This window comes from Tsukamurella sp. DT100 (genome assembly GCF_049844855.1).
Classification (GTDB): domain Bacteria; phylum Actinomycetota; class Actinomycetes; order Mycobacteriales; family Mycobacteriaceae; genus Tsukamurella.
In genome coordinates, this window is record NZ_JBNCLV010000002.1 from 60,842 (window position 1) to 117,560 (window position 56,719).

The window sequence follows — 56,719 nt, forward strand, 5'->3', positions numbered from 1 at the left end:
GTGTGTGACGTCGGCGCGGGCGAAGCCGAGCGCCTCCACCTGGGCGGCGGCGGTCTCGGCGGCGGCGAAGTCGGGTCGGATCACCCGCGTGAGGCCGCCGCCCAGCCTGGCCGCGGGCGCCGCGATGTCGGCCAGCCCGATCCCGGCGTCGACGAGGACGGGCCCCGCGTCGGTCTCCAGGAGCAGGACGTGGCAGACCATGGGCGGGGCGCCGACGGGCCGCAGCGTGCCGCAGTTGAGGTGGTGCACCCGGTCGATCACGCGGCGCCCCCGTCCGCGAAACGCGCCGCGAAGAAGGCGAAGACGCGGGACCAGGCGTCGGCCGAGGCGGCCTCGTCGTACCCGAGGCCCATGACCCGCAGCACCGCGTCGGGGGCCGCGTCGATCCGGTTGGCGAAGCTGTGGCCCACGCCGGGATAGGTCTTGAGGTCGGACGGTACGCCGTGCCGGTCGAGTACGCGCCGCAGGCGCCGCTCGCCGAACGGGAGGAACGGGTCCCGGGCGCCGAAGGATCCGACCACGGGGCAGGTGTCCGCCGTGACGGCCCGAAAGGTGGTCAGACTCCCGTAGAACGGGGCCGCCGCGACGTACCGGTCGTCGCCCTCGAGGAGCGCGAAGCCGCCGCCCATGCAGAAGCCGGTGATCGCGACCTCGCCGGTCGACTGCGGGTCTGAGGCCAGGGCGTCGCGAGCGGTCTCCAGCACTGCGAACGCGGGTCCCTTGCCCGTGCCGAGCGAGCGCATCGTGGAGACGATGCAGCCCAGGCGATTCGGGCCCGCGGTGAACAGCAGCGGCGCCATCGCGAGGTAGCCCGCGTCGGCCACGATGCGGAGGTTCCGCTCGATGTCGGGTTCCGCGCCCGTGATGTCGTGCACGAGGAGCACGGAGGGGCGCGGGCCGCCCGGCGTGGACGGTCGCGCGATGAGCGCCTCGAAGGGTGCGGGTTCGGCGTCGATCGTGACGCGCTCGATGGTGACGGTCATCGGGGACTCCGTTCGGTGGCCTCCGCGACGGCGAGCGGGAGGCGGGGCGGGTATCGGTGCGACGAGACGGTGTGGACGTCGTCGCGGGCGGCGAGGAGCCGCAACGTCTCCCGGGTGGTCGCCTGGAGGTCCGGTGCGGCCATGGAGATCCTCTCGTACTGGGCGAGCGGGAACGCGGCGGGCGCGCCGGTGCGGGGGTCGCCGTACCCGGCGTCGCCCGTGTGCAGCAACCAGGCGTCGCCGTGCCGCACCGCCACGCCGCAGTGCCCGACGGTGTGCCCGGGGAGCGGGACGAGGACCACGTCGTCGGTGATCCACGAGCAGCCGCCGACGCCGAGCCACTCGCCCGTCCCTGCGTGCGGGCGCCACCGCGGGCCGTGCGCGAAGAACCGGGAGCGGTACGAGATCCGCGCGCGCAGAGAGCCGGACCGGGAAGTCTCGAGCTCCGTCGCGGCGACGTGCACGGCGGCGTCGGGGAAGTCCACGATCCCGGCGGCGTGCTCGCTGTGCAGGTGCGTGAGCACGATGTCGGTGAGGTCCTCGCGCCGCAGCCCGATCGACTCCAGGCGGTGCAGCAGTGACGCCTCGGGGCGATGCGGCAGCCGCAGGAAGAAGCGCTCGAAGCCGATCAGCGTCGGATCCTCGAAGACCGAGGCCGGGAAGCCGGCGTCGACGGCGAGCACGCGGTCACCGTCGACCACGACGAGCGCGAGGGTCGGCACCTCCCCGCCGCCCAGGGGGCGCAGCGGCGCCACGTCGAACAGGTGGACCGTCATCGGGCTGCCCCCTCGGATTCCAGCGTCGCGAGCAGGGCCGCGGCCGCGCGCCGGTCGACCTTGCCCGCGGCGTTGCGGGGGACCGCCGCGACGAAGTGGATGTCGCGGGGCTGCTCGAACCGGGACAGGGATCCGCGCAGGTAGTCGCGGAGCGCATCCCCGGTCGGTCGAGCAGGATCCGCCGTCTCCACGAGCGCGACGAGGCGCTGGCCGTACTGCGCGTCGGCGACGCCCAGGGCGCAGGAGTCCGCGACGCCGGCGTGCGCCGCGAGGGCGTTCTCGACGGCGCGCGGGTAGACGTTCTCGCCGCCGCTGACGATCATGTCGTCGTCGCGGCCCGCCACGTGCAGCAATCCGTGCCGGTCGAGGTGGCCGAGATCGCCGGTCGCGATCAGCGCGCCCACGCGGGCCTTGTCGGGGCCGCCCGTGTACCGGCCGACGGCCGGGCGGCCGCCGACGAAGATCCGGCCCGTGATCCCGGTGGGGACGGGCGCACCGTCGTCGTCGAGGACCCGGACGGTGGCCCCCGCGACCGGCCGGCCGACGGTGCCCGGGGCGCGCAGCAGGTCGTCGGGCGTGGCGAGGGTCGCGAGCGCGACCTCGGAGGAGCCGTAGCCGTTGAACAGGACGTCCCCGAAGCGGGCGGTGAACCGGTCCGCGAGCGCGGGGAGCAGCGCGGAGCCGCCGCTCAGCACGACCGGCGGAACGCTCTCGGGCGGTGCGGCTTCCAGGATGCGGGCGAGCATCGCCGGGACCACCATCAGCGCGTCGGCGCGGTGCGTCGCCGCCCGGTCCAGCGCGACCGCGGGGTCGAAGCGCGACTGCGTGATGACGGTGCCGCCCAGGCCCAGCGTGAGGGCGAGCGCGGCGAGGCCGAAGGCGTGGAAGAAGGGCACCGCCACCGCGGTCCGGTAGCCGACGTGCGCGCCGGTGCGGGCGATCACGCTCGCGGTCATCCCGAGCAGGGTCGACGGTGCCGGATCGCGCGGCACGCCGCGCGGAGTGCCGGTCGTCCCGGACGTGAGCAGGATGAGCCGCCCCTCGCGCGGGGCGGGGTCGACGGTGCCCCAGCGGTCTCGCAGGGCGGACGAGGCGATCGTGGTCTCGGGGATCTCGTCCAGGGCGGGGACGAACTCCTCGTCGGCGATCACGAGCCGCACGGCGTGGCCCTCGAGCGACGCGGCGAGGGCGCGGCCGCGGAAGTCGGTGTTGAGCAGCAGGACGTTGGCGCCGAGGGACGCCGTCGCGAGGAGGGCGACGACGAAGCGTCGGCCGTTGCGGCACAGGACGCCGACCGTCTCCCCGGGTGCGACGCCGTGGCTCCGGTGCAGAGCGGTCGCCGCGGCGCCGACCTCGGCGAGGAGGTCCCCGTAGGTGAGGGCGCCCTCGTCGTCGACGAGCGCGATCCGACCGGGCGCGCGCGCCGCGGCGACGCGGAGCAGGGCGACGAATCCGGGTGCACCGGAGCCGAGCCCGCGGGCGACGGCGGGCCACCGGTGGGGCGGCGGCGGGACCAGAAGGCCGGAACCCAGCGCCGCGCGGACGATCTCGGGGACGGCGCTCATCGGAGCGCCTCCGCGTCCGCACGGGCCGAGGGCGAGTCCTCGCCGAACCGGAAGGCCAGCGTGTACGCGGCGGAGAAGGCGCCGCCCGCGACCGTGGAGGCAACGTCGAGCGGCCACGACCACGACGGAGCCAGCGAGCGCGGGCCGTCGACCACGGCGGCGGCCACGATCTGCGCGGCGTGCTCCGGGTGGAGGCCGGGGAGCCGGCGCATGCTGGGCGTCGGCGCGCTCATCCGGGTGTGGATCAGCGCCATGTAGATCGACGTCGTGCTGATGTTCCGGGCCCGGAGTTCCGGTGTCACGCTGCGGAACCACGTGTCGAAGGCACCCTTGGACGCCTGGTACGCACCCCACCGCGGCCCGGGGTGCATGCGGACGCCGACCGTCGAGATGTTGACGATCCGCCCGCCGCCGGCCTCGGTCATCGCGGGGACGAGGCGCAGCAGGAGCCGGACGGGGCCCAGGTAGTTGATGTCGACGGTCCGCTCGAAGTCCTGCGGTCGGTCGAGCTGCAGGGTGAGCGAGCGGCGGATCGACTTGCCGGCGTTGTTGATCACGATGTCGGGCGCGCCGTGCCGGTCGAGGATCGCAGTGGCGAGGTCCTCGACCGCGCGCTGGTCCGTGAGGTCGGCCGGCAGCACGTGGGCGGTACCGCCGTCGGCCCTTATCCGGGCCGCGACCTCGTCGAGCTTGTCGGCGGTGCGCGCGACGAGCAGGACGGTGGCACCGGCGGCGGCGAACGACTCCGCCGTGGCGGCGCCGAGCCCGAAGGAGGCGCCGGTGACGAGGACGGTGCGGCCGCCGACGGCCTTCGCGAGGCGGTGCGGATCGGTCTCCCGGCGGGGGCTGGACAGGCGCCCGAGGAGTGAGGGTGCGGCCATGACGGCCTCCAATCTGAACAAGGTTCAGTATCTGAACTCTGTTCAGAATGGTGGGTCGCCGGCGCGCTGTCAAGGGGTTGCGACACGATCGGGACGGAATCGGGACCGCGCGGAGGAATGTTCGCCGCACGCGGAGCGGAGGATCACGACATGATCGACTCCGATGCCGCGCCGTCGCGCGCCCGCGCGTCCCTGGTGGACCGCCTGCCCGACGAGCTGCGGATCGTGCTGCTGCTGCGGATCGTGCAGGGGCGCAGCGTCGCCGAGTGCGCCGAGGTGCTCACGATGGCCGAGGGCCAGGTGCTGCTCACGCAGCACCGGGCCCTCTCCGTCCTCCGCGCCCGCCTCGGGACGCCGTGATCGTCAGGTGCGGTCGGCGGACCGCCGGACGTGGAAGTCCGCGTCGTCGGGCGCGGACAGCATGCGCACCATGGTCTTCCGGTCGAAGGGCCACAGGTCGATCGACCCGCCCTCGGTGAAGTACCAGGAGTTGCAGCCGGTGTTCCACACCGTCGGGCCCATGGCCTCCGCCACCTGCCGGTTGAACCCCTCCGTGGCCTCCTCGGTGACCTCCATCGTCCGGACCTCGCCGCGGCGGAACCGATCGAGCCACTGCGCGATGTACCTCGCCGTGAGGTCGGCCGAGAACTGCAGGGAGATGGAGCCCGTCGGCGAGTTGGGGCCGAGGACGGTGAACAGGTTGGGGAAGCCGGGGATCGCCGTCATGCGGTAGGCGCGAGGACCGTCGGCCCAGGCGTCGTCGAGCTTCACGCCGTCGCGGCCCGTCACCCGCATGGGCCGCATGTAGTCGTGTGCGCGGAAGCCGGTGGCGAGCACGAGGAGGTCCGCCTCGTGGAGCTCCCCGTCGACGGTCCGGATGCCGGTCGGCTCGATCCGCTCGATGCCGTCGGTCACCAGGGAGGCGTTGCGGGCCTTGAGCGCCGAGTAGTACGTACCGGAGACGACCTGCCGCTTGCACAGCGGCTCGTCCTCGGGGGTGAGGTCCTTCCGCAGCGCCGGCGGCAGCTGCGCCCGCAGCGAGAGTCGGGCGTACGCCTGCACCGCGCTGCGCCGCCACGACGGCTTCGTCGCGATGTCGGCGAGGATGCCCGAGCCCCAGAGCAGGCCCTGGTGCACCTGGTCGAGGACCTTCGGCGCCCGCTTGAAGAGCTCCGAGATGAGCCCGATCTGGGGCAGCCGCATCGGCGCCCACAGCACCCACTGCGGGGATCGGACGAAGTGCGTGAGGTGCTTCGCCTTCGGCTGCAGCGCCGAGACGACCTGCACGCCGGTCGATCCGGTGCCGATGACGGCGATCCGGCGGCCCTCGGTGACCAGGGAGTCGTCCCAGCGTGCGGTGTGCACGACGTCGCCCTCGAAGTCGGCGAGGCCCTCGATGTCGGGGATCGCGGGATTGTGCAGAACGCCGGTGGCGCAGACGACGAAGTCGGCCGTCATCGTCTCGCCGGTGTTCAGGGTGAGGGACCAGGTGGCGGAGGCGTCGTCGAACTCGGCGGCGAGGACCTCGGTGTTGCAGCGGATCCGGTTTTCGAGACTGCAACACCGTCTCGAAAAGACACCGGGTGCGGTCAGCGCGCGGGCGTGGTGGTGGTCGTCGTGGCCGGCTTCGTCGTGGTCCGCGTCGCGGGCGCGGTCGTGGTGGTCGCCGGCTTCTCCGCCTGCGTGGTGGTGACGGGCACCTCGGTCGTGGTCGTCTTCGGCGCGGTCGTCGTGGTCCTCGTCGCCGACGGTGCCGTAGTCGTCGTGGTGGTTGCCGGCTTCGTGGTGGTCGGCTCCGCCGACGAGGTGGTCGCGCGACTCGTGGCCGTGGACGACTTCTCGGTGGTCGTCGTGGTGGTCGTGCGGTCGGTGGTCCGCGTCGTCGTCGCGGCCCCGGTCTCCTCGGGATCCGTCGTCCGGGCGGTCGAGGTGGCGTCCGCGCTCTTCTCGCTCGAGGTCCGGGTGGTGGTCGTGGTGGTGGTCGTCGACGGCCGGGTGCGGCTCGTCGCGACCGTCACGTCGACGTCCTCGCCCAGCGCGCGCACCACGTCGGCGCGCGTGCCGTTGTAGACGCTCGCGCCCGCGATGGCCCGGGCGGAGGGCGCGAGCACCGTCTTATCCCGGTTCGGATTCCACTCGCCGTCCGCGCCGGGGAGTGCGGTGATCACCTCGGCGCGGCCCGACGTGGGCAGCGCTGCGAGGACCGTGCCCGGGTAGACGGGCGGCGACGTGTAGCGGACCGTCGGCGTGACGTCGTAGGCCAACCACGGAGCGACGACCCGCGCCTGATCCCGGGCGGCGACGGGCCGGCCGGGCGTGACCGCCCACACCGGGAGGTAGGGGTCGTCGCGGAAGCGCGGGTTGGGGCGGGCGTGCGGATTCTGCGGCACGTTCAGCCCGATCGAGACGGAGACGATCGGCTGCGGGCGCGGGCGGTTCCAGTCGCGCGGGTAGACCCACATGACGGGGACGTCGGCGCGGAAGGTCGGCTCGTACCAGGGCTTGGGCCACGACGGGCGCTCCCAGGGCTTCGGCTGGCCGGGGTACCACGGACGCACGCCGAGCTGGCGGCCGTACACGGTCCAGCAGGTCTGCGACTGCACCTCGGCGCCCGCGACCCAGCGGTTCCACCGGCCGGTCTCGCAGATCTGCCGGTAGACGGTGACCTGGTGCGGCGTGTAGTTCCACGGGCGGGTGTTCACGGGCCGGGTGAGCTGCGGCGGTGGCGGCGCGACGTCCTGCTCCGCGACGGGCAGCCCCGGAACCGGCGGCGCCTTCGGATAGAAGACGGTGGCACCGTCGTCGGAGCTCGCGGTGACGGTCCCCTGCTCGAGCCCCGCGTTCGCCACGGCCTGCGAGGCGACGGGATCGCCGACCACCGTGACGCCCTTCTCGGGGACGGGCACACCGTCGGTCTGGAAGGCGCCCGGATTCGACGTGAAGTCGTCGCCGGTGATCTGGGAGAAGGCGACGGAGCTGTCCTGCTGGTCGTCGCTCGACCCGCACGCCGTGAGGGTGGCTGCGGTGAGGAGGGCGGCGGCCATCGCGCCCAAGTGCTTCGCGTTCATGACGGACCCGTTCCGATCGGTCGGTTCTGCTGAAGCGCTGGTTTCGTAACGCCGATTACCTGGGCCCAGTCGACCACGAGGTGTGGAGCCGGTCAAGCGACGGGGGTTGCCCGAGGCGGCCGCACGCACAGGCCGATCGGGGATTCTGCTCACCGCGAAATGCCAGGTAGGATGGCCCGCGTGATGCACAAGCACGCGGAGACCACGGACACGTCGCGCACCATCCGGATCTGGGGGTGGGTCGGCGCGGCCGTCGCCCTCGCGACGTCGCTGGTGCACCTGCCGATGCTCGGCGACAACAGCTGGGTGGTCTCGCTCATCGTCGCCGCGATGCTGATCGGCTGCGCGCACTGCTCCGTCTGCCTGTTCCGCAACCCGACGGTGAGCGCCTGGCTCCGGACCGCCGCGATGGGCGCCATCATGATCGCGCTGCACCCGGTGCTCATGTCGGCGATGGACTCCGGCATGGCCGGCATGGACCACTCGATGCCCGGCATGGACATGGGGGCGATGGGCCACTCGATGAGCGCGATGCAGCCCTGGATGACCCTGATGATCGTCTTCGCCGCGGCGGAGATCGTGGTGGCCGCGGCCGCCCTCGGCTGGATGGCGCTGCGCGGCCGCGCCGCGCGGTAACGCCGGGCCGACGAGAACGGATAGAGGATTCGATGAACGCGAACACTGACCTCAAGCGAGCGGGCCTGCGTCGTGCCGCCACCCTCACCGCCGCGACCGCGCTGGTCGCCGGCCTGACCGGTGGCGTCGCCGTCGCCGACCCCGACACCACCACCAAGCCCACCGCCTCGTCGGCGGAGCTGCTCCTCAACTCGAGCGACTTCCCGGGCGGCTACATCGTCGTTCCGTCGCCGCAGCAGCGGCTGGCCAACGAGCTCGGCGCCGACCCCCTGACCCTCGCGAGCTCCGCGAAGGTCACCCCGCCGGAGTGCAAGAACATCCTCGCCGCCGCCAAGGGCGGCCAGGGCGACGGCGACACCGTCGCCGGCGTGCACGACCAGGACCGCAAGAGCCTGAGCGAGACGCTGGTCGCCAAGGACGTCGATGTCGACACCGTCAAGGTCGGCCTGCTGAAGCTGTGCTCCGACGTGACCATCGAGACCAACGATCCGCGGGGCGGCACCATCAAGGTGCGCGCCATCACCAAGGAGGTCTCCTCGGACAAGCAGAAGGCCACCTTCGAGATCGCGCTCGACGGCACTCGCACCAAGGGCGCCGATTCCTTCCCGATCCACCAGAAGGTCCTCGTCGGCGTGGCTTCGCTGCGCGGCTACACCGTCGCGGTGCAGGGCACCAAGCTCGGCGGCGACCCGGACCGCGGCGAGTTCAACGGCTTCCTCGACAAGTCCGTGAAGAAGATCAAGGACGCGAAGTAACTTGACCACAGTGGCGCAGGAGTCCGACGCCGCTGCGATGATCGAAGGATCCCCGGGCGCACCGCGCGCGGGTGGCATCGCGGCGCTCGCCGTCGGCTCCCTCGCCGCCGTCGCCGTCGTGATCTGGCTGGTCAGCAGCGAGGGTGAGCTGCGCTACCTCGTCAACGGCAACGCCTACCCGGGCGCGCTCACCGCGTACGGGGCGGCCGTCGGCCGCGTGATCGGCACCGTCGCCGCCGCCCTGACCTTCGGCGCGGTGGCGTACGCCGTCTTCCGGACCAAAGCCCTCGACACCGGTGAGCTCGGTCTGCGCGGGTACCTCACGCAGCTGCAGGCCCGACGGTACGCCGTCGTCTGGGCCGTCGTCTCGCTCCCGATGGTCTTCCTGGCGGCCGCGGAGAGCGCCGCCCAGAACCTCGTCGACACCTACCGTGTGGGCGGCCTCGGCATCCTGATCTCCGCGTCGGACACCGCCAAGGGCTGGATCGTCTCCCTGGTCTGCGCCGTGATCGTGTACGTCGCGCTGCGCACGGCGTTGTCGTGGATGGCGCACCTCTGGATGCTGCTGCCCGCCGTCGTCGGCCTGCTCGCCACGATCGTCACGGCGAACGAGGCGCAGAACTGGAACCACGACTACACCACCGCGGCGCTCACCACCCTCGGCGTGGTCGCGGCGCTGTGGCTCGGCGGGCTGTGGTCCGCGGTGCGCCTGCCGGCCCGGCCGGAGCGGCGCTGGATCGGCCCGCTGTTCGCCGCGCTGGCCCTGCTGAACGGCGTTGTGATCGCCCTGGTCATGGCGCCGGGTTCCGACCTGTGGGTCACCTGGTACGGCCTGCTGCTCCTGGCCGCCGGTGCGCTGCTGCTCGCAGCGGGCGCCGCGCACTGGCTGCACGCCCTGCCCGCTGCCGCGGCGCTCCTGACGGCGGCTTTCGGCACCGCGATCGCGGCATCCGAGCTGACGCCCCCGCCCTTCCTGCGTGGCCGGCCGACGGTGGGGGAGAACTTCCTCGGCTACAACCTGCCGGACCCGCCCAGCGCGATGGCCTTCCTCGGGAACTGGCGCCCCGACCTGAACCTCGCGCCGTTCGCGATCGCCCTCGCCGTGGGCTACCTCCTGCTGGTCCGCCGCACCTCGACCTGGCCCTGGTACCGGAGCGTGTTCTTCGTGCTGGGCTGCGTCTTCCTGCTCACGCTGACCAGCTCCGGGCTGCGCACCTACTCCAACGCGATGTTCAGCGTGCACATGGTGGTGCACATGCTGATGACGTCGATCGTGCCGGTCTTCCTGTTGCTCGGCGCACCGATCACGCTGATGCGCGACACCCTGACCGGGGCGCCCGCGCGCTGGCTCTCGACGGTCCTCGAGTCGCGTTCCTTCGCCGTGCTGATGCGCCCCGTCGTGCAGCTCGGGCTATTCGCGGCAGTGCTCTACGGCCTCTACTTCACGCCGCTCTTCGACAGCATTGGCCGCTACCACTGGGGCCACCTGGCCATCTACGCCGCGCTGCTGTTCACCGGCTTCCTGTTCTACTGGCGCGTCTTCCAGATCGACCCGGTGCCGGGCGAGCTGCCCTTCATCGGGCGCATCGGCATGCTGCTGGCGATGATGCCGATCACCATGGTCTTCGCGCTCATCATCATGACGATGGACGGGCTCGTCGGCTCGCGCCTGTACCTCTACCTCGACTTCGAGTGGATGACGGACCTGTACCGCGACCAGTTCGTCGGCGGCGTCGTCGCCTGGGCCACCGACGAGGCCGCGATCGCCCTGGTCACCCTGGGCCTGGTGCTGCACTGGGCGTGGCGCAACCGTGACGAGGACTCCGAGCCCGAGCTGCTCTGAGCTGTACCGCACGCCAGCCGTCCTGACGGTGCTGGGCGGCCACGTATCGAAGTGGTTGTGCGCGGCGACTGCTATGCCAATTGTGCATACGCTTGTTTCTGCAGGCCACGGTGTTTCGTGGCGACCGAGTCATGCAGAATCGGCATACCCGGCTGACCTGTGGACCGACGGGATCGCGGAGGCTATGCGGATTCCGCATGACGTGCGCCGATGAATACGGTTGTGACCTGCAGAGATAGGGCTATGCAGGTCCGGCATGACCTATTCGGCGAGCATGCCTGTACCTCGGGCCGCGCGGCTATTTCGTGCCGAACTTGCGCAGGCGCAGGCTGTTCCACACGACGAAGAAGGAGCTGAAGGCCATCGCGGCGGCGCCGATGAGCGGGTTCAGCAGGCCGGCCACGGCGACGGGAATCGCGGCGACGTTGTAGCCGAACGCCCAGACCAGGTTCGTCTTGATGGTCTTCAGCGTCGCGCGGGCGAGGCCGAGCGCGTCGGGGACCGCGGACAGCTCCTCGCGCATGAGCACGACGTCGGCGGCGCTCTGGGCCACGTCGGTACCGGTGCCCATCGCGAGGCCGAGGTCGGCGGCGGCGAGGGCGGGGCCGTCGTTCACGCCGTCGCCCACCATCGCGACCCGCCGCCCGGAGGCCTGCAGCTCGCGGACCGCCGCGACCTTCCCGTCCGGCACCACGTCGGCGCGCACGTCGTCGATGCCGACGAGCGCGGCGACCTTCGTGGCCGCGGCGGCGTTGTCGCCGGTCAGGAGCACGGTCCGGATCCCGGCCTCGTGCAGCCGCGCGACGGCGTCCGCCGCGTCGGCCTTGATCGTGTCGGCCACCTCGAGCACGGCGGCGACGGCACCGTCGACCTCGATGACGGCGACGGTGCGCCCGGCTTCCGCTGCGGCCTCGACGGCCCCGGACAAGACCCCGGGTTCGACGAAGCGCGGCGATCCGACCCGCACGACGGCACCGTCGACCACCCCGGTGGCGCCGAGGCCCGGGACGGCCCGGAAGTCCTCGACGGTGGGCAGGTCGTCGCCGGCGCGCGCGACGACGGCCCGCGCGACGGCGTGCTCGGACGCCGCCTCGACGGCCCCCGCGAGCCGCAGCACGCCGGACTCGGTGAACCCGCGCGCGACGCTCACCTCGGCCACGGAGAGCACGCCGGTGGTCACGGTGCCGGTCTTGTCGAAGACGACGGTGTCGATGGTCTCGGTGGCCTCCAGCGCCTGGTGCCCGCGCACGTACACGCCGAGCTGCGCGCCGCGGCCGGACGCCACCATGAACGCGACGGGCGTCGCGAGGCCGAGCGCGCAGGGGCAGGCGATCACGAGCACGGCGATCGCCGACTTCACCGCGCTGTCGACCCCGTCGGCCAGAAGCCAGCCGACGAAGGTCAGCGCCGCGATGGCGAAGACGCAGGGCACGAAGACGGCGGAGACGCGGTCGGCGAGGCGCTGCATCCGCGCCTTCGTCGCCTGCGCGTCCTCGACGAGGCGGAGCATCGCGGCGAAGGTGGTGTCCGCGCCGACGGCGGTCGCGCGCACCGTCAGGCGGCCGTCCTGGCAGACGGTGCCGCCGACGACCCGGTCGCCCGGGCCCGCGGGGACGGGGCGGGACTCGCCGGTCATCGCGGAGTTGTCGACGAACGCCGACCCGGATTCGACGACGCCGTCCGTCGCGATCGTCTCGCCCGGCCGCACCACGAAGAGCTGCTCCTCGCGCAGTTCGCCGACGGGGATCCGCAGCTCGGAGCCGTCGCGGACCAGCACCGACACCTCGCGGGCGCCGCGGGTCGCGAGCTCCCGCAGCGCCGACGCCGCCTTGGCGCGGGCGGAGGCCTCGAAGTACCGGCCCGCCAGCACGAAGACGGTGACGCCCATCGCGACCTCGAGGTAGATCGGATCGGACTGGATGATCGCGTTCCAGAAGCCGTGCGGATCCGGCCGCTCGCGGCCGGGCGTGAGCACGGTGACCACCGACCACGCGGTGGCGGAGATGATGCCGACCGAGACCAGCGTGTCCATCGTGGCCGCGCCGTGCCGCGCGCCCAGGAAGGCCCGCTTGTGCAGTGGCCACGCGCCCCAGGCCACGACGGGCAGGCTCAGCGCGAGCAGCACCCACTGCCAGCCGGTGAAGCGCGTCGACGGGATGGTCGCGAGCACGATCGACAGGTCCGCGGCCGGCACGAACAGCACCAGCGAGACGATCAGCCGGCGCAGCACGTCGCGCCGCTCGCGCTCCTCGGCGAGGATCGCGCGGCGGGGATTCGGGGACTTGGGCGCCGCGGTGTACCCCGCGGCCTCGACGGTGCCGGTCAGCTGCTCGACGGTGACCGTCGGCGCGTGCTCGACGGTGGCCGTCCGCGTGGCGAGGTTGACGACGGCGCGCACCCCGTCGAGCTTGTTGAGCTTGCGCTCGACCCGCCCGACGCACGCGGCACAGGTCATGCCGCCGACGTCGAGGAAGGTGCGTTGTGCCTGCTCCGGCTGTGCGTCGGCCGGAGCGGGGGCCTGGTCGAGATCCGTCACCCCTCCAGTATCCACCTCGGCCGACCTGGGCCGAAAACGCGAAAGGCCTTGATACCGGCTCCCGGAATGGGGGGAGGAGGGGGAACCGGTATCAAGGCTCAATCACGCAGCCACCGACGTGGGGGGAGACGTCATATGGCGGCCGCACAACCCACGATACGGGGTATACGCGTACAGGTGCCACCTTTCGTGACATGCGTGTTCGCGTGCAGCTGCAACTGCCAACAGTTGTTGTCGCTAACTGCGGACGAGAACCTCCGTCAACACGTCGAGCGCCGCGTCGACGTCGACCCGGGCGTCGGCACTCACGCCCACCATGTTGAGGAAGCCGTGCAGCGCGCCGGGCGCGAGCTGGGTCGTGGCGTCGACGCCCGCGTCCCGCAGCCGCTGCGCGTACGCCGCGCCCTCGTCCCGCAGCGGGTCGAAGCCGGCGACCACGACGTGCGTGCGCCCGATGCCGGCGAGGCCGTCGGCGTGCCGCAGATCGAACTTCGGATCGGTGTCCTGGCCCGGCTCCGGCGTGTACACCTGCCGGAAGTACTCGATGTCGTCCTTGGTGAGGAAGTACCCGTCGGCGAAGGTCTCGCGGCTGCGGTTCGCCGGGTCCGCGCCGGTCACGGGGTAGAAGAGCAGGGAGAACGCCGGCTGCGCGCCGCCGGCCAGCGCCAGCTCGCGCGCGGCGACCCCGGCCAGGTTGCCGCCCGCACTGTCGCCCGAGACGGCGACCCGCGCGGGGTCGGCGCCGAGCTGGTCGGCGTGCTCGAGGGCCCAGGCGGTGGCGGCGACGGCATCGTCCGCGGCCGCGGGGAAGATCGTCTCCGGCGCCAGCCGGTAGTCGACGGACAGCACCCGCACCCGCGACCGGTCGGCGATGTACCGGCAGGGTGCGTCGTGGCTGTCGAGGTCGCCCAGCACGAAGCCGCCGCCGTGGAAGAACACGACCAGCGGCGAGCCGGCCTCGAGCCCGGCGGGCGTGTAGAGGCGCGCCGGGAGGGGGCCGGCGGCACCGTCGACCATGAGCCCGCGCACGCCGACCGACGGGGCCGTGCCCGCGCCGACGGCCGCGCTCAGCAGGCGGGTCGACGCCCGCGAGTGTTCGACGTCGCGCGACTCGGCCAGTCCGTTGACGCCCTGCGCCTTGAGCATGAGCAGCGTGATCTGGGAGTCGAGGTCCAGTTCGTTGCCCTCGACGGTCTGCGGGGTGCCGAGCCGGTGCTTGACCTGCACGGGCAGCCCGAAGAGCAGCTTCGCGCCGCCCGCGACGAGCGGTGTCGGGATCTTCAGGGCCAGCTTCTGAACGAGTTCGGTGAGCGCCATGTCACCGATAGTAGGACGCGCATCACATATCAGCGCGCGGGGAGGCTCAGCTGTGGCGCGGGTACTCGTCGCGCGGGCCGTGCTTGGCGATGTACGCGGCGTGCAGATCCGCTTCCTTCTCGCGGGCGATCACGTCGACGAGCTCGGGGTCGAGGCCGTGGTGCCGCAGCCGCCCGCGCCGGTAGATCTTGTTCAGCGCGATCGAGAAGTAGACGAACGGGATGAAGATGGGCAGCGTCATCGTCGCGCGGTTCAGCACGGAGGTGTCGATGAACCAGAACGGGATCAGGATCAACAGACACGGGATCGCGAATCGGACGACGGTCCGCAGCGCGGCGCGGGGGCCCGCGAGATCGTTGGCGACCCATTCGTGCATCGACGGCGGCAGCACGCTCCGGCCGTAGGAGTACAGAACGTACTGCACGGGGTTGGGCTTAGTCGGACCGTCGCTCATGCCCCCAGTGTCCCACTGCGCCTAGAATCGGACGTTGTGAGTCCCGGCAGAAACGATCAGACCGCGCAGAGCATCCTGTCTGCAGCGGTGTCGAGCATCGGCAGCGTCGGCATTTCGCGGACCACGATGGAGAACGTCGCGAACCTCGCGGGCATCGGCGTGGCCACCGTCTACCGCCGCTTCAACCGCAAGGACAACCTCGTTCAGCAGGCCATCCGGTACGAGGCCGAGCAGCTGCTCAAGACGGTGGAACAGCAGGTCCAGGGCCTGAGCACCGTCGAGGAGGCGCTCACCGAGGGCTTCGTCGCGTTCCTCCGCGAGGCGCACCGCCGGCCCTTGATCCGCGGCATCGGCGACGGCAACGTCGTCGTGGGCCTGCCGATGATCGCGCAGGGCGGCGGCATGGTCATCGAGATCGGCCGCGAGTTCGCCGCGAACATCATCGCGGGCTTCCAGTCGAGCGGCGAGCTGCCGAAGTTCGACCCGAAGCCGATCGCGGAGATCTTCGCCCGCGTCGGGCATTCGGTGCTGCTCGCGCCCGACGGCCTGATCAGCTTCGACGATCCCTACACCGCCGGCCGCGTGGTCCGCGAGTGCCTCATGCCCGCGATCGCGGCGCAGGCCGCGGCGGCCGGGGGCGGCAAGTGATCCGGCCCGCGACGCCGGCCGACGTGCCGGAGATCCTGGCGATGATCGCCGAGCTGGCCGCTTACGAGAAGGAGCCGGAGTCCGCGGTCGCCACGGCCGAGCAGCTGCACACCGCGCTGTTCGGGCCTGCGCCCGCCGTCTTCGCGCGCATCGCCTCCGAGCCGGGGTCCGACGGTGCCGAGACCGTCGTCGGGATGGCCGTCTACTTCCGCACCTTCTCCACCTGGACCGGCACGCACGGCATCTGGCTCGAGGACCTCTACGTGCGCCCCGGCGTGCGCGGCGGCGGCCACGGCAAGAAGCTGCTCGCCGCCCTGGCGCAGGAGTGCCGCGACAACGGGTACGCCCGCCTCGAGTGGACCGTCCTCGACTGGAACGCCCCCGCCATCGGCTTCTACCGCTCCATCGGCGCCGTACCGATGGCGGAGTGGACCACGCAGCGCCTCACGGGCGAGAGCCTCGGGGCCCTCGCAGCCCTGGCCGACGGTGCCGTCTCGGTCGACGGGGCCTGATGGACGTCTTCGAGGCGATCCTGCGCCGGCGCGACGTGCGCAACGAGTTCTCCGGCGAGCTGATCGACGAGGAGCGACTCGTGCGGATCCTCGGCGCCGCGCACAGCGCGCCCAGCGTCGGGAACACGCAGCCCTGGGACTTCGTCGTGGTGCAGGAGCCCGAGACGCTCGCGCGCTTCGCCGGGCACGTCGGCGAGTGCCGCGAGGACTTCGCCCGGTCGTTGCCGGAGGACCGCAAGGACACCTTCAACCCGATCGTCATCGAGGGGATCGAGTCGTCGCGGACCGGCGTCGTGGTGACCTACGACCCCACCCGCGGCGGGACGCACATCCTCGGCCGGCACACGATCGACGAGACCGGCCGGCTCTCGGTCGCGCTGGCCATCCAGAACCTGTGGCTCGCGGCCACCGCGGAGGGCATCGGCGTGGGCTGGGTGTCCTTCTATCGCGAGCCCTTCCTGCGCGAACTGGTCGACGTGCCCGAGCACGTCCACATCGTGGCGTGGCTCTGCGTCGGGCCGGTCACGGCGCTGCAGACGGTCCCCGACCTGGAGCGATTCGGCTGGCGCGAGCGTCGCCCGCTGGCCGAGGCGATGCATCGGGAGCGCTACCCGGAGGGCGATGTCGGCACTCATCGTTAGACTCGCATGTAATCAGCGAGGGGAACACGAGTGAGCATGTTCAACGAGCGCGTCGGTCGGCGTGCGGTCCTGGTCGGCGCCGCTGCGGCGGTGCCCCTGGTGGCCGCCGGCTGCACGATCGGCGACCTGACCGGTGGCGGCACGAGCGCGGGGCCGTCCACGCCGCCGCCCGACCCGGCCGAGGTCACCGTCACCCCGGCCGACGGTGCCCAGGCCGTCAGCCCCATCACCCCCGTCACGGTGTCGATCGCCAAGGCCGTCCTCGGCTCGGTCACGCTGACCGACGCGAAGGGTGTCGCCGTGGAGGGCGCGCTCTCGACGGACATGCTGACGTGGAAGGCGTCGAAGCCGCTCGAGTACAACGGCCAGTACACCCTGGTCGCGAAGTACGAGACGCTGGGCCAGCAGCGCGAGAAGCGCACCACGTTCTCGACGGTCGCCGTCGACGAGACGAACAAGACGCTGCCCTACTTCGAGAACACGGGCGGCATGTCGCTCAACGACGGTGCCGTCTACGGCGTCGGGCAGGTGGCGGTCGTCCACTTCGACGAGGCGATCAAGGACCGGGCCATGGCCCAGAAGCTGCTCAAGGTCACCACCACCCCGGCCCTCGAGGGCGCGTGGATGTGGACCACCGACAAGACGGTCGCGTGGCGGCCGAAGGACTACTACCCGTCGGGCACGAAGGTGTCGATCGAGGTCAAGGCCTTCGGCAAGGAGGTCAGCCCCGGGCTGTGGGGCGAGAAGGACATCTCGATCGCGTTCTCGATCGGCGAATCGCACGTCTCCATCGCCGACGACAACACCAAGCAGGTGCAGGTCTTCGTCAACGGCCAGATGGTGCGGTCGATGCCCACGTCGATGGGCCAGGGCGGCAACGAGGTCGTCAACGGGCAGACGTTCCACTTCTGGACGCAGCGCGGCGTGTACACGGTGCTCGACAAGGCGAACCCCGTGATCATGGACTCGTCGACCTACGGCCTGCCGATCAATTCGCGGCTGGGCTACAAGCAGACCATCGGCTGGGCCACCCGGATCAGCAACGACGGCATCTACCTGCACGCGCTCGACAACATCGGCGCGCAGGGCGTCCGCAACGAGTCGCACGGCTGCCTCAACCTGAGCCCCGCGAACGCGCAGTGGTTCTTCGGGCTGTCGCAGCCCGGCGACGTGGTCGAGGTCCGCAACACCGGCGGCCCCGCGCTGGAGCAGTGGCAGAACGGCGACTGGTCCGTGCCCTGGGCCGCTTGGGTCGCCGGCAGCGCGCTGCCGCCGGGTGCGCAGGGTGATGCTTCGGAGACCACGTCCGCCGCGCCTTCGCCGTCGACGGTGCCGTCCACCGATGCGCCCGCCTCGGGTACGCCCGGAGGCTGATCCCGCGGCGCTGCAGGTGATTTCGCCGCGGCGACGGGCGGTTCGGTGCGGGGGGGCGGTGCGCGGCCGCGAGGATGATGTGCGAATCGCGCGACTCTCGGATTCTGTCCGATATGGACAACGCCCCGCGGACACCGCGCCGCGCAGGCGAGCGCGGCCCCTCGGCATACGCCACCTGCATCGGCGACCTGCATCGGCGACCGTGGGGCAATGGGGTGTGTTCGTCCCCCGCGCCGCGCCGAGAGGAGCGTGCGACGTTCGGTCCCCCACGAGAAGCCGGTCGTTTCATGGGGGCTCGGCCGTCCCCCGCGCGGCGCCACCTCCCCCACGGGAAGCCGCGGGGTTGGGTGGGGGAGCGGTCGTCCCCCGCGCGACGCCGAATCCCCCACGGTGAGCGCATTCCCCTTTGGCGGGCCGTGGGGGTACTCACGTCCCCCGCGCGGAGCCGATTCCCCTCTGGGACGCCGCATCCCCTGTCGGAGGCGGGCAGTCACACCGTGTCCGAAACGGACAGAATCCGAGAGCGGCAAGGCAGGTGCCATCACCTCGTCGCCCCACTGGGTGCCCCACTGGGCGCCTCGCCCGCCGAACTGGCCCTGCGCCTACGCGACGACGGCGGACCGTCGACCCCGCAGGCCGATCGCGGCGGCGCCGAGGCAGGCCAGGGCGACGGCGGCGGCGAACCAGGGGAAGATCGTGGCGGTGCTGTACTGCGTGGCGAGGTAGCCGGCGATCACCGTCGGCACGCCCATCGCGAGGTAGCCGAGCAGGTAGTAGGCGCTCATCACCTGGCCGCGGGCGTGCGCGGGCGCGACGGAGCCGAGGTGCCGCAGCGAGCCGCCGAAGGCGAGGCCGAAGGTAGCGCCGAGCAGGATCGTGTCGACCACGATGAGCCAGGTCTGGCCGTAGCGCACCGCCACCACGGCGAGCGCCAGCGAGGCGGCGAGGCCGATGTCGCCGACGATCGCGGTCGGCCGGGCCGGGTAGCGCCCGCCGATGAACTGCGAGACCGCGGAGGCGATGGCCATCACCGCGACGAGGCCGCCCGTGAAGATCACCGAGCCGTGCCCGGTCACGTGCTGCACCAGCGCGGGGTAGAGGCTGAGGAACACGCCGAGTACCGACCACGCGGTGATGATCCCGATGCCGGAGAACCAGAAGTCGGCGGTGATCTCGCCGGGCACGCCGGGGCGGCTGAGCCGGACCCGCTCGCCGGTGCGCCCGACGTGCGGTTCGATCAGCGCAATCACGCCCAGCAGGATCGCGAGCACCACGACGCCCATCGTCACGAACGGCGTGCGCAGCGGGTGCGGCGCGTACTGCGCGACGGCGGCGGCGCCCAGCGCGGTGGCAGCGATGCCCACGTTGAGGGCGACGCCGGACAGCATGCCGTTGCGGGCACCGTCGGTGGGCCGGATGTCGAGGAGGGCCGCCCCGGCGACCACGGTGATCGAGCCGATGGCCGCGCCGTGCAGGAACCGCGCGAGGATCAGCTGCCACTCGGCGCCGGCGAACAGGAACAGCAGCAGGCCCACGAGGATCGTGCCGACGGCCGCGAGCAGTACCGGCTTGCGGCCGATGGCGTCGGAGATCGGCCCGACGGTCAGAGCCGCGCCCAGCGCCCCGATCGCGTAGACGGCGAAGACGATGGTGGTCGACAGCGCGGACATGTGCCATTGCTGCTGGTAGAGCGGGTACAGCGGCGACGGGAGCCCGGAGACGCCGAGGGCCAGCGCGAGCAGCGTGAGTAGGAGGGCGAAGGACCAGCGCTGCGGGTGGACGTGGGTCGACGGTGTCGCGACCTGCTGCGCCAGGCTCATTCCTACCTCCGGGTGTACGGTGGTGGTTCGACGATCGTCGAACCGTTCGCAACACTACACCCGGTTCGACGAAGATCAAACCGTTATCTCAGGGAACGAGAATGATGACCAACGCGACCGCCACCGTCCCGCTGCACACCGTGCTCAGCGCGCTGGCCGATCCGGTGCGCCTGGAGATGGTGCGGCGGCTGCATCGCGAGCGGCGCCCGCTCGTCTGCGCGGAGCTCTACGACGGCGTCACCAAGGCGACCGCCAGCCATCACTTCAAGGTGCTGCGCGAGGCGGGTCTCACCCGTCGTGACGATCTGGGCGCGACGGCGCGGCAGCTGCTGCTGATCGACGAGGTGAACGCGGCGTACCCCGGTCTGCTCGAGGCGGTTCTGCGGGCGGCTGAGCGCGAGGCTGCCGGTCGGGAGGCCGCCGGGCCTGCGGTGACGTCGCGAGAAGCACCAGCCACAGCGTGAGCGTGAGCACCTGCGAGCGCTGGGCCAGCCCCAGGTAGAGCGCGGGTTCCAGCATCGCGGCCAGCGTCCACGCGGTCGCCAGCAGGTACGCCACCCCCATGCCGAGGGGGAGCCGCGCACCGTCGAACCCGGAACTCCGCCGCCACAGCCCCCACGCGAGCACGGCGACCACTCCGCCGAAGCCCGCGATCCCCGACGAGACCGCGTGCCCGACGTGCGTGAGCGGCACCTGGCCGGCGGCCTCGCGGGCGGCGCACGCGGCGTCGGCGGTCGGGGTGCAGGAGAGCGGCATGAGGGCGTCGCACATGGTCGCGGCGCCCAGGACGAACAGGCCCACGAGCGCGACCAGGGCGAGCTTCGGCATCGGCCGCGCGGCGCGGTGGGCGAGCGCCGCCGCGATCACGAAGGCGGTGCCGGCGAGCAGGTCCGTCGCGCGGAAGAATTGGGCGTTCGGTTGCCCGACGGAACCGGTCTCGCTGACGTAGGAGTACAGCGGGCTCAGCTGTGATCCCAGCAGCGGTGCGATCATCCACGCGGAGTAGAGGACGCAGCCCGCGAGCAGGATGAGGCGGGCGCGGCGCATGGCCCCAGACTACTGACGGCGCAGTTCGCGCAGGTACGCGTTGTACGCCTCGCGTTCGTCCTCTTCCCGACGGTCCGCCCCCGCCCGCTCGGCGTCGCGCCGCTCGGACCGGCGCCAGCGCAGCGCGAACAGGCACGTAGTGATCATCGCGATGGGCTCGCCGTAGGACCAGGCGAGCGCGCCGGCGATGGACTGGTCGCGCAGCGGATCGATGCCCCAGGCCGCCGGCGGCGCGGCGAAGAGGCCGACCATGGGCGTCGTCGCCATCATGAGGATCACGCCGATGAAGACGTGCAGCGGCATCTCGATGAAGATGTCGAAGAAGCGCATCAGCCAGGAGTCGCGGCCGGGCAGCGGGCCGATCGAGAGGATCGGGATGATGAACAGCAGGCCGACGCCCAGGAAGAAGACCTGTAGCGCGGTGTGCCCGAGCCACGTCCCGCCGATCGCGTCGACCACGCCGCCGAGGTAGACGCCGTAGTAGCTCATCAGGAACAGCGGGATGGTGAAGCCCGAGTGCAGCAGGATCCGCGGGGCGGGGCTGCGCAGCAGGCCGAGCGCGGCTCCGAGCACGACCCGGCCGAGCCCGCGGTGCGGCGTCGCGCGCAGCAGCAGCACGCCGGGCGCCCCGCCGACGAGCAGCGGCGGCACCAGGATCGACAGCGTGAGCTGCTGGAACATGAACGCGCTGAACAGGTGCCACGAGTAGGCCTCGATCCGCAGCCCGGTGACGCCCGCGAGCACGACGCAGCCGAGCAGGAAGCTCGCGACGCGCGCGGCCGGCCACCGTCGGCCCTTCCGGCGCACCGTCCGCACCCCCAGCAGGTACAGCGCGGCCGCGACTGCCGCCGCCAGCGGCAGGACGGGGAGCGCGGGCGGATCCCAGGAGAGCATGCCCAGGATCGACGGTGCCGGCACCGGAGGTTCAGGAATCAGCACATGCGCATATTACTATATGAAGAATGAACACCCACAAAGTACTCGTGATCGAGGACGAACCCGCTCTCGCCAGGCTGGCGCAGGAGTACCTCACCCGAGACGGCTTCGACGTCACCACCGCCGCCGACGGCGAGCGCGGGCTGGCCCTGGCGCGCGAGCTCGAGCCGGCGGTGATCCTGCTCGACATCGGCCTGCCGCGCCTCGACGGGCTCGAGGTCTGCCGCGCCGTGCGGTCGTTCAGTGACGCCTACGTCATCATGCTCACCGCCCGCGGCGACGAGCTCGACAAGATCGTCGGCCTGTCCGTCGGCGCCGACGACTACCTCGTCAAGCCCTTCAGCCCGCGCGAGGTGGTGGCGCGGGTGCGGGCCATGCTGCGCCGCCCGCGCACGCTGCCCGACGGTGCCGCCGCCGCCCGTCGGTTCGGCGAGCTCACGGTTGATCCGCTGGGGCGCGAGGTGCGGGTGGGGGAGCGTGTCGTCGAGCTCACCGCCACCGAGTTCGACGTGCTGGCCACCCTCGCGCGCAGCCCCAACGTCGCCTTCTCGCGGACGCAGCTCATCGAATCCATCTGGGGCCCGGGCTGGGTCGGTGACGAGCGGCTCGTCGACGTGCACGTGGGCCGCGTGCGGCGGAAGCTGGGCGACGATGCCGGCGACCCGCGCTTCGTGCGCACGGTGCGCGGCGTGGGCTACCGGATGGGCCCCGGATGAGGCGGATGCGCGACATCGGGATGGGCGGGCGGATGGGCGGGATGCTCATGGCCGTCTCGCTGGGGACGCTCGCCGTGACTGCCGTCGTCGACTTCGTGGTGTGGCCGCTGATCCTGGGGCGCACCGGCGCCGTGTCTGTGAACGTGGTCGCCGTGGTCTTCGGATTCGGTTCCGCGGTGGCCTTCTCCGTCGTGGCGAGCGTCTTCATCGCGCGTCGCCTGGGTCGCACGATGGCGAAGCTGGAGGGCGCCGCGCGGCAGGTCGCCGACGGTCGTTCGGGGGTGCGCGTCGCCCCCGTCGCGCTGGGGCCGGAGGCGGACGGACTGGTGTCGGCGTTCAACGAGATGGCGGTGCAGCTCGAGTCCAGTGACCAATCGCGGCGGAGGCTGCTCGCCGACCTCGCGCACGAGATCCGCACGCCGGTCAGCGTTCTCGACGGCTACCTGGAGGGCATCGCCGACGGGGTCGTCGAGCCGGACGTCGCCACCCTCACCATGCTGCGCACGCAGACCACGCGCCTCGCACGGCTCACCGACGACGTGCTGTCCGTCTCGCACGCGGAGGAGGGCGCGCTGAACCTGCGGCCCAGCGCGGTCGACGTGACGGAGGCGCTCGAGGCCGCGGCCGCCGCGGCGGCGCGGGCGTACGCGGACAAGGGGGTCCGACTGCACGTGCGGATCGGCGCTGGCGCTCGTCGCGCGATCCGTGCGGACCGCCAGCGCCTCGACCAGGTGCTGGCGAACCTGCTCTCGAACGCGTTGCGGCACAGCGATCCGGGCGGGACCGTCGAGCTGGAGGCCGACGGCCATCCGCACCGCCGGATCCGGATCGCGGTCGTCGATCACGGCGACGGCATCGCCGCCGAGCACCTGCCCTGGATCTTCGAGCGCTTCTACCGCACCGACGTCGCCCGGGATCGTGACCACGGCGGCAGCGGCGTGGGCCTCACCATCAGCCGCGCGATCGTGACCGCCCACGACGGGCACATGTGGGTGGAGTCCGACGGTCCCGGCCGCGGCGCGCTCTTCGCTTTCACCCTGCCTGCGCCGGGTTAGCCTCGGCCTTTCACCGCGAGTTGATCAAGGCTGCGTGTTGGCATGAAGAAAGGTGCTCTGAGCTGGAAGAATAGGGGTTACCACACACCTTATTCGTCTCACTCGAAGGAGCACCCTTCTGGTGAGCCAGTCTACGTCCTTGTATCCAGCTCTGGCAGTCGACGCGGCCGGGCAGCATCTGGTCTCGCACGCAGGGACGGTGCTGTTGCTTCGCGCGGCTGAGACCGCCGGCCTAGCTGCGGCTCTGAGCAGCTCATTGATGCCGTGGCGCAAGCCGAACGCGGTCCACGATCCAGGGAAGATCATCGTTGATCTGGCGGTGTCGATCGCCGCGGGCGGGGACTGCCTGGCCGACCTCGATCAGCTCCGCAGCCAGACCGCGGTGATGGGGCAGGTGGCCTCAGATCCGACGGTCTCCCGGCTGATCACCGCGTTGGCCGCTAACGCCGATAGGGCTCTCGCAGCGATCGGATCAGCGACCGCACAGACGCGGGCACGGGTCTGGTCGTCGGCCGGCGAGGATGCCCCCGATCACCAGGTCACCGCCGAAATTCCGTTGGTCATCGACCTCGACGCCACCCTCATCACCGCCCACTCGGAGAAACTAGACGCTGCACCGAACTTCAAGAAAGGCTTCGGGTTTCACCCACGATGGGGTTCGTCGACCACGGCCCGGCCGGGACCGGAGAACCGGTGGCGGTGCTGTTGCGGCCCGGGAACGCGGGCTCGAACACCGCCGCAGACCACATCAGCGTCGTCAAGCAGGCGTTGGCGCAGCTGCCCGACACGGTCACCAGCGTCGGCAGGTATCGGGTCGGCCGCAAGGTCCTGATCCGTGCCGATGGCGGTGGCGGCACGCACCAGTTTCTCGACTATCTCACCCTTCGGCACCTGTCCTACTCGATCGGATTCGGCCTGACCGACAAGCTCGCCGCCGCCGTCGACCTCGTCCCCGAGTCGGCATGGATTGCGGCGATCGACGACGACACCGGCCGCGTGCGGGACGGCGCCTGGGTCACCGAACTCACCGACCTCGTCGACTTGAGTTCCTGGCCTGCGGGGATACGGCTCATCATCCGTGCTGAACGCCCCCACCCCGGCGCCCAACTGACGTTCACCGACCGGGACGGAATCCGGCTGACACTGCGTTCGTCACCAACAGCCGCGGCAAGATCGAAACGCCTCGAACTGCGGCACCGCCGCCGCGCCCGCTGCGAAGACCGCATCCGCGCCCTCAAAGACACCGGCCTGCGGAACCTCCCGCTGCACCGATTCGACCAGAACCGCATCTGGGCCGCGATCGCCGCACTGGACTCGACCCTGATCACCTGGACCCAAACACTGGCGTTGACCAGTCATGATGCTCGCCGATGGGAACCGAAGAAGCTGCGCCACCGACTCTTACGCCCGCCGAACCCGACTGCACCTGGCCGCGACCGCCCCCGACACCGATGTTCTCCTCGTCGGACTGAGCCGCCTGGACCGATTACGAGCCCCGACATGACCCACTCGACGTCCTTGACCGAACGATCACGAAACACCCCACGGGACAGTGGAACCCGACGCCACCCGACGCAACACCGGGTCGCAACGCCATGCCCACAATCCCGAACCGGGCCCGAAAACGCCGATCCGAAACCGATCAGGACGGGACGGCCACCTCATGAAAGACCGAGGTTAGAGAGGCTTGAATATAGCATCCGGTCGGCCGTCGTAAACTGATTCCATTTCGCTGATCCAACCTCGGTCGAATGCCGATGACTTTACGTGCCCTCTAAGTAGACCGGACAGGTAGTGGGTAAGCCCCTTGGCTCCGTAGTCGACACCGTTTTCCCCAACCACCAGGACAGGCCATACGTCTTTGTCAACCCCTTTGGATCTCCACAATATCCACTGACCGGTTCGAGCCCAGCCGACTCCAAGGTAGGTGTCTTGACTGGTTCCGAACGCCTCCTGCTGATCGCCTGTTCCGTAGCAAGTTAGAGTCACAGACTTGCCAACCGGATGGTCGCTCAAACTTTGCAGAAAGCTCACCAGGTGCGCTGGAGTTGACAATCCTCTGGTTGCCACCCACGACGGTTCCTCAATTACGATATTGTCCCAGAATTCTCCCCGACCGTACGTGTCGATGTACTTCTTGTAGTCTCGAGGAACCATTCGCATTTCAGGAGTGACGCCTGGCGCATACCAGTCGTATTGTTTAGGCCGCGGCTTGGGAGGGGGTGCGATACGCGTCAGGTGGTCAATGTCGTTCCATGGAGGCTTCCGGTCAAGTCTTGTGTATTTCCAGTACAGGATCGGAACGAACATCGTGCACAGTATGCTTATGGCTATCGACGTCTCAAGCGACGCTTCCGTTGTGGCAATTAATAGGAGTAGAAGAATAGGGAATAGCGTGAAGTTTGTCCGACATACGATTCGGGCAACCCGACGGCTGGTAGAGGTAAACAGCATCGGTAGAATAATTCCACCTGTTACGACGCCGATCCACATCAGACCGTTCTGGCTAAACGGAAGACTGCTCGCGTTTGCTACCGACAAGACGGCCTCCTATTGCTGTCCACTGTCTCCGTCGCCTGCCGGTTCGGATTGGATGCGTGCACTTGATGCCGCAACCTGGCGTCCTATGAACCAGGCGGAGGTTGCGACGAATCCTGAGGCGAGAATGATCTTTTCTTGAACACTTTCCGGAGGGGCTGCAACGCAGTACGCAACAACCACTCCCAGAGGTACGACGATCAATATGGCGGCAAGTGTGTACAGCCTCTGTGTTGATCCTATTATGCGCGGCCCAGTCAGCAGAATTGAAGCGCCTACGACTTGTAGCAGAAATATCGATGCGGCCGCTATGTATGCGATCGATTTGTACGTCATGCCTATCAACCCACGTTCATCCGAAGAGTGACTTAAATCCCTTGACGATACCCTCACCGGCGGCCTGTCCGAGGCCGCTGCCGATGGCACCTCCGATAAGACCGCCGATCGCCATGCCGATCGGGCCGCCAGCTGCGCCGATCGACGCGCCTGCAGCGGCACCAGCCCAACCGCCTGCGAACGAGGATCCGGCGCCGACAACCGCTTGCGTCGCATCCTTTCCGCCGCGAATATCGTTGGCCGCGCCCAGGGCGGTGAATGCCGCTCCGATGCCCGGCAGTTTGCTGCCAAATTTCCCGAGTGCTGCGCCACGCCGGGCGAGTGTGCTCTCCACTGCCTGAATGGAGTGTTTGCTCGGCCGCTGGAGCAGGTCAGCCTGGCCCATGCCGAGCGTCGAGAGTCGTGATGCAGGTGAGATGCGCGCTGCCCACGGGGGAAGGTGTGTCTTGCCTACGCCAGGTAGGAGCGTATTGCTAGGGCGCGTTCCGTTTAAGGCCTTGTCGAGACTGCTGATAGCACCAGCGATGGCGTTGCCTCGGTTTACCGGATCGATCGCGTTTGGATCGCTGACGTCGACTTCAGTGACCTTGCCGGTGCTGTCGGCGACCTTCACGCCGTCCTCGTCGGCGACGGCGGTGGTGATGTCACCGGTTGCCTCGTCAGTAACGGACCGAACTGAACTTGTGGTTCCGTCAGGATTCTTCGTGGTCAGTTGATACTCGCCGTCGCCAACGCGATTGTAGTCACCGGTTGATTGCGTGCCGTCGTTGTTAGTGCCGGTGATAGTTCCTTGGGAGTTGTCGGCGTTGCCGGTGGAGGTCACTCGTGGCGCCTGGCCGTCGAGAGGTGAGCCGTCGTAGCGCTGGGAGTAGTGGTCCCCGCCTGCGCCTTGTTGGCCGGCGTAACTGCTGCTGCCGTCGTTGTTGTCGGACCAGGATTGCCATCCGCCTTGTCCGTCGCTGACAGTGCGTATGTCGCTGAAGCTTCCGTCGGGGCGGGTTGCGCGGGTATCGACGGACTGTCCGCCGCTGCCGGGGACGATTGTGTGGGTCAGGGTTTCGCCGTTGGGGCGGGTCTCGGTCCACGAGTCGCCGTCCTGGCGGCCGGTGGTGTTGACGATGCCGACGTTGGTTTCGTCGGGGTCGGCGAGGATCGGGTTGGTGTTGCCTTCGGGGCGGTCGATGGTCTGTACGAGGTCATTGCCGTCGACGCTGTAGCGGGTGGGGATCTTCTCCCCGGTCTTGGTGTCGTAAGCCCAGGGCGCTTCGAAGCGTTTGACCTGGTTACCGTCTCGGTCGAAGACGCTGACGGAGCCGTCGTCGTTGACCTTGGAGGAACCGCCTTCGGGCTGGTCGAGGTTGAACCGGTACTTCGACGGAGCGTTCTCGTTCTCGCTGAGAATGAACGTGCGGTCACCGTCGGGAGTGGTCCACTGCTTGTAGTTCTCACCCTCGATGAGGTCACCAGGAATCGTGTCGTTCGTCGGGGTGGACCCGTCCGAGTTGAGCGGACCAGCCTTGCGGCCGCGGCGCCCCGTCATCAACGCCGACACTTCGCCGACGAGGTACGCCCACGACGGAGCGCCGTCCTTCTGCTCGCCGTCACCGGTGCCGGGCCCGGTGCCGCCGCCGTTGTTGCTCGCGCCGCCGCCACCAGGGCCGGCGGGTGCGCCCGCGCCGTTGCCGGCGCCGGGGACTGCGCACTGCGATTCGGTCTTGGTCACGGTGACGGTGGGGCTGCTGGGCTGCCCGGAGTTGGTCTGCCCGGGCCGCTGCTGTCCGGTTTGTTGCGGTCCGCCGGGTGCGGTGGTCTGCACCGTCGGGTTCTGGTTCTGTTGGCCTTGCCCGTTGCCCTGCGGCTGCTGACCGCTGCCTTGGCCGGGTTGTTCGTTGCCGGGGATGTTCGGGGCTTGCTGGCCGGGGGTGCCGAACTGGGGGGTTTGGGCTTGGATGCCGGGGCCGTTGTCGCCGCCACTGCCAGCGGGTGAGGGGGAGGTGGCGCCGGTGTTGCCGCCGGTCTGTTGGCCCCCTTGCTGCCCATCCGGCGCGCCGGTTTGGGCGGGCGGCGGGGTGAAGGTCAGCTCCGGTCCGGTCGGGCCGCAGGTGGCGGGGCCGCCGCCGGGGCACGGCGCCGCCGCAGCAACACCACTGCCGGCGCTGGTCGCGGCGAAGCCCATCATTCCGACGGCGACGACGATCCCGGCGACCGCGGCGGCGGCACGGATCTGTGCGGGTGCGGGTGCGCCGACACCGGCGTCGCGGAGCTTGCCGAGGCCGGTGAAGAGGATCTTGCCGACGATGACCATGACGAGCCAGAAGGTCAGGAACACCACCGGTACGGGGGTGAATCGGGGTGCTTCGATGGAGAACAGCACGCCGCCGATGAGGCCGGCGAGGCCGATGATGGTGAGGAACGCGCCCTGCAGGCGCTGCTGCCGCACCGTCTGCGACGGTGCCCTGGAGCTTGACGCTGTTCCGGATGTGCCGCCGCTGTCATCCGGCCGCGCGGGCGTCACGGCGCGTGCGTGGCGTGGGCCGCCGGGTGGTAGCGGTGCGGGCTGCGGTTGCCGCCGCGGGGTGGGTGTGGGCATCAGGACACTCCAAAGTGCAGGCGAAAATGGATCGGAGATTCGGCGAAGTGCCGGGTGATGGATGCCAAGCTTCCACACGGTTCGGGCTTGTCAACCGCCTCGACGCACTGAACAAGCGCTTCTTCAGGCCAGCACCAGTTTGTTTAGCGGTGTTTAGTGGGGTGACTGAACACCGCGCCCGGGTTCGGGGCTTGTTTAGTGGCCTGCTGAACAACGCAAATCGCCCACGACTGGGTGGTTGTGAGGGCGCCACGACCGACTCGCAGTCAGGCCGGATGCGGGCTGTTCGTCGGGTGCGCATCGGCGGCCTAGGCGGTGACGGCGCCGAGGGCGAGGCCGAGGGCGAGGGTTAGCGCGATGAGGGCGATGACGAGAGCGGCGATCGTCTGGTGCACGCGCAGGGTGTGCAGGGACGCGGCCTGGGAGGCGGTCCAGAACTCGGTGACCGCACCGGGTGGGGTGTGCGCGGTGGTCGCCGCACCGAACCGGAACGGCGCTCCGGGCGCTGCGGCGGGGTCGCCGGTCGCGGGTGCGAGGGAGATGAGGGCGTCGGCGGTCAGGGTCAGGCGGACGTGGTCGTAGAGCCAGGCGCGAGGTCGGCCGGCAGTGTCCCAGCGGTGGGCGTCCTGCTCGAGCGCGCTCCGTGCGATGAGCACGGGGCGGGCCTGCCGTATCCAGGTCGACAGGCGCGGCCAGGTCTCGGTCAGCCGCAGGTCCGTCAGTCGGACGAGGTCTTGGTTTGCGTTGTTGGGGTCGGGTGTCAGGCTCATGACGCCGACTTCGACGAGCTCGGCGGCAACGCGCCCCGCTGCGGCGGGCACGTCGGGTGTGCGAAGTGCGAGGTCGCCGGTCGACGAGACCGCGATGCAGCTCAGAAGGAGACGCCGAGCGTCTTCGAGGCGCGCCGGTTCCGTGGTGTCGGCGTCGGTCGCCCACTGCTCGGCGGCGGTCGCGATCTGGGTGAGTACGGGCAGTGCGGGGTCGCGGCCGGTGGCCGTGGTGAACAGGTGCTGCCACTGCCGCACCGTCACCACGTCGTTCCGGATGACGTTGGGGTTGGTGGTGGTGCGGGCGGTCAGCCACACCAGCATCGGTTCGATGGTCTCGAACTCAGCCGGTAGGTGTCGTCCGGTGCGCCAGTTCGACACCGTCGCCGCGCTGACCCCGACGGCCTCCGCAACGGCCCGCACCGTCGGCGAGCCTGCCAGGGCGAACAGCCTGCGCAACGCCGAGGCGAAGACCGCGGCGTCATCACCGGTCTGATCGGGTCGCGCAGGGGCAGGAGTCATGAGCGGGAGCCACTGCGGGCGGCGTTCCACACCGCGCTCGCGCCGCCGACGACGAGGTTGCTGGCGAGCATCATCACGAGCACGAAGATCACGAACACCAGCGGCATCGTGAACCGCTCCCCCCATGTGTTCAGGTGGGAGACGGCGAACCCGCAGCCGATCAACATCACCAACCCGACAAGTAGCCCGGCAGCCTTGCGCGCCAGGGTGCGGAGCTCCTCGTCGGCGGACTTTCCGTCCGGCTCAGCGTCACTGGCAGCAGGCCGTGCAGCCGAGGCGGAAGTGGGCGCAGCGGCCGCAGGCGCCGCTGGTTGCTGCACGGGAAGTTGTCGGGTCTCGTCCGCGGACATGGGTCACCCTTTCGCTACGCTTACGACATCACGGCACTACTGGGGGATTGTCGTCGTCCGCCCGAATCTGACCGTAGCGGATAGTAGCCATGTCGGCGTACTAGGGATTTGATATCGACTACTCGTGTCGTGAAGCGCTGAGTCTTCTCCCGCCTGGTGCGAGGTGGTGATGATCCTGAACTCAAACGCTATGGCGGAGAACGCTCCACGCCTCCAATCCCGTGTTCTTCGTCATGCGACCTTCGCCGGATAGGTGCTGTGCGCCTGCCGCGTCGATGCCGGTCGGACCTGCGAGGTTCAGGCAACTGTGATCGTTCTGTTACGCACTCGGATTGCGGATCGCGTGTCCACTGTGGTGCTATTGGGGCTGTTGTTACAGATGTGACATTGCTGATTGACTACACCTGGGGAGTCCACGACATGCCGACCGCGCCTCACGCCCACCCGTCCCGGCTTCCGCGGACGTTGATCGGTCTGTGCGCCGCCGCAGCGACCACCGCCATCACGGCAGCGCCGGCGGGAGCCGCGCCCGCACCGGCACCCAAGCCGGGCTCCGCCGCGGCGGCCGCGGCGGCCGCGAAGCCCGCGGCCCAGGCTGCGGTCACCCCGCCGCCGGCACCGCGGATGCGGGTCCCGGTTCCCGGACAGATCCGCGACGGCGAGTTCGCCGACACCAGTCGTGAACTCGTCACCCGCGACGGCTGGAAGGTCACGGTCTCCAAGTTCGGGGAGAAGCTCGATTCCGTCCCGCCGCTCAACCGATCGCCCCAGAGCTTCGAAGGATTCTCGAGCGTCGGCGGTGAAGCGAAGGTCGAAGCCGCCTACCCGAACGACCCGAAACGCAAGCCCACCAGCCGAATCAAGTCCGCCACCCTGACTACTGGCGTCCAGGTCGGCTGCGCCGTCACCGCCGACAGCCTCACCATCGGAGGCTCACTCTCCAACGCCACCACCGCCTCGATCACCCCCACCGTCACCGCATCCGGCACCGTCACCGGACAGGGCCAGGGCGGCTCCAACGGCGGCTCCGGCGGAGGCAGCGTCTCCGGCACAGGAACCGGAAGCCTCTCCGGAACCCTCTCCGACACCGTCACCGAGACCGGAAACATCTCCGGCATCCTCAAACCCGGCACCACCAAAGACATCCCCTACGCCAAGAAGGCCGTCGTCGGTCCTAACGCCCAGGCCATGACCCGCGACATCCGTATCGCCGTCGACAACTGCATCGGCGGCGTCCAGGTCCGCACCTACGCCACCGTCGCCATCAGCACCGACGCCACCGACGACACCCTCACCACCTTCGGCAAGCCGATCTTCCTCACCCGCCCCGAGCAGAACCGATAGGTGGGCGGTCGGCTTCACGGAACCTTCACGGCATCGCGGCGGGGCGGCCACACCGCGCCCGCACAGTGGTGTCCATGCAGGAGAAACTCAGAGACATAGCGCGTTTCGACGGGCCGTCGTCGATCGTCGTCTTCCTCGTGGCACTGCCACTGTCCCTCGGCATCGCGCTCGCCTCGGGCGCGCCGCTCATGGCGGGCCTCATCGCGGGCGTCATCGGCGGCATCGTCGGCGGCCTGATGGGCGGCTCGCCGCTGCTCGTCAGCGGGCCGGCCGCGGGCCTGACGGTGGTCGTCGCCGAGCTCATCGCGACCTTCGGGTGGAAGGTGACCACCGCGATCACCGTCGCCGCGGGCCTGGTGCAGATCGGACTGGGCCTGAGCCGGATCGCCCGTGCGGCGCTGGCCATCTCGCCGGTCGTGGTGCACGCCATGCTCGCCGGCATCGGCGTGACGATCGTGATCCAGCAGGCCCACGTCCTGCTCGGCGGCTCCTCGCGCAGCTCGGTGCTGCAGAACCTCACGGAGCTGCCCTCGCGGATCGGCGCCCTGCACTGGCCGGACCTCGCCGTCGGCCTCGTCGTGATCGCGGTGATGGTGCTCTGGCCGAAGCTGCCCGCGAAGTGGCGCCGGGTCCCCGGCGCCCTCGTCGCGGTGACGGCCGCGACGGTGCTCTCCCTCGTCGTCCCGATGAACGTCGAGCGGATCCGCCTGAACGGCTCCATCATCGACGCGATCGGCCTGCCCGCCATGCCCACCGGGAACTGGGGCGCCGTCGCCCTCGGCGTCCTCACCGTCGCGCTCATCGCCAGCGTCGAGTCGCTGCTCTCCGCCGTGGCCACCGACCGCATGCACGACGGCGCCAAGACGAACCTCGACCGCGAGCTCGTCGGCCAGGGCGCCGCCAACACCGTCTCCGGGCTGCTCGGCGGCCTCCCCGTCACCGGCGTCATCGTGCGCAGCGCGACCAACGTCGCCGCCGGGGCCCGCACCCGCTGGTCCGCGGTCCTGCACGGCGTGTGGCTACTCCTCTTCTCCGTCGCGCTCTCCGGCCTCGTCGAGAAGATCCCCACCTCCGCCCTCGCCGGCCTGCTCATCGTGATCGGCGTCCAGCTGGTGAAGATCGCCCACATCCGCACCGCCCGCCGCACGGGCGACCTGCTCGTCTACGCCGTCACCATCGGCGGCGTCCTGTTCCTCAACCTGCTCGAGGGTGTGCTCGCCGGGCTGGTCGTCGCACTGGTCCTCGTCCTGTGGCGCGTCGCGCGGGCCCACATCGAGGCCGTGGTCGACGGTGCCGGGCGCTGGCACGTCACCGTCGACGGGACGCTGTCCTTCTTCTCCCTGCCGCGCCTGACGCGGGTGCTCGCCACCGTCCCGCCCGGGCAGGACGTCGCGATCGAGCTCACCGTCGACTTCCTCGACCACGCGGCGGCGGAGGAGATCCAGGAGTGGGCGCGGCGCTACCGGGCCGCGGGCGGCACCGTCACCGTCGACGACCTGGGTGGCGCGGCCCTCGACGCGGCCGCGACGGTCACGCCCCGTCGGACCACCGAACGCCCGGCCGAGCGCGGCCTGCTGCCCTGGCGCGCCCACGCCCGCGGCGGCCTCGCCGACGGGATCGCCCGCTACCACCGGCGGCACGCCGCCTTGCTCAGTGACGACTTCGACCAGCTCAGCGGCGGCCAGAAGCCGGAGGCGCTGTTCCTCACCTGCGCCGACTCGCGGGTCGTGCCGAACGTCATCACCGGCAGCGGACCGGGCGACCTGTTCACCGTCCGCAACGTGGGCAACCTGGTCCCGCCCGCGGGCACGGACCCGTCGATCGAGGCCTCGCTCGCCTACGCCGTCGACCAGCTCGCGGTCCGGCAGATCATCGTCTGCGGGCACTCCGCGTGCGGGGCGATGGGCGTCGCGCTCGAATCCCCGGTCGTTCCTCCGACGATCCGGCGTTGGATCGAGCACGCGGCACCGTCGACCGAGGCCTTCCGGACCGGCCACCCCGTGCGCGGGGCGGCGGCGGACCTGGGCTTCGGCGCGGCCGACCAGCTCTCGCTGGTCAACGTCGCGATGCAGGTGGCGGCGGTGGCTGAGCACCCGCTGGTGCGGGCCGCGGTCGCCGCGGGGCGGGTCGAAGTCATCGGCCTGTTCTTCGACATCGCGTCCGGGCGGGTGCTGCGCGTGACGGACTCGGCGGTCGTGGAGGCGGACACTCTCACCCACGCCTAGCGACACGCCGGCGCGGCGCCGCGGACCTCACCCCCGCGGCGTCGCGCGTTCCGCCGTTCCCGATCGTCCGGGCCGGCGGGCGATCCCGGCAAGGGTGCTCGCGAACTCCTCGGCGATCGCGAGCTGCGTCCGGAGCTCGGCGCACCGTTGCTGCGCGGCATCGGAGCACTGGTCGACGAAGACCGCGGCGTCGGCGCGCACCTCGTCCGCCGCCGCGTCGTCGGCGAGCGTGTCCAGCGCCGCGAGCAGATCCCGCATCTGTTCGAGGGTGAAGCCGAGCGGCTTCATGCGTCGGATCACGAGCAGGCGCTCGACGTCGGAGGAGGTGTAGAGGCGGAACCCGCCGGGGCTCCGCTCGGATGGCGTGACCAGGCCGACCTCGTCGTAGTGCCGGATCGTCTTGAGGGACAGCCCCGTCGCCTCCGCGACCTGTCCGATCTGCAGGAGGCGGCCGGTCTCCGGTGCGTCTGCCATGGCGTGAGCCTAGTCGTGGCCGCCGAGGTGCCCGCTGAGACGACCGTGCCGCTCCGCGGACGCCGCGTCGAGCCCGACGAACTCGACCGTCTTGCCCTTGCCGCGGTACTTGGTCTCGATCGCATCGAGTGCCGCGACCGTCGACGCGTCCCACACGTGCGCCGCGGACAGGTCGACGATCACGTGCCGCGGGTCGTTCACGTAGTCGAACTGGTGCACCAGATCGTTGCTGGAGGCGAAGAAGAGCTCGCCCTGCACGCGGTAGGTGCGCGTGCCCGAGGTGGCCGACTCAGTGGGAACCACCTCGGTGAAGTGCGCGACCCGCCGGACGAGCAGGAGGGTCGCGACGATGACGCCGCCGACGACGCCGTACGCCAGGTTGTGGGTGGCGACGGTGATCGCGACGGTGACGGCCATGACCGCGGTCTCGCTGCGCGGCATGCGGCGCAGGGTCGCCGGGGCGATGCTGTGCCAGTCGAAGGTGCCGACCGCGACCATGATCATCACCGCCACCAGCGCGGCCATCGGGATCCGCGCGACGAGGTCCCCGAGGCCGACGACGAGGATCAGGAGGAACAACCCGGCGAGGAAGGTCGAGATTCGCGTCCGGGCGCCGGAGCTCTTGACGTTGATCATCGTCTGGCCGACCATCGCGCAGCCGCCCATGCCGCCGAAGAATCCGGTCACCACGTTCGCCACGCCCTGCCCCCAGCCCTCGCGGGTCTTGTCGGAGTGGGTGTCGGTGATGTCGTCGACGAGCTTGGCGGTCATGAGCGATTCGAGCAGGCCGACGAGGGCCACCGCGAGGGCGTACGGCGCGATCAGCCGCAGCGTGTCCAGGTCGTACGGGACATCGGGGATCAGCCACTGCGGAAGGGTGCTCGGCAGCTCGCCCTCGTCGCCGACGTTCGGGACGGCGAGGCCGGCGACCATCGTGACCCCGGTCAGCAGGACGATCGCCACCAGCGGCGCCGGCACAGCGGTGGTGAGCCGCGGCAGGCCGATCATGATGAGCAGGCCGGCGGCGATCATCGGGTACACGAGCCACGGCACGCCGGTCATGTGCGGCACCTGGGCGAGGAAGATCAGGATGGCGAGGGCGTTGACGAATCCGACCATCACCGATCGCGGGATGAACCGCATCAGCTTCGCGACGCCGAGGGCGCTGAGCACGATCTGGAGGAGTCCGGCGAGGATCACGGTCGCGAGTAGGTAGTCCAGGCCGTGCTCGCGCGCGATGGGGGCGACGACCAGCGCGACCGCGCCGGTGGCGGCCGAGATCATCGCGGGCCTGCCGCCGACGACCGCGATCGTGACCGCCATGGTGAACGAGGCGAACAGCCCGACGCGCGGATCGACGCCGGCGATGATCGAGAAGGAGATCGCCTCCGGGATCAACGCCAGCGCCACCACGAGACCCGCGAGCGTCTCGGTCTTGAGGCGCTTCGGACTGCGCAGCGCGGCCACGACGTCGCTGTCCCGGACGAACCGCGCCGTGCGCGTGTGGACTGTCATCGATCGGATCCTTCGTGCATCGGTCGCATCACGCGGCGATGTGCCCCGGCTGCGGTGAATGAGCTGCGGCGCGCGGGTCCACCGCGCGAACCGGCCGAACTCTACCCTCCCGTTAGGGAAGAGTTGTATGCGCGGGGTTCTCGGTCGGCGCGGATTGCGACACGGCTGTGACATTCGCGGGGCGAAACGGAGGCGGGCCGACGACGATGAGGGACAATGCTCGACGTCATGTTCGCAACCACACGCCCCTGGACCGCCGCGACGACGGCCGTCGTCGCCGCGCTGGCCTTCGCCGGGCTCTACCTCGCGGTCGTCGGCACCGCATCGGGCCAGGTCATCGACCACGAGCTCATGCGGACGATCTCCGCCGCGTTCGGGGTCGAGAACCCCGTCGAGGGCGCCCTGGGCCGCTACCAGCTGCCGATGATCGCGGCCGGCGGCCTCCTCGTGGCCGCGGTCGTCGCGAGCCGCCGGTCCAAGACGGTCGCCGTCTCCGCCGCGCTCGTCCTCGGCTCGACGGTGGCCGGCGCCTACCTGCTCAAGGCCCTCCTCGAGCGGCCCTCCTTCGGCATCGGCCCCGAGCTCAACTCGTTCCCGTCGAACACCGTCGCCGTGGTCGCGGCGCTCGCGGTGATCCTGGTCGGCTCCGCCGCGCGGCGCTACCGTGCCCTCGCGCTCCTCGTCGCCGTCGGCGCCGGGAGCGTGGTCTCCGTCCTCGTCGTCGCCCAACAGTGGCACCGCCCCGGCGATGTCCTGGGAGCATGGTTGGTGGCCGTCGGCGCCGCCGCGGTGGTCCGGGTCGGTCAGGCCGCCTGGGCCTGGACCTCCGACGTGGAAGGGAGCCTCACGGGTGGTCAGACTGCTGCTCATCGAGGATGACCCGGCGATCGTCGACGCACTGACGCTCTCGCTCGGCCGGCTCGACCACACCGTCGAGCACCTGGCCGCCGCCACGGACGACCTCGAGCAGCGGGTGACCGCCGCCGATGCGGTGATCCTCGACGTCGGCCTGCCCGGCGAGGACGGCTTCGCCGTGTGCCGCCGGATCCGTCGCTCCAGCACCGTCCCGATCCTCATGCTCACGGCCCGCTCCGACGACATCGACACCGTCGCCGGGCTCGAGGCCGGCGCCGACGACTACGTGGTCAAGCCCGTCAGCCCGCGCGTGCTCGACGCCCGGATCAAGGCCGCCCTGCGCCGCACCGCGCCGCCCGCGGACCCCGCCCCGGCACCGTCGGGCGAGGTGGCGGCACCGTCGAACGACGGTCCGCTGACCGTCGACCGGGCCGGCGCGGAGGTCCTGCGCGACGGTGCGCCCCTGCCGCTCACGCCCACCGAGAAGCGGCTGATGTACGCCTTCGCCGACCACCCGGGCCAGGTGCTCAGCCGCGAGCAGTTGCTCGCGATGGCCTGGAACCAGGACTTCCTCGGCGACTCCCGGCTGGTGGACAACGCGATCCTGCGGCTGCGCCCCAAGATCGACCCACCTGACGGGACCAGCCACATCGAGACGGTGCGCGGCTTCGGCTACCGGTTCCGGCCCACGCCGTGATCGCGGGTCTGCGCACCCGGATCCTCGCGATCATCGTGATCGTGACCTGCCTGACCGCAGGGGTCACCGGCGTCGCGGTCGCAATGGTGGTGCGGGACTGGGTGTATCAGGACGCGCAGGAAGCCGTGCTCACCACGTTCCGGCACGACATGGAGACCTTCGAGCGCCAGGGGATGCCCGCGCCGGGCAGCGGTGGGGCCTCGCCGGGAGGCCGGTCGAGCATCGGGGAGTTCCTCCCGGGCGACTACACCGTGGAGGTCGACGGCGTGACCGTCCGCCAGGGGTCCGCGCCCCCGCAGGACTTCCCCGGGGCGATGCGCCGCGAACTCGAGCGGGTGCCGTCGCTGTACCGCTTCCAGCGGCTGCCGGACGGGAAGGTGCTGGTCGCGCACAGCGTTCCCCGGCCGACGATCTTCAATGCGGAGAGCGTCGTGGTCTACGGCGTGCAGCCGCTCGAGGACGTCGGGCCCCGGTTGAACCGGCTCACGTTGCTGGTCGTCGTCGCCGTGGCCGGGAGTGCTCTGCTCGGCATCCTCGTCGCGCTGATCGTCGCGCGCACGGTGACCCGGCCGCTCAGCCGGATCCAGTCCGTCGCCGCGCGCGTCACGGACGGCGACACCGAGGCCCGCCTCCCCGCGACCGACGTGACCGAGCTGCGCGACCTCACCGACACCTTCAACTCCATGCTCGACCGGCAGAACGAGTCGATCGACGTGCTGCGCCACCAGGACGCGCGGTCGCGGCGGTTCGTCGGCGACGTCTCGCACGAGCTGCGCAGCCCGCTCGCCGCGCTCGTCCCCGCCGCCGAGGTGCTGCGCGAGGAGGCCGCGACCCTCGGCGCCGACTCCGACCTGCGCCGCGCGTCCGAACTCGTCGCCTCCGAGGTCGACACGCTCGCCGGCCTCGTCGACGACCTGCTGGAGATGACGCGCCTCGACGCCGGGGCCGCCGAGGTGCGACGCGCGCCCTTCGAGCTGGTCGGGGCCCTGCGCGAGGCGCTCTCCGCGCGTGGCTGGCACTCCGTCGTGGTCGACGGTGCGCCGCTCACCGTCGAGTCCGACCGCCGCCGCGTGGTCGCGGTGGTGACCAACCTGGTGGGCAACGCGGTCCGGCACGGCGCGCCGCCCGTGATGGTGACCGTCGCTCCGTCGGCCGACGGTGCGATCGTCGAGGTCCGCGATCACGGTCCGGGCGTGCCGCCCGGCGACGAGGAACGGGTCTTCGGCCGGTTCGCGAAGGCCCAGGAGGCCCGCTCGCGCGGTGCCGGCGGGGGAGCCGGCCTCGGGCTCGCCATCGCCCGGGACAACGCGCGGCTGCTGGGCGGCGACGTCGACTACCGGCGCGAGGGCGCCACCACCGTCTTCCGGTTGCGGCTCGCCCGGTAAATTCGGGTCATGCGCGTAGCGGTGATCGACTCCGGTTTCGGGATGGTCAACTACGCCGACGCCCTCTCCCGCGTGCGGCCCGACACCGAGCTGGTGCTGGCCCGCGACCCCGACAACATGCCCTACGGCCTGCTGGAACCGGCCCGGATCTCGGAGTGCGTGGTCGCCATGGCCGGCGCCGCGGCCCGCTACGACGTGGACGCGATCATCGTCGCCTGCAACACCGGCTCCATGTACGCACTGGAGGCGGCCCGCGCCCGCTTCGAGCCCGCCGTCCCCGTCGTCGGGGTGGTGCCCGCCATCCGCCCCGCGGGGTCGACGGGGCGCCCCTTCGCCGTCTGGGCGACCGCTGCGGCGACGGTGAGCGACTACCAGACCTCGCTCATCGACGCCTTCGCGGACCCGGCCCTCGCGCACCGCATCCCCTGCTACGGCCTGGCCGAGGCGATCGACTCCGGCGACCCCGAGCGGGTGGCGGCGGCGATCTCCGCGGCGGCCGCGGCGACCCCGGACGACATCGAGTCGGTGGTTCTCGGCTGCACGCACTACGGGCTGGTCAGGGAGCCGATCGTGGACGCGCTTCGGGCGCGGACCGGGCGGGACGTCGCGGTCTTCGACTCGCCGGAACCCGTCGCACGGCAGACGCTGCGCCGGCTAGGCGTGGAGCCCGGCGGACCGTCGGAGCTGGGCGCCGTGGTGGCAGTGCTGGAGTCCGGGCGTCCGGGGGCGCTGCCCGCGTCGCTCGCCGCCTATCCCGCCGGCCGGCTGCTCCTGGAGCGATGCGGGCGCAGCGCGAAAACGCCGTGACAAAAGAATCGCGATGAGATATATGCATGACCGCAACTCTCCTGTTATCCTGAGAGAGCACTGACCGCAGCTGACTCGCTCGCTGCGGTCAGTAGTCATTTGCAGGGCTTTTGATCTCTCAAGTTAGCCCCGGGTCTCTCAGGTGAAACGTCAACTGTCTCAGAGGCTGAGATCGCCCCGTGACGAGTCCGTGACCAACGCCCCGTAGAGCGCAATCGGGGGCGAGCCCGCGTTGGGCCCGTGTTGCTGCACGGAAGCGATGCGTCCCACGCATACCCTCCAAACCTCCAGGTTAGAGCAGGTTTTCGAGAATCGGGCGATGCGTCTGGCGCATACCCCTTACGGATGTACCGGGTGGAGCGGGCGGCGGACCGTCGGGCCTCACAGGGGAGGGTATGCGCCGGGCGCATCGCCCTGTCCGTCGAAAACGCCCCTGACCTTCAGTTTTCGGGGGTATGCGTGGGACGCATCACCTGTCTGATCGACGTACCCGGCCCAGCGGGCCGCCCCGGCGTGCGGCCTACGCGGCGAGGTCGCGGCGGGACTCGGACAGCGCAGCCGCGATCAGGCCCGCCGCGGCGATCACCACCAGGGTGATCGTGGCGCCGGTGAGCACGGTGGCGCCGGGCTGCGTCGCGACGTGCTTGAACGGCGACACCTTCGCGACCCAGTCGGGGAGCTTCAGCACGTCGGCGATCATCGTGGTCACGCACAGCGCGAGCACGACCCAGCCCACGGACGCCCAGCGCGCCGAGATCGCGCCTGCGAGGGCGGCGATCGCCGTGATCACCCACACCGCGGGCAACGCGGCCAGCGCGGGGACGATCAGTTCCCGGCCGGCAGTGAGGGAAACGCCCACGCCGAGGGCGAGGCTCACCACGGTCGTCGCGATAACGGCCGCGGTCAGGTGCGAGGCGTACCAGCGCAGTCGCGCAACCGGCGCCGAGAGCAGGTACTCCGCGCGGCCCGAGGTCTCCTCCGAGCAGGCGGTGTTGACGATGGAAACACCCAGCGCCGCGACCGCCATGCCCATGATGGAGAACTCGGCGCCGAAGAAGACGTCCAGCAGGCTGGAGCCGGATCCGCCGAGCCGCTCGAGCATCTCGCGCGTCCCGGAGTTGCCCACCAGTGAGTCGACCGCGCTGCCCATGCCGCCGAAGGCGAGGCCCACGGCCAGCATGCCGACGCTCCAGCCGATCAACTGGCCGCGGTGCAGCCGCCAGGTCAGCGCCTCCACCGAGCCGAGCAGGGCGCTGCCCCGCTCGCGGCCCCGGCCCACGGGGATGAGGCCCGCACCCAGGTCGCGCTGAGCGGCGATCCGCAGAGCCACCGCGGTGAGCACCGCCGACGCCGCGAGCAGCAGCAGGATCGGCCAGGGCCGGTCGTCGGCGAACGGGCGGATCTGCTGCGCCCACCCGAGCGGCGAGAGCCAGGACTCCCAACCGGGCTCGGCGGGCAGCGTCCCGTCGGTCCGGATGACGGAGACGTCGCCGACGGCCCGGAGCAGGTAGGCGCCGCCGAGGCCCACGGCGAACAGGCCGCGCGCGGCGCGCGCACCCTCCGTGAGCTGCGCGCAGAGGAGCGCGAACGCGGCGAAGACGATGCCGGTGAACGCCCAGAGAGCGCCGAACAGCATGCTGCCCTGCGCATCCGCGCCCATGCCGATCAGCGTCAGCGCGCTGAGCACGCCGATCGCCAGGCTCAGTGCGGTGGTCTCGATGAGTGCGGCGAGCGGGGGAGCGGTGCGGTCGATCGCGGAGGCGCCCAGCATCTCCCGGCGGCCGGACTCCTCGTCGGCGCGGGTGTGGCGGATCACCAGCAGGCCGGTGAGCAGCCCGAGGGCGGCCGCCATCATGACGACCATCTTGATCATGCCCACCGCGCCGGTGGTGGCCGAGTAGACGGGGCCGAACATCGCGACGAGCGAGGGATTCTCGCTGGCGGCGCGCGCGGCGGAGTCGAGTGAGGCCTGGTCGGCGTAGTTGGTCTTCGCCGTCGAATAGGCCGACGCCGCCATCGCGACGTAGAGCAGGAGCCACACCACCAGCTGGATGCGGTCGCGCCGCACCACCAGCCGCAGGGTGGCACCCAGGCCCGTCATCGCACGGCCCCGGCGGTGTCGTAGTGCCGGAGGAAGAGCTCCTCGAGCGTCGGCGGGCGGCTGGTCAGCGACGTGGGGCCGGCGGCCGCCAGCTCGCCGAGGAGGCGCCCGAGGTCCGCCGCCTCGACGCTGAACGAGACACGGTCACCGTCGGCCTGCAGGTCGTGCACGCCCGCGGTGTTCGCGAGGTCGACGGGGCGCGCCAGCGTCGCCTCGACCCGGGTGCGGGAGAGGTGGCGGAGCGAGGCCAGCGAGCCGGTCTCGACGGACGCACCGTCCTTGATGATGGTGACGGTGTCGGCGACCCGGTCCACCTCGGACAGGATGTGGCTCGAGAGCAGGATCGACGTGCCGTCGGCCTTCGCCTCGGCGAGGCACTGGGTGAAGACCTCCTCCATGAGCGGGTCGAGGCCGGAGGTCGGTTCGTCGAGGATCATCAGCTCGGCGCGCGCGGCGAAGGCGGCGACGAGCGCGACCTTCTGCCGGTTGCCCTTGCTGTAGGTGCGGGCCTTCTTCGCGGGGTCGAGGGCGAAGCGCTCGATCAGCTCGGCCCGGCGCGCCTCGTCGAGGCCGCCGCGCAGGCGCCCCATGAGGTCGATGATCTCGCCGCCGGACAGGTTGGGCCACAGCGTCACGTCGCCCGGCACGTAGGCGAGGCGGCGGTGCAGCTCGGCGGCCTGGGACCACGGATCGCCGCCCAGCAGCTCGACGGTGCCCGAGGTCTTCTTCAGCAGACCGAGGAGGACGCGGATGGTGGTGGACTTGCCCGCCCCGTTGGGGCCGAGGAAGGCGTGGACCTCGCCCGGAGTCACGTGGAGGTCGAGCCCGGTGAGTGCGTGTGCGCTGCCGAAGGTCTTGGTGAGGCCCTCGACCCGAACGACTTCAGTTGTCATGGCGCCGACGCTACGCTCAGTTCACAAATTTGTGAAGTGTCTAAATTTTGGCTATCGTGACCTGCATGGACGCGCCGGACTTCGTGGAGAACATGGCAGCCGCGTTCGTGGACGCGGGTATGCAGCGCATGGCATCCCGCGTCTTCGCCGCGGTGCTGACGTCGCCGGAGGCGGCGCTCACGCCCTCGCAGATCGCCGAGCGGTTACAGGTGTCCGCCGGCGCCGTGTCGGGTGCCGTGCGCTACCTCGAGCAGACGAGCATGATCCGCCGCACGCACGTTCCGGGCTCGCGGCACAGCCTGATCACGCTCGGCGACGACATCTGGTACGAGGCCTTCGCCGCCCGCAACCCGATCCTGGAGCGGTGGCGCGACGTCGCCATCGAGGGGATCGAGGAGTTGCCCACGGGCGGTCCCGCCGCGGAGAGGCTGTCGGTGATGCACGACTTCTTCGAGTTCATGATCACGGAGCTCCCCGAGATGATGGAGCGCTGGCGGAAGGTCCGCGAGGCCAAGCACGGGCACTGACACCGGGCGGTCGCGGTGCAATGATGGGCGCATGACTGCACCCACCCTGCCCGGCGGCACCTTCGACCTCGGCGGCGACCTCACCGTCACCCGATTCGGTTACGGCGCCATGCAACTCGCGGGGCCGCACGTCTTCGGCCCGCCCGCCGACCGCGAGGCCGCGATCGAGGTGCTGCACGACGTGATCGACCTCGGCATCACGCACATCGACACCAGCGACTACTACGGTCCCTTCGTCACCAACGAGATCATCCACGAGGCGCTGCACCCCTACCCGGAGTCGCTGCACATCGTCACCAAGGTCGGCGCGCGCCGCGACGACACCGGCGGCTGGCCGCCGGCCCTGGCACCCGACGACCTGCGCCGCGCCGTCGAGGAGAACCTCGAGCGCCTCGGCCTCGACGCGATCGACGTGGTGAACCTGCGCGTCGGCGACTTCGACACCCCCAGCGCCGGCTCGATCGCCGAGCCCTTCACGGTGCTCGCCGAGCTGCAGCAGCAGGGCCTGATCCGGCACCTCGGCGTGAGCACCGTGACCGCCGAGCAGGTCGCCGAGGCGCAGTCGATCGCGCCCGTGGCGTGCGTGCAGAACTTCTACAACATCGCCCACCGCGTCGACGACGAGCTGGTGGATTCGCTGGCGGCGCAAGGCATCGCGTACGTGCCCTATTTCCCGCTCGGCGGCTTCAGTCCGCTGCAGTCGGACGCGCTGAGCGCCGTCGCGGCCCGGCTCGGGGCCACTCCGATGTCGGTCGCCCTCGCCTGGCTCCTGCAGCGTTCGCCGAACATCCTGCTGATCCCCGGTACCTCGTCGGTCGTGCACCTGCGCGAGAACGTCGCCGGCGCCGCGCTGGAGCTCCCGGAGGACGCGCTCGCCGAGCTGAACGCCATCGGCGCCTGCTGATCTTCGGTGCGTGTCGGTGACGACACGCCGGCGCCCGGTCGCAGAGATGCACCGAGGCTCGGTCGGCGATCCGCCGTGCGCGGTCAGTAGTTCCTCGGCCCGCTCTCGTACCGGCCGGCCGCGACCAGCCAGGTCACGGCGACGACGGCGATCGGCGTCACGCACAGGATCGCGATCAGCACGTACAGCTGCATCACCGCGGCGGCCAGGGGCGAGGCGCCGCCCAGCACCATGCCCACGAAGGCGCCGGGGATCGTGACCAGCCCGACGGTCCGCGTCTGGTCCAGCGCGGGGATCAGGGCCGTCGCCGCCGCGGTGCGCGCCAGGTCCAGCCGCACGAACAGCGGGTCCAGGCCCAGCGCGAGGCCCGCCTCCAGCTCGCCGCGGCGGGCGGTCAGCTCCTCGAGGGCCCGTTTGCCGGCGAGCCCGGCGCCGGCCATGGCGGCGCCGATCGCGCTGCCCGCCACCGGGATCACCGCGATCCCGCGCGCCGGCAGTACCCCGGTCGCCATCAGCGCCACCGTGAGGACCGCGGCCGGGCCGGCCACCGCCGCGGTCGTGGCCGCCAGCTCCGACCACCGCGGGCGCCGGGCGACGATGCGGCGGGCCGCAGTCCAGCCCGCGGTGATGCCCATGACCAGCACGAACGCGGCCGTGAACCACAGGCTCCGCACGATCAGGCTGAGCACCATGCCCAGCAGGGCCAGCTGCACCGTTGCGCGGACCGTCGAACCGAGGATCGCGGGGCCGTAGCCGGTGCGCCCGAGCCAGGCCACGGCGGCGCCCGTGAGGGCGAGGGCGACGAGCGCGACGGCGAGGCCCGGGCCCACCGTGAGCAGCTCGCCCGGATCATTTCCGGTCACGTCGAGGAAACCTAGTCGAAACGAGTGGGCCGCGAGGCTTCGCAGGTGCATCGGTGCAGGTCCAGGCCGGTAAGGATGACCTTTCATTTGGTGATCCGAGGAGGGGAAACTAAGATTTTCGGTACAGCCAACGATGCCTGAGGTGATTGCAGTCCCGGATCGCCGAACCTTGAAGAACCCGTTCCGCCGTGAGGCGCTGCGTAGAGGCAGGTATTCGATGAGCCGATTCGTCCCCCCGGGCCCCCAGGGCCTGTACCACCCCGCGAACGAGCATGACGCCTGTGGCGTCGCCTTCGTGGTGGACATGCACGGACGCAAGTCCCGGGACATCGTCGACAAGGCCATCACCGCCCTCGTCAACCTCGAGCACCGCGGTGCCGCGGGCGCCGAGCCCAACACCGGCGACGGCGCGGGCATCCTGATCCAGGTCCCGGACCGGTTCTTCCGCGAGGTCGTGGACTTCGAGCTGCCCCATCAAGGCGCGTACGCCACGGGCATCGCCTTCCTCCCGCAGGCCGCCGCCGAGGCGACGAAGGCCGCCGCGGGCGTCGAGCGCATCGTCGCCGAGGAGGGCCTGACCGTTCTCGGCTGGCGCGACCAGCCCACCGACGACGGCTCGCTGGGCGCGCTGGCCCGCGACGCCATGCCCACCATGCGCCAGGTCTTCATCGCCGGCACGGATTCCGACGGTGCGCCCCTCTCGGGCATGGACCTCGAGCGCCGCTGCTTCGTGATCCGTAAGCGCGTCGAGCGCGAGCTCGGCACCGACGGTGCCGGCGCCGGCTCGCAGGGCGAGGAGTCGGTGTACTTCCCGTCGCTGTCCGGCCAGACCTTCGTCTACAAGGGCATGCTGACCACCCCGCAGCTGCGCGGCTTCTTCGTGGACCTGCAGGACGAGCGCGTCGAGTCGGCGCTCGGCCTGGTGCACTCGCGCTTCTCCACCAACACCTTCCCGAGCTGGCCGCTCGCGCACCCGTACCGGCGCGTGGCCCACAACGGCGAGATCAACACCGTCAACGGCAACGAGAACTGGATGCGGGCCCGCGAGGCGCTGCTCGACGTCTCGGCCTTCGGCGACGACGCCGCCGACAAGATCTTCCCGATCTGCACCGAGGGCGGCTCCGACACCGCGCGCTTCGACGAGGTGCTCGAGCTGCTGCACCTCGGCGGCCGCAGCCTGCCGCACGCCGTGCTCATGATGATCCCCGAGGCGTGGGAGCGGCATCAGGACATGGACCCGGCCCGCCGGGCGTTCTACGAGTACCACTCCTCGCTCATGGAGCCGTGGGACGGACCGGCCTCGGTCTGCTTCACCGACGGCACCGTCATCGGCGCCGTGCTCGACCGCAACGGCCTGCGCCCCTCGCGCATCTGGGTCACCAAGGACGGCCTCGTCGTGCTCGGTTCCGAGGTGGGCGTGCTCGACATCGACCACGCCGACGTGGTCTACAAGACCCGCCTGCAGCCGGGCCGCATGTTCCTCGTGGACACCGCGCAGGGCCGCATCGTCTCCGACGAGGAGATCAAGGGCGAGCTCGCCGCCGCCGAGCCCTACCAGCAGTGGCTCGACGAGGGCCTGCTGCGCCTGAAGGACCTGCCGGACCGCCCGCACCCCGTCATGCCCCACGACCGGGTCACCCAGCGGCAGCAGATGTTCGGCTACACGACCGAAGAGCTGGACCTGCTGCTCACGCCGATGGCGAAGACCGGCGCCGAGGCGATCGGCTCCATGGGCACCGACACTCCCGTCGCCGTGCTCTCGCTGCGCCCGCGGCTGCTGTTCGACTACTTCCAGCAGCTCTTCGCGCAGGTGACCAACCCGCCGCTGGACGCCATCCGCGAGGAGATCGTCACCAGCCTCGGGGGCACCATCGGCGGCGAGGGCGATCTGCTGAACCCGGTGGCCGGCAGCTGCCGCCAGATCCACCTGGACCAGCCGATCCTCAACAACGACGAGCTCATCAAGCTGGTCAAGGTCAACGACGACGGCACCCTGCCCGAGTTCCGGTCCGTCGTGATCCCGGGCCTGTACCACGTGGCGGAGGGCGGCAAGGGCCTGCGCGAGGCGCTCGACACCGTGCGCACCCAGGTCTCCGAGGCCATCGAGGGCGGTGCGCGCCTGATCATCCTGTCGGACCGCAACTCCGACCGGCTGCTCGCGCCGATCCCGTCGCTGCTGCTGACCTCCGCCGTGCACCACCACCTGGTGCGCGAGCGCAGCCGCACCAAGGTCGGCCTCATCGTGGAGTCGGGCGACGCCCGCGAGGTGCACCACATGGCCGCGCTCATCGGCTGCGGCGCCGCGGCGGTCAACCCGTACATGGCCTTCGCCACCATCGAGGACATGCACCTCCGCGGCGAGCTCAACGGCACCCCGCTGGAGAAGCTCAACGCCAACTACGTCAAGGCGGCCGGCAAGGGCGTGCTCAAGGTGATGTCCAAGATGGGCATCTCCACCCTCGCCTCGTACACCGGTGCGCAGCTGTTCCAGGTCATCGGCCTGGCGCAGGACGTCGTCGACGAGTTCTTCACCGGCCTGCAGAGCCAGCTCGACGGCATCGGCCTCGACGAGATCGCCGCCGACGTCGCCGCGCGGCACAAGCGCGCCATGAACGATCGCCCCGAGGAGCTCGCGCACCGCGAGCTCGAGGTGGGCGGCGAGTACCAGTGGCGCCGCGAGGGCGAGTACCACCTGTTCAACCCGGACACCGTCTTCAAGCTGCAGCACGCCACGCGCACCGGGCAGTACAAGGTGTTCAAGGAGTACACGAAGCTGGTCGACGACCAGAGCGAGCGGCTCGCGTCGCTGCGCGGCCTGTTCCGCTTCCAGAGCGACCGCCCGTCGATCTCCATCGACGAGGTGGAGCCCGCGAGCGAGATCGTCAAGCGCTTCTCGACCGGCGCCATGAGCTACGGCTCGATCTCGGCCGAGGCGCACGAGACGCTGGCCATCGCCATGAACCGCCTCGGCGGCCGCTCGAACTCCGGTGAGGGCGGCGAGGATCCGCGCCGCTTCACGCCCGACGAGAACGGCGACTTCCGCCGCTCGGCGATCAAGCAGGTCGCCTCGGGCCGGTTCGGCGTGACCTCGCATTACCTGAGCAACTGCACCGACATCCAGATCAAGATGGCGCAGGGCGCGAAGCCCGGCGAGGGCGGCCAGCTGCCCCCGCACAAGGTGTACCCGTGGGTCGCCGAGGTCCGCGGCTCGACGCCGGGCGTCGGCCTGATCTCGCCCCCGCCGCACCACGACATCTACTCGATCGAGGACCTGGCGCAGCTGATCCACGACCTGAAGAACGCGAACCCGCAGGCGCGGATTCACGTGAAACTCGTGTCGGAGATCGGCGTGGGCACCGTCGCGGCGGGCGTCTCGAAGGCGCACGCCGACGTGGTGCTCATCTCGGGCCACGACGGCGGCACCGGCGCCACCCCGCTGACCTCGGTCAAGCACGCGGGCGCGCCCTGGGAGATCGGCCTCGCCGAGACCCAGCAGACGCTGCTGCTCAACGGCCTCCGCGACCGCATCGTGGTGCAGGTCGACGGCCAGCTCAAGACGGGCCGCGACGTCATCGTCGCCGCGCTGCTCGGCGGCGAGGAGTTCGGCTTCGCCACCGCCCCGCTGGTGGTCTCGGGCTGCATCATGATGCGCGTGTGCCACCTGGACACCTGCCCCGTGGGCGTGGCCACCCAGAACCCGGTGCTGCGGCGCCGGTTCACCGGCAAGCCGGAGTTCGTGGAGAACTTCTTCCTGTACATCGCCGAGGAGGTGCGCGAGCTGCTCGCCGAGCTGGGCTTCCGCACCCTGCAGGAGGCCGTCGGCCAGTCGCAGATCCTCGACACCACCGCGGCGCAGGCCCACTGGGGCGACGCCAAGGCCGGCAAGCTGGACCTCTCGCCGATCCTGGCGCAGGTCGACTCGCCGTTCATGAAGCAGGACCTGTTCTGCAGCCAGCCGCAGGACCACGGCCTCGAGAAGGCCCTGGACCAGCAGCTGATCTCGCAGGCGCGGGTCGCAGTGGAGACCGGCGCGCCGGTCACCATCGAGACCCCGATCTCCAACGTGAACCGCACCGTGGGCACGATGCTCGGCCACGAGGTGACCAAGGCGCACGGCGCCGACGGCCTCCCCGAGGACACCATCGACATCACGTTCAAGGGCAGCGCGGGCAACAGCTTCGGCGCCTTCGTGCCGAAGGGCATCACGCTGCGCCTCGAGGGCGACGCCAACGACTTCGTGGGCAAGGGCCTCTCCGGCGGCAAGATCGTGGTCCGGCCGGCGCGCAACGCCCCCGCGGAGTTCGTGGCCGCGGACAACATCATCGCGGGCAACGTGATCCTGTTCGGCGCCACCTCCGGCGAGGTCTACCTCAACGGCAAGGCGGGCGAGCGGTTCGCGGTGCGCAACTCGGGCGCCGTCGCGGTGGTCGAGGGCGTGGGCGACCACGGCTGTGAGTACATGACCGGCGGCCGCGTGGTGGTGCTCGGCGACACGGGACGCAACTTCGGCGCCGGCATGTCCGGCGGCGTGGCGTACGTCTACAACGCGGACGGGCAGTTCGAGCGCGACCTCAACACCGAGCTGGTGGAGCTGGAGTCGCTCGACGAGGCCGATATCGACTTCGTCCACCGCGCCGTGACCGACCACTACCGCTACACCGATTCCGCCGTCGCGGAACGGATCCTGGCCAACTGGCCGCGGGAGCGTCAGCTCTTCGCCAAGGTGATGCCGCGCGACTACAAGCGCGTGCTCACCGCCATCAAGCGCGCCGAACTCGACGGCCGCAACATCGACGACGCAGTGATGGAGGCCGCTCGTGGCTGATCCGCAAGGCTTTCTGAAGAACAACTCGCGCGAGACCCCGGTCCGCCGGCCGGTCCCGCTCCGGCTCCTGGACTGGAACGAGGTCTACAAGCCCTTCGACGGGACCACTCTGCGCAAGCAGGCGTCCCGGTGCATGGACTGCGGTATCCCGTTCTGCCACAACGGCTGCCCGCTCGGGAACCTGATCCCCGAGTGGAACACGCTGGCGTACAAGGACCGTTGGTACGACGGCATCGAGCGGCTGCACGCCACGAACAACTTCCCGGAGTTCACCGGTCGGCTGTGCCCCGCGCCCTGCGAGGCGTCGTGCGTGCTGGGCATCAACCAGGATCCCGTCACCATCAAGCAGGTCGAGGTCGAGCTCATCGACAAGGCCTTCGACGAGGGCTGGGTCTCGCCGCAGCACCCGACCCGGCTCACCGGCAAGAAGATCGCCGTCGTCGGCTCGGGCCCGGCGGGCCTCGCCGCGGCGCAGCAGCTCACCCGCGGCGGCCACACCGTGACCGTCTTCGAGCGCGCCGACCGGATCGGCGGCCTGCTCCGCTACGGCATTCCCGAGTTCAAGATGGAGAAGCGGCACATCGATCGCCGCCTCGCCCAGATGAACGCCGAGGGCACCGTCTTCAAGACGGGCGTCAACGTGGGCGTCGACGTGACCGTCGAGCAGCTCCGCGAGGACTTCGACGCGGTCGTGCTTGCCAACGGCGCCACCGTGTGGCGCGACCTGCCGATCCCCGGCCGCGAGCTGGACGGCATCCACCAGGCGATGGAGTTCCTGCCGTGGGCCAACCGCGCCGCGGTCGGCGACGACGTCCTCGACGAGAACGGCCTGCCGCCGCTGCACGCCAAGGACAAGAAGGTCGTCATCATCGGCGGCGGCGACACCGGTGCCGACTGCCTGGGCACCTCGCTGCGCCAGGGCGCGACCACCGTGCACCAGTTCGAGATCATGCCCGTCCCGCCGCGCGAGCGCGCCGAGTCGACCCCGTGGCCGACCTACCCGCTCATGTACCGCATCAGCTCGGCCCACGAGGAGGGCGGCGAGCGCGTCTTCTCCGTCAGCACCGAGGAGTTCATCGGTGAGGACGGCAAGGTCACCGGCCTCAAGGCCTACGAGGTCAAGATGGAGGGCGGCCGGTTCGAGAAGGTCGAGGGCACCGACTTCACCCTCGAGGCCGACCTCGTGCTGCTGGCCATGGGCTTCGTCGGCCCGCAGCGCGACGACCTGCTGGACAAGCTGGGCGTCGAGTACAGCGAGCGCGGGAACGTCTCGCGCGGCGACGACTTCCAGTCGACGGTGCCGGGCGTCTTCGTCGCCGGCGACGCCGGCCGCGGCCAGTCGCTCATCGTGTGGGCCATCGCGGAGGGCCGCAGCGCCGCGGCCGCCGTCGACCGCTTCCTCATGGGCGACACCGCGCTGCCCGCGCCGATCGTCCCCACCGCCGCGCCGCAGCGGTAGCGCACCGTCGAACGACGAAGGCCGGCTCCCTCGCGGGGGCCGGCCTTCGGTCGTTCGAGCGGGTTACTTGCCCTTGAGCAGGCCGCCCAGGATGCTGCCCAGCACGTTGCCCGCGGCGTTGCCGCCGGCCTGCTGGTTGCCGCCGCCGAGCATGTTGCCCAGGATGCTGCCGAGGACGTCGCCGCCGCTCTGCTGCTGCGGGGCCGGGGCCTGCTCCTGCTGCGGAGCGGCCGCGCCGCCGCTGGTCAGCTTCTTCATGACGAAGCTGATCACGATGGGCGCGAGGATCGGGAGCAGCTGCTTGACCAGGCCGTCGGTGACGCCGGAGGACAGCGGCGCGGCGGCCGCGGCGGCCACGTCGTCGGTCTTCTCGCCGAACAGGCTGGAGACGATCTGCTGGCCGTCGCCGCTGTCGGCGGCCTGCGCGAGATCCGCCGGGGCCTCGGTGGTGTCCTGCGCCTGGAGGCCGGCGAGCAGGGTCGGCACCGTCTGGTTGACGGCCTCCGAGGCGACGTCCTCCGAGACGCCGAGCTGGGCGGCGATATCCGCGAGCGGGATGGACTTGATCAGGTCGTCGAGATCGGACACGGTTCTCCTTGGAGGATGTGTGAGGACGCAAATTGCTGCACGAACACCCACAGCGTAGCCGCGGCGCGCGCGGGTGCTCGGCGGAACCCGGATGTGAGGAGCGACACGCTTCGGTGCGGAGCGCTGGACCCCGCACCGGCGAGGGAATACAGTATCTGTAACCAACCGTTCCGCATCGAGATCGCCCGGAGATTCCTGTGAAGCTGCACCGCCGCACCACCCTGTTGGGCTCGAAGGCGATCTCCCGCTTGCGGAACCGTCGCCTCGCGCGCACGCTCGCCGAGGACGGCGAGCGGCTCGTCACCGCGTCGGACCTGCGGATACTGCGGGTCGGGTAGTCGCGTCCAGGATCAGCGCCGCCACCTGCGCGGGCTGATCGACCATGGCCTGATGGCCGCTCGGCGCGATCACGGCGAACCGCGCGTGCAGCACGTCCGCCAGCTCCTGCTGTTGCTCCAGCCAGTGCGTCGCCCACGGGGTGCGCCGCCCGGCGAACGCCGCGGCCACGGTGATCGGGACGCCGCGCGGCAGCGTCGTCCGCTCCCGCAGCTCCGCGAGCTCGTGGGCCAGCACCGGGTACCGGCCGTTCTCCAGGAACGCGGCGCGGAAGTAGGCCTCCGAGGAGAGGATCGACGCGTACTCGGGCGGCGGCGGACCCGCGCCCAGCATCCGGTGCACCAGTGGGCCGAACAGGTTCATCCGCACCGCCGCCGCGGCGTCGGCCGACCGCAGGAGCGCGGTGTCGCGCAGCTCGCCCGGCACCACCCACCGCGGTGAGGTCTCCACGCTGCCGTCCAGGATGACCGATCCCGCCGTGCGGCCGGGGAATTCGCGGAGGAACGCCTCGACGTAGAAGCTGGCCATCGAGTGGCCCACCAGCACGGCCGAGTCGATGTCGAGCGCATCCAGCAGCTCGCGCAGCCGGGCGACCTCGGAGTCCAGGGTGGGGACGGCACCGTCGGGCCAGGGATCGGAGAGGCCGTAGCCGGGCCGGTCCAGGCGGACGACGGTGCGGCTCGCGGTCAGGAGCTCCGTGACCGCGTCCCAGTCGAACCAGTTCCCGGCCAACCCGGAACTGAGCACGACGGGCGGGCCGCTCGCCGGGGCGATCGGTTCGTCGACCACCACGTGGGTGCGGGTACCCGCCAGATCGAGCAGCACACCGGCGAGGATAGTCGGGCATGATGGTGCGCGTGAGTGAGGCGATCGACGTGACCATCTCCGACGATGTGATCCGGCTGGGGCAGTTCCTCAAGCTGGCGGGTCTCATCGACTCGGGGGCCGAGGCCAAGGCGGTGATCGCCGAGGGCGAGGTGGCGGTGAACGGCGAGGTCGACCTGCGTCGCGGCCGCCAGCTCGCCGTGGGCGATGTGGTGGAGGTCTTCGGGCGTTCCGCCCGCGTGGCGCGCTGAGGGGTCAGCCCGCGTCGCGTGCGGCAGCGGTGGCGACCGCCACCCGGCTGAGCACCTGCAGCTGCGCCGGGTTGTAGAGCTCCGAGAGCGTCGCGAGGATGACGCGCTGTGCCGTGCGCTGGTCGTGCCCGCCCTCGACGGACCAGGTCCCCAGATCGGGGAAATCGATCACCTGCCGCAGCACGTCGGGGAGCAGTCGCGCGACCACGTCGTCGACGGTCGCCTCGTCCGCGTCGGCGGGGAGCCGGTCGAAGTCGTCGCCCGCCGCGGTGCGCCCGTGCGCGGTGAGCATGCGCGCGTACTCCTCGGCCCTCGTCGGACCCACCAGCTGGGCGAGCACGACGCTGAACTTGCGGTCGGCGGGGGAGAGCCGCTGGGCGGTCGCCGCCGCGGACAGCTCGGGCGGCAGGTCCGACGGTACCGTCGACGTGCGCAGCGCTCGCAGGTCTCCGCGGATCGCCTGCAGCCGTTCGATGTCGGCGGCCAGCTTCGCGTCGAGCTCGGCGGCGGCGGCGTCGTCCACACCGTCGGCGTCCATCGCGGCGACCTGCGCGAGGCTGAAACCCAGGGCCGTCATGCGTCGGATCCAGACCAGCCGCACGAGGTGCTCCACGCCGTAGGTCTTGTAGCCGTTCGAGCGCCGCTCGGGTTCGTCGAGCAGCCCGACGTCGTGGTAGTGGCGCACGGTGCGCAGGCTGGTCCCCGCCAGCTCAGCGACCTCGCGCGTGCTCCACATGGGCGTGGCGGGCGTTAGCGGAGGACGATGCCGTCGTCGTCGCTGAAGAGCACATCGCCCGGGTTGAACGTCACGCCGCCGAAGGTGAGCGGGATGTCGCGCTGGCCCTCGGCGGTCTTGGTGGACTTGCGCGGGTTGGTGCCGAGCGCCTTCAAGCCGATGTCCAGGGTGCCGATCACGGCGGCGTCGCGGACCGCGCCGTAGGCCACGATGCCGGCCCAGCCGTTGCCGCGGCCCAGCTCGGCGATGAGGTCGCCGACCAGCGCCGTGTGCAGCGACGGGACGCCGTCGGCGTCGGAGCCGTCGATGACCAGCACGCGGCCCTCGCCGGGCTCGCCCAGGATCGACTTGAGCAGCGCGTTGTCCTGGAAGCACTTGACCGTGACGACCTCGCCGGCGAACTGCTTGCGGCCGCCGAACTGACGGAACTGCGTGTCGCAGCTGCGCACGTCGGGGCCGATCTCGTCGACCAGGTCCGCGGTGGGGGTGAACTGCACATCGCTCATGGTCGCCAGGGTATCCGGCTGGGAGAATCGGCGGATTTCGAGGTGGCGATCGATATCTGCGGCGCCGCGCCGAGATCGGCGGATTCCACGACTCGCACGGGTCCGCGATGGCGGCCGGTGCGCACGATGTCGAGGATCTCGGCGTAGATCGCCGGCCATTTGCCGATCACCTCCGAGTAGTCGACCCGCATCACGCGGTAGTCGCCGCGGGTCGCCGCGCGGTCACGGCGGTTGTCCTCCAGCCGCTGCGGTCCGCTGTGATATTCGGTGCTGTCGCATTCGATGATGAGCCTGTCGCCGACCAGGAGGTCCACGCGCCCGATGCCAGGAATCTCCACTTGGCTGCGGACCGTGATCCGGGCGTACTGCAGACGGAATCGGACCAGAGATTCCGTTCCGGAACCCGCCAGTGGGTCCACGAAGTCCAACAGGCGGAGAACCTGCTGTGACGTGCTGTCGAAGATCTCGCGGAGATCGCCGGTGGTGTAGCGGTCGCCCACGCGTCGGAGCGTCGAGTCGAGAACCGCGACGAATTCGTCGGCGTCCAGGCAGCGGGCGGCACACCGGAGCGCGTCGGGGAGGGGATCGACGGCGCGGATAGGCGAACTCATCGGATGTCCGGCGTCGCAGTCCTGGTGCGATGCCGTCCGACGGTGGCGTGCCCGCCGCAGGTGCGTCTTGGTCCGGTGCGGCGGGACCCACACGCCGGGGTGCAGTCGCAGCGCCGAGACGCAGGTGAGGACCGCGCCGGTCCTGACCGCTGCCACGACGACCGGGTCGGCGCCGGGGAGTCGATACCACCCGGGCCGGATCGCCACGATGTCGCCGGTGCGGCGCAAGCGCTCGATCTCCGCCGCATCGGCGCCCGCCGCGAGCGCGCCCCGGCGGGAGACGACACCGCCGTCCGGGCCGGCTATGGCCTCGAGGATCTCGATGGTGTGCATGGCCTGATCCTCGGGTGGACCGTGGCCGGTGCCCGCGCCAACTGACGGGGTCTGTGGAGGAAAGACGTTTCATAAGCTCACCTGTGGAGGAGAGCCTCGGAGAATCAGCGGAATGCCAGCTCAGAACGCATATCTTCGGCCTCGACGCGGATTCCGCCGATTCTCCGACCGTCGCGGCAGGTCTACTATTGAGGCACCGTCAACAAGCGGGTAATCTGGCATCATGCCAGCACCCACCCAGGCCACGTTCGACCGTCTTCGCGCCCTCGCGGCGATCGACCACCCGGAGCAGCGCGAGTCGCGCGACGTCCTCGAGGCGTTCTCCGGCGAGAAGGTCACCACGATCCCCGTGGGCACCGTGGAGGATGTGGAGAAGGCCTTCGAGCGGGCCCGCCTCGCGCAGAAGCAGTGGGCGGCCCGCAGCGCCAAGGACCGCGCGGCCGTGCTGCTCAAGTTCGCCGACCTGGTGAACGATCACCGCGCCGAGCTCATGGATATGGTGCAGCTGGAGACCGGCAAGGCCCGCCAGTACGCCCAGGAGGAGTCCCTGGACGTCGCGATGACGGCCCGCTGGTACGGCAAGAACGCGCCGAAGATCCTGGCGGAGAAGAGCACCGACGGCATGCTGCCGGTGTTCACCAAGACCCGCGTGCGCTACCAGCCCAAGGGCGTCGTCGGCGTGATCGCGCCGTGGAACTACCCCATCACCCTCGCTGTCTCCGACGGTGTCGCCGCGCTGGCCGCCGGCAACGCCGTCGTGCTCAAGCCCGATTCGCAGACCCCGTACTGCGCCCTCGCGGCCGTCGAGCTGCTGTACCGCGCCGGCCTGCCGCGGGACCTGTTCGCCGTGGTCCCCGGCCCCGGCGGCGTCGTGGGCACCGCGATCGTCGAGCGCGCCGACTACCTCATGTTCACCGGCTCCTCCGCGACCGGCGCCACGCTCGCCGAGCAGTGCGGCAAGCGCCTCATCGGCTTCTCCGCCGAGCTGGGCGG

At 70.7% G+C, this 56,719-nt stretch carries 49 protein-coding genes and 2 pseudogenes (2 of these 51 cut by a window edge); 25 read left to right on the forward strand and 26 right to left on the reverse strand.

Annotation, left to right across the window (positions count from 1 at the left end; translation table 11 throughout):
* The 5 genes in view from ACLQ3K_RS04050 to ACLQ3K_RS04070 are tightly spaced (each overlapping or abutting the next) and all read right to left on the reverse strand, a layout consistent with a single transcriptional unit that may run on beyond the window.
* Positions 1-261, reverse strand: the start of a protein-coding gene (locus ACLQ3K_RS04050; protein WP_425997214.1) for an MBL fold metallo-hydrolase. 540 nt of this gene lie to the left of the window's left edge; 261 of the gene's 801 nt are visible here — the first part of the coding sequence; it begins with the start codon at positions 259-261; its stop codon lies off the left edge, out of view.
* Positions 258-983: a dienelactone hydrolase family protein gene (locus ACLQ3K_RS04055; protein WP_425997216.1), complete on the reverse strand. Its 726-nt coding sequence runs from the start codon at positions 981-983 to the stop codon at positions 258-260. The genes ACLQ3K_RS04050 and ACLQ3K_RS04055 overlap by 4 nt, the downstream gene beginning before the upstream one ends.
* Positions 980-1,759 (reverse strand): MBL fold metallo-hydrolase, encoded by a 780-nt coding sequence (locus ACLQ3K_RS04060; RefSeq protein ID WP_224644863.1) that lies wholly within the window; start codon positions 1,757-1,759, stop codon positions 980-982. Before ACLQ3K_RS04060 ends, ACLQ3K_RS04055 begins: the two co-directional genes overlap by 4 nt.
* Positions 1,756-3,324 (reverse strand): AMP-binding protein, encoded by a 1,569-nt coding sequence (locus tag ACLQ3K_RS04065; protein ID WP_425997218.1) that lies wholly within the window; start codon positions 3,322-3,324, stop codon positions 1,756-1,758. Before ACLQ3K_RS04065 ends, ACLQ3K_RS04060 begins: the two co-directional genes overlap by 4 nt.
* The gene (locus tag ACLQ3K_RS04070; protein WP_425997220.1) at positions 3,321-4,205 is read right to left on the reverse strand and encodes an SDR family NAD(P)-dependent oxidoreductase; all 885 of its coding nucleotides are present in this window, start codon (positions 4,203-4,205) and stop codon (positions 3,321-3,323) included. The genes ACLQ3K_RS04065 and ACLQ3K_RS04070 overlap by 4 nt, the downstream gene beginning before the upstream one ends.
* 150 nt (positions 4,206-4,355) lie before the next feature.
* Between ACLQ3K_RS04070 and ACLQ3K_RS04075 the strand changes: the two genes are divergently transcribed.
* On the forward strand, positions 4,356-4,565 hold the full coding sequence (locus ACLQ3K_RS04075) for a sigma factor-like helix-turn-helix DNA-binding protein (RefSeq protein WP_425997222.1): 210 nt from the start codon (positions 4,356-4,358) through the stop codon (positions 4,563-4,565).
* A gap of 3 nt (positions 4,566-4,568) precedes the next feature.
* On the opposite strand, the gene ACLQ3K_RS04080 is transcribed toward ACLQ3K_RS04075, so the two are convergent.
* A complete protein-coding gene (locus tag ACLQ3K_RS04080) occupies positions 4,569-5,798 on the reverse strand; it encodes a flavin-containing monooxygenase (protein WP_425998121.1) in 1,230 nt (409 codons plus the stop codon).
* On the reverse strand, positions 5,795-7,273 hold the full coding sequence (locus ACLQ3K_RS04085; protein WP_425997224.1) for a hypothetical protein: 1,479 nt from the start codon (positions 7,271-7,273) through the stop codon (positions 5,795-5,797). Before ACLQ3K_RS04085 ends, ACLQ3K_RS04080 begins: the two co-directional genes overlap by 4 nt.
* Before the next feature lie 180 nt (positions 7,274-7,453).
* On the opposite strand from ACLQ3K_RS04085, the gene ACLQ3K_RS04090 reads away from it, so the two are divergent.
* The 3 genes from ACLQ3K_RS04090 to ACLQ3K_RS04100 are packed head-to-tail and all read left to right on the forward strand — an operon-like array spanning position 7,454 to position 10,507.
* Positions 7,454-7,909 carry a hypothetical protein gene (locus ACLQ3K_RS04090; protein WP_415678372.1) on the forward strand — a complete coding sequence of 152 codons (456 nt, stop codon included), beginning with the start codon at positions 7,454-7,456 and terminating at the stop codon, positions 7,907-7,909.
* Positions 7,910-7,941: 32 nt separating this feature from the next.
* Positions 7,942-8,664, forward strand: a complete 723-nt coding sequence (locus tag ACLQ3K_RS04095) for a hypothetical protein (protein WP_425997226.1) — start codon at positions 7,942-7,944, stop codon at positions 8,662-8,664.
* Between the two features lie 10 nt (positions 8,665-8,674).
* The gene (locus ACLQ3K_RS04100) at positions 8,675-10,507 is read left to right on the forward strand and encodes a cytochrome c oxidase assembly protein (protein WP_425997228.1); all 1,833 of its coding nucleotides are present in this window, start codon (positions 8,675-8,677) and stop codon (positions 10,505-10,507) included.
* A 298-nt stretch (positions 10,508-10,805) separates the two neighbouring features.
* Here the strand turns inward: ACLQ3K_RS04100 and ACLQ3K_RS04105 are convergent, their stop codons facing one another.
* The 3 genes from ACLQ3K_RS04105 to ACLQ3K_RS04115 form a co-directional block, all read right to left on the reverse strand.
* Entirely contained in the window at positions 10,806-13,043 is a 2,238-nt protein-coding gene (locus ACLQ3K_RS04105) for a heavy metal translocating P-type ATPase (RefSeq protein WP_425997230.1), read from the reverse strand.
* 237 nt (positions 13,044-13,280) lie between these two features.
* Complete coding sequence (locus ACLQ3K_RS04110; protein ID WP_425997232.1) at positions 13,281-14,360, reverse strand: alpha/beta hydrolase; 1,080 nt, start codon at positions 14,358-14,360, stop codon at positions 13,281-13,283.
* A gap of 46 nt (positions 14,361-14,406) precedes the next feature.
* A complete protein-coding gene (locus ACLQ3K_RS04115) occupies positions 14,407-14,814 on the reverse strand; it encodes a DUF5313 domain-containing protein (protein WP_425997234.1) in 408 nt (135 codons plus the stop codon).
* A gap of 36 nt (positions 14,815-14,850) precedes the next feature.
* Here ACLQ3K_RS04115 and ACLQ3K_RS04120 point away from each other — a divergent pair, with 36 nt between their 5' ends.
* From ACLQ3K_RS04120 to ACLQ3K_RS04135, 4 genes are read left to right on the forward strand one after another with little or no spacing between them, the layout of a single operon-like run.
* A complete protein-coding gene (locus ACLQ3K_RS04120) occupies positions 14,851-15,462 on the forward strand; it encodes a TetR/AcrR family transcriptional regulator (RefSeq protein ID WP_425997236.1) in 612 nt (203 codons plus the stop codon).
* Complete coding sequence (locus ACLQ3K_RS04125) at positions 15,459-15,974, forward strand: GNAT family N-acetyltransferase (protein ID WP_425997238.1); 516 nt, start codon at positions 15,459-15,461, stop codon at positions 15,972-15,974. Before ACLQ3K_RS04120 ends, ACLQ3K_RS04125 begins: the two co-directional genes overlap by 4 nt.
* Positions 15,974-16,615 carry a 5,6-dimethylbenzimidazole synthase gene (gene bluB / locus ACLQ3K_RS04130; protein ID WP_425997240.1) on the forward strand — a complete coding sequence of 214 codons (642 nt, stop codon included), beginning with the start codon at positions 15,974-15,976 and terminating at the stop codon, positions 16,613-16,615. Before ACLQ3K_RS04125 ends, bluB begins: the two co-directional genes overlap by 1 nt.
* Positions 16,616-16,651: 36 nt before the next feature.
* Positions 16,652-17,989, forward strand: coding sequence for an Ig-like domain-containing protein (locus ACLQ3K_RS04135; protein WP_425998123.1), 1,338 nt, complete (start codon positions 16,652-16,654; stop codon positions 17,987-17,989).
* 602 nt (positions 17,990-18,591) lie between these two features.
* Here the strand turns inward: ACLQ3K_RS04135 and ACLQ3K_RS04140 are convergent.
* A complete protein-coding gene (locus ACLQ3K_RS04140; protein WP_425997242.1) occupies positions 18,592-19,809 on the reverse strand; it encodes an MFS transporter in 1,218 nt (405 codons plus the stop codon).
* A gap of 176 nt (positions 19,810-19,985) precedes the next feature.
* On the opposite strand from ACLQ3K_RS04140, the pseudogene ACLQ3K_RS04145 reads away from it, so the two are divergent.
* Positions 19,986-20,045 (forward strand): annotated as a pseudogene (locus ACLQ3K_RS04145) (ArsR family transcriptional regulator); the annotation flags it as partial.
* 52 nt (positions 20,046-20,097) lie between these two features.
* Here ACLQ3K_RS04145 and ACLQ3K_RS04150 read toward each other — a convergent pair.
* Complete coding sequence (locus ACLQ3K_RS04150; RefSeq protein ID WP_425997244.1) at positions 20,098-20,856, reverse strand: DUF998 domain-containing protein; 759 nt, start codon at positions 20,854-20,856, stop codon at positions 20,098-20,100.
* 9 nt (positions 20,857-20,865) lie between these two features.
* Complete coding sequence (locus tag ACLQ3K_RS04155; protein ID WP_224644952.1) at positions 20,866-21,750, reverse strand: cytochrome c oxidase assembly protein; 885 nt, start codon at positions 21,748-21,750, stop codon at positions 20,866-20,868.
* A 68-nt stretch (positions 21,751-21,818) separates the two neighbouring features.
* On the opposite strand from ACLQ3K_RS04155, the gene ACLQ3K_RS04160 reads away from it, so the two are divergent.
* The 3 genes and pseudogenes from ACLQ3K_RS04160 to ACLQ3K_RS04170 all read left to right on the forward strand — a co-directional run bounded on the left by ACLQ3K_RS04160 (position 21,819) and on the right by ACLQ3K_RS04170 (position 25,067).
* On the forward strand, positions 21,819-22,508 hold the full coding sequence (locus tag ACLQ3K_RS04160; protein ID WP_224644884.1) for a response regulator transcription factor: 690 nt from the start codon (positions 21,819-21,821) through the stop codon (positions 22,506-22,508).
* A gap of 5 nt (positions 22,509-22,513) precedes the next feature.
* On the forward strand, positions 22,514-23,563 hold the full coding sequence (locus ACLQ3K_RS04165) for a sensor histidine kinase (RefSeq protein WP_224644885.1): 1,050 nt from the start codon (positions 22,514-22,516) through the stop codon (positions 23,561-23,563).
* Positions 23,564-23,684: 121 nt separating this feature from the next.
* Positions 23,685-25,067, forward strand: a pseudogene (locus tag ACLQ3K_RS04170) (IS1380 family transposase).
* A gap of 1,386 nt (positions 25,068-26,453) precedes the next feature.
* Here the strand turns inward: ACLQ3K_RS04170 and ACLQ3K_RS04175 are convergent.
* The 3 genes from ACLQ3K_RS04175 to ACLQ3K_RS04185 form a co-directional block, all read right to left on the reverse strand.
* On the reverse strand, positions 26,454-28,877 hold the full coding sequence (locus ACLQ3K_RS04175) for a hypothetical protein (RefSeq protein ID WP_425997247.1): 2,424 nt from the start codon (positions 28,875-28,877) through the stop codon (positions 26,454-26,456).
* Positions 28,878-29,335: 458 nt separating this feature from the next.
* On the reverse strand, positions 29,336-30,316 hold the full coding sequence (locus ACLQ3K_RS04180) for a hypothetical protein (protein ID WP_425997249.1): 981 nt from the start codon (positions 30,314-30,316) through the stop codon (positions 29,336-29,338).
* A complete protein-coding gene (locus tag ACLQ3K_RS04185; protein WP_425997251.1) occupies positions 30,313-30,666 on the reverse strand; it encodes a hypothetical protein in 354 nt (117 codons plus the stop codon). Before ACLQ3K_RS04185 ends, ACLQ3K_RS04180 begins: the two co-directional genes overlap by 4 nt.
* Before the next feature lie 420 nt (positions 30,667-31,086).
* Here ACLQ3K_RS04185 and ACLQ3K_RS04190 point away from each other — a divergent pair, with 420 nt between their 5' ends.
* Together ACLQ3K_RS04190 and ACLQ3K_RS04195 are read left to right on the forward strand one after the other, a co-directional pair.
* Positions 31,087-32,010, forward strand: a complete 924-nt coding sequence (locus ACLQ3K_RS04190; protein ID WP_425997253.1) for an MspA family porin — start codon at positions 31,087-31,089, stop codon at positions 32,008-32,010.
* Positions 32,011-32,084: 74 nt separating this feature from the next.
* Positions 32,085-34,235: a solute carrier family 23 protein gene (locus ACLQ3K_RS04195; RefSeq protein ID WP_425997255.1), complete on the forward strand. Its 2,151-nt coding sequence runs from the start codon at positions 32,085-32,087 to the stop codon at positions 34,233-34,235.
* A gap of 27 nt (positions 34,236-34,262) precedes the next feature.
* Here the strand turns inward: ACLQ3K_RS04195 and ACLQ3K_RS04200 are convergent, their stop codons facing one another.
* Together ACLQ3K_RS04200 and ACLQ3K_RS04205 are read right to left on the reverse strand one after the other, a co-directional pair.
* Positions 34,263-34,709 carry a MerR family transcriptional regulator gene (locus ACLQ3K_RS04200; RefSeq protein ID WP_224644892.1) on the reverse strand — a complete coding sequence of 149 codons (447 nt, stop codon included), beginning with the start codon at positions 34,707-34,709 and terminating at the stop codon, positions 34,263-34,265.
* A gap of 9 nt (positions 34,710-34,718) precedes the next feature.
* Complete coding sequence (locus ACLQ3K_RS04205; protein ID WP_425997257.1) at positions 34,719-36,224, reverse strand: SulP family inorganic anion transporter; 1,506 nt, start codon at positions 36,222-36,224, stop codon at positions 34,719-34,721.
* A 228-nt stretch (positions 36,225-36,452) separates the two neighbouring features.
* Between ACLQ3K_RS04205 and ACLQ3K_RS04210 the strand changes: the two genes are divergently transcribed.
* The 4 genes from ACLQ3K_RS04210 to ACLQ3K_RS04225 are packed head-to-tail and all read left to right on the forward strand — an operon-like array spanning position 36,453 to position 39,968.
* A complete protein-coding gene (locus ACLQ3K_RS04210) occupies positions 36,453-37,103 on the forward strand; it encodes a hypothetical protein (RefSeq protein WP_224644894.1) in 651 nt (216 codons plus the stop codon).
* Positions 37,075-37,776: a response regulator gene (locus ACLQ3K_RS04215; RefSeq protein ID WP_425997259.1), complete on the forward strand. Its 702-nt coding sequence runs from the start codon at positions 37,075-37,077 to the stop codon at positions 37,774-37,776. The genes ACLQ3K_RS04210 and ACLQ3K_RS04215 overlap by 29 nt, the downstream gene beginning before the upstream one ends.
* Positions 37,773-39,161 carry a sensor histidine kinase gene (locus ACLQ3K_RS04220; protein WP_425997261.1) on the forward strand — a complete coding sequence of 463 codons (1,389 nt, stop codon included), beginning with the start codon at positions 37,773-37,775 and terminating at the stop codon, positions 39,159-39,161. The genes ACLQ3K_RS04215 and ACLQ3K_RS04220 overlap by 4 nt, the downstream gene beginning before the upstream one ends.
* A 9-nt stretch (positions 39,162-39,170) precedes the next feature.
* Positions 39,171-39,968 (forward strand): glutamate racemase, encoded by a 798-nt coding sequence (locus ACLQ3K_RS04225; protein WP_425997263.1) that lies wholly within the window; start codon positions 39,171-39,173, stop codon positions 39,966-39,968.
* A gap of 520 nt (positions 39,969-40,488) precedes the next feature.
* Here ACLQ3K_RS04225 and ACLQ3K_RS04230 read toward each other — a convergent pair.
* Both ACLQ3K_RS04230 and ACLQ3K_RS04235 read right to left on the reverse strand, forming a co-directional pair.
* Positions 40,489-42,069 (reverse strand): ABC transporter permease, encoded by a 1,581-nt coding sequence (locus ACLQ3K_RS04230; RefSeq protein WP_425997265.1) that lies wholly within the window; start codon positions 42,067-42,069, stop codon positions 40,489-40,491.
* A complete protein-coding gene (locus ACLQ3K_RS04235) occupies positions 42,066-42,962 on the reverse strand; it encodes an ABC transporter ATP-binding protein (protein ID WP_224644899.1) in 897 nt (298 codons plus the stop codon). Before ACLQ3K_RS04235 ends, ACLQ3K_RS04230 begins: the two co-directional genes overlap by 4 nt.
* 65 nt (positions 42,963-43,027) lie before the next feature.
* Between ACLQ3K_RS04235 and ACLQ3K_RS04240 the strand changes: the two genes are divergently transcribed.
* Positions 43,028-43,489, forward strand: a complete 462-nt coding sequence (locus ACLQ3K_RS04240) for a GbsR/MarR family transcriptional regulator (RefSeq protein WP_425997268.1) — start codon at positions 43,028-43,030, stop codon at positions 43,487-43,489.
* A 31-nt stretch (positions 43,490-43,520) separates the two neighbouring features.
* Positions 43,521-44,393, forward strand: coding sequence for an aldo/keto reductase family oxidoreductase (locus ACLQ3K_RS04245; RefSeq protein WP_425997269.1), 873 nt, complete (start codon positions 43,521-43,523; stop codon positions 44,391-44,393).
* An 83-nt stretch (positions 44,394-44,476) separates the two neighbouring features.
* Here the strand turns inward: ACLQ3K_RS04245 and ACLQ3K_RS04250 are convergent, their stop codons facing one another.
* Positions 44,477-45,256 (reverse strand): ABC transporter permease, encoded by a 780-nt coding sequence (locus ACLQ3K_RS04250; RefSeq protein WP_425997271.1) that lies wholly within the window; start codon positions 45,254-45,256, stop codon positions 44,477-44,479.
* 217 nt (positions 45,257-45,473) lie between these two features.
* Between ACLQ3K_RS04250 and gltB the strand changes: the two genes are divergently transcribed.
* Positions 45,474-50,081, forward strand: a complete 4,608-nt coding sequence (gene gltB / locus ACLQ3K_RS04255; protein ID WP_425997273.1) for a glutamate synthase large subunit — start codon at positions 45,474-45,476, stop codon at positions 50,079-50,081.
* Positions 50,074-51,540, forward strand: coding sequence for a glutamate synthase subunit beta (locus tag ACLQ3K_RS04260; protein WP_425997275.1), 1,467 nt, complete (start codon positions 50,074-50,076; stop codon positions 51,538-51,540). The genes gltB and ACLQ3K_RS04260 overlap by 8 nt, the downstream gene beginning before the upstream one ends.
* Positions 51,541-51,603: 63 nt before the next feature.
* Here ACLQ3K_RS04260 and ACLQ3K_RS04265 read toward each other — a convergent pair whose 3' ends face one another.
* Complete coding sequence (locus ACLQ3K_RS04265) at positions 51,604-52,128, reverse strand: DUF937 domain-containing protein (RefSeq protein WP_224644904.1); 525 nt, start codon at positions 52,126-52,128, stop codon at positions 51,604-51,606.
* Positions 52,129-52,325: 197 nt separating this feature from the next.
* On the opposite strand from ACLQ3K_RS04265, the gene ACLQ3K_RS04270 reads away from it, so the two are divergent.
* Positions 52,326-52,466 carry a hypothetical protein gene (locus ACLQ3K_RS04270; RefSeq protein WP_425997277.1) on the forward strand — a complete coding sequence of 47 codons (141 nt, stop codon included), beginning with the start codon at positions 52,326-52,328 and terminating at the stop codon, positions 52,464-52,466.
* On the opposite strand, the gene ACLQ3K_RS04275 is transcribed toward ACLQ3K_RS04270, so the two are convergent.
* Complete coding sequence (locus ACLQ3K_RS04275) at positions 52,429-53,289, reverse strand: alpha/beta fold hydrolase (RefSeq protein WP_425997279.1); 861 nt, start codon at positions 53,287-53,289, stop codon at positions 52,429-52,431. The two genes, ACLQ3K_RS04270 and ACLQ3K_RS04275, sit on opposite strands and share 38 nt — an antisense overlap.
* A gap of 23 nt (positions 53,290-53,312) precedes the next feature.
* On the opposite strand from ACLQ3K_RS04275, the gene ACLQ3K_RS04280 reads away from it, so the two are divergent.
* Positions 53,313-53,540, forward strand: a complete 228-nt coding sequence (locus ACLQ3K_RS04280; protein WP_224644954.1) for an RNA-binding S4 domain-containing protein — start codon at positions 53,313-53,315, stop codon at positions 53,538-53,540.
* A gap of 4 nt (positions 53,541-53,544) precedes the next feature.
* On the opposite strand, the gene ACLQ3K_RS04285 is transcribed toward ACLQ3K_RS04280, so the two are convergent.
* The 3 genes from ACLQ3K_RS04285 to ACLQ3K_RS04295 are packed head-to-tail and all read right to left on the reverse strand — an operon-like array spanning position 53,545 to position 55,726.
* The gene (locus ACLQ3K_RS04285) at positions 53,545-54,276 is read right to left on the reverse strand and encodes a MerR family transcriptional regulator (RefSeq protein WP_425997281.1); all 732 of its coding nucleotides are present in this window, start codon (positions 54,274-54,276) and stop codon (positions 53,545-53,547) included.
* 14 nt (positions 54,277-54,290) lie between these two features.
* Entirely contained in the window at positions 54,291-54,782 is a 492-nt protein-coding gene (rraA, locus tag ACLQ3K_RS04290) for a ribonuclease E activity regulator RraA (RefSeq protein ID WP_425997283.1), read from the reverse strand.
* Positions 54,779-55,726, reverse strand: coding sequence for an endonuclease domain-containing protein (locus tag ACLQ3K_RS04295; protein WP_425997285.1), 948 nt, complete (start codon positions 55,724-55,726; stop codon positions 54,779-54,781). The genes rraA and ACLQ3K_RS04295 overlap by 4 nt, the downstream gene beginning before the upstream one ends.
* Before the next feature lie 223 nt (positions 55,727-55,949).
* Between ACLQ3K_RS04295 and ACLQ3K_RS04300 the strand changes: the two genes are divergently transcribed.
* Positions 55,950-56,719: the 5' portion of a succinic semialdehyde dehydrogenase gene (locus tag ACLQ3K_RS04300; RefSeq protein WP_425997287.1), read on the forward strand. It continues 781 nt past the right edge of the window; 770 of the gene's 1,551 nt are visible here — the first part of the coding sequence; it begins with the start codon at positions 55,950-55,952; its stop codon lies beyond the right edge, outside the window.

Coding starts and splice junctions, on each gene's coding strand:
- ACLQ3K_RS04055 (WP_425997216.1), bottom strand. CDS start 983: ATGACCGTCACCATCGAGCGCGTCACGATCGACGCCGAACCCGCACCC.
- ACLQ3K_RS04060 (WP_224644863.1), bottom strand. CDS start 1,759: ATGACGGTCCACCTGTTCGACGTGGCGCCGCTGCGCCCCCTGGGCGGC.
- ACLQ3K_RS04065 (WP_425997218.1), bottom strand. CDS start 3,324: ATGAGCGCCGTCCCCGAGATCGTCCGCGCGGCGCTGGGTTCCGGCCTT.
- ACLQ3K_RS04070 (WP_425997220.1), bottom strand. CDS start 4,205: ATGGCCGCACCCTCACTCCTCGGGCGCCTGTCCAGCCCCCGCCGGGAG.
- ACLQ3K_RS04075 (WP_425997222.1), top strand. CDS start 4,356: ATGATCGACTCCGATGCCGCGCCGTCGCGCGCCCGCGCGTCCCTGGTG.
- ACLQ3K_RS04085 (WP_425997224.1), bottom strand. CDS start 7,273: ATGAACGCGAAGCACTTGGGCGCGATGGCCGCCGCCCTCCTCACCGCA.
- ACLQ3K_RS04095 (WP_425997226.1), top strand. CDS start 7,942: ATGAACGCGAACACTGACCTCAAGCGAGCGGGCCTGCGTCGTGCCGCC.
- ACLQ3K_RS04110 (WP_425997232.1), bottom strand. CDS start 14,360: ATGGCGCTCACCGAACTCGTTCAGAAGCTGGCCCTGAAGATCCCGACA.
- ACLQ3K_RS04115 (WP_425997234.1), bottom strand. CDS start 14,814: ATGAGCGACGGTCCGACTAAGCCCAACCCCGTGCAGTACGTTCTGTAC.
- bluB (WP_425997240.1), top strand. CDS start 15,974: ATGGACGTCTTCGAGGCGATCCTGCGCCGGCGCGACGTGCGCAACGAG.
- ACLQ3K_RS04135 (WP_425998123.1), top strand. CDS start 16,652: ATGTTCAACGAGCGCGTCGGTCGGCGTGCGGTCCTGGTCGGCGCCGCT.
- ACLQ3K_RS04140 (WP_425997242.1), bottom strand. CDS start 19,809: ATGAGCCTGGCGCAGCAGGTCGCGACACCGTCGACCCACGTCCACCCG.
- ACLQ3K_RS04150 (WP_425997244.1), bottom strand. CDS start 20,856: ATGCGCCGCGCCCGCCTCATCCTGCTCGCGGGCTGCGTCCTCTACTCC.
- ACLQ3K_RS04155 (WP_224644952.1), bottom strand. CDS start 21,750: ATGCTCTCCTGGGATCCGCCCGCGCTCCCCGTCCTGCCGCTGGCGGCG.
- ACLQ3K_RS04160 (WP_224644884.1), top strand. CDS start 21,819: ATGAACACCCACAAAGTACTCGTGATCGAGGACGAACCCGCTCTCGCC.
- ACLQ3K_RS04165 (WP_224644885.1), top strand. CDS start 22,514: ATGCGCGACATCGGGATGGGCGGGCGGATGGGCGGGATGCTCATGGCC.
- ACLQ3K_RS04180 (WP_425997249.1), bottom strand. CDS start 30,316: ATGACTCCTGCCCCTGCGCGACCCGATCAGACCGGTGATGACGCCGCG.
- ACLQ3K_RS04185 (WP_425997251.1), bottom strand. CDS start 30,666: ATGTCCGCGGACGAGACCCGACAACTTCCCGTGCAGCAACCAGCGGCG.
- ACLQ3K_RS04190 (WP_425997253.1), top strand. CDS start 31,087: ATGCCGACCGCGCCTCACGCCCACCCGTCCCGGCTTCCGCGGACGTTG.
- ACLQ3K_RS04195 (WP_425997255.1), top strand. CDS start 32,085: ATGCAGGAGAAACTCAGAGACATAGCGCGTTTCGACGGGCCGTCGTCG.
- ACLQ3K_RS04200 (WP_224644892.1), bottom strand. CDS start 34,709: ATGGCAGACGCACCGGAGACCGGCCGCCTCCTGCAGATCGGACAGGTC.
- ACLQ3K_RS04205 (WP_425997257.1), bottom strand. CDS start 36,224: ATGACAGTCCACACGCGCACGGCGCGGTTCGTCCGGGACAGCGACGTC.
- ACLQ3K_RS04210 (WP_224644894.1), top strand. CDS start 36,453: ATGTTCGCAACCACACGCCCCTGGACCGCCGCGACGACGGCCGTCGTC.
- ACLQ3K_RS04225 (WP_425997263.1), top strand. CDS start 39,171: ATGCGCGTAGCGGTGATCGACTCCGGTTTCGGGATGGTCAACTACGCC.
- ACLQ3K_RS04230 (WP_425997265.1), bottom strand. CDS start 42,069: ATGACGGGCCTGGGTGCCACCCTGCGGCTGGTGGTGCGGCGCGACCGC.
- ACLQ3K_RS04235 (WP_224644899.1), bottom strand. CDS start 42,962: ATGACAACTGAAGTCGTTCGGGTCGAGGGCCTCACCAAGACCTTCGGC.
- ACLQ3K_RS04240 (WP_425997268.1), top strand. CDS start 43,028: ATGGACGCGCCGGACTTCGTGGAGAACATGGCAGCCGCGTTCGTGGAC.
- ACLQ3K_RS04245 (WP_425997269.1), top strand. CDS start 43,521: ATGACTGCACCCACCCTGCCCGGCGGCACCTTCGACCTCGGCGGCGAC.
- gltB (WP_425997273.1), top strand. CDS start 45,474: ATGAGCCGATTCGTCCCCCCGGGCCCCCAGGGCCTGTACCACCCCGCG.
- ACLQ3K_RS04280 (WP_224644954.1), top strand. CDS start 53,313: ATGGTGCGCGTGAGTGAGGCGATCGACGTGACCATCTCCGACGATGTG.
- ACLQ3K_RS04285 (WP_425997281.1), bottom strand. CDS start 54,276: ATGTGGAGCACGCGCGAGGTCGCTGAGCTGGCGGGGACCAGCCTGCGC.
- rraA (WP_425997283.1), bottom strand. CDS start 54,782: ATGAGCGATGTGCAGTTCACCCCCACCGCGGACCTGGTCGACGAGATC.
- ACLQ3K_RS04295 (WP_425997285.1), bottom strand. CDS start 55,726: ATGCACACCATCGAGATCCTCGAGGCCATAGCCGGCCCGGACGGCGGT.